General features: G+C 55.8%; 56 protein-coding genes (1 of these 56 only partly in view). 38 read left to right on the forward strand and 18 right to left on the reverse strand.

Features of this window, described 5'->3' with window-relative positions; translation table 11 throughout:
• Positions 1-165: 165 nt before the first annotated feature.
• Positions 166-1050: a MurR/RpiR family transcriptional regulator gene (locus KP814_RS22755; RefSeq protein ID WP_216738925.1), complete on the reverse strand. Its 885-nt coding sequence runs from the start codon at positions 1048-1050 to the stop codon at positions 166-168.
• A 246-nt stretch (positions 1051-1296) separates the two neighbouring features.
• On the opposite strand from KP814_RS22755, the gene zwf reads away from it, so the two are divergent.
• Genes zwf through KP814_RS22770 form a run of 3 tightly spaced genes read left to right on the forward strand, consistent with a single transcriptional unit; the run spans position 1297 to position 4172 of the window.
• Complete coding sequence (zwf, locus tag KP814_RS22760) at positions 1297-2781, forward strand: glucose-6-phosphate dehydrogenase (protein ID WP_371824080.1); 1485 nt, start codon at positions 1297-1299, stop codon at positions 2779-2781.
• Positions 2774-3481 carry a 6-phosphogluconolactonase gene (gene pgl / locus KP814_RS22765; protein ID WP_216738927.1) on the forward strand — a complete coding sequence of 236 codons (708 nt, stop codon included), beginning with the start codon at positions 2774-2776 and terminating at the stop codon, positions 3479-3481. Before zwf ends, pgl begins: the two co-directional genes overlap by 8 nt.
• Before the next feature lie 37 nt (positions 3482-3518).
• A complete protein-coding gene (locus tag KP814_RS22770) occupies positions 3519-4172 on the forward strand; it encodes a bifunctional 4-hydroxy-2-oxoglutarate aldolase/2-dehydro-3-deoxy-phosphogluconate aldolase (protein WP_127968059.1) in 654 nt (217 codons plus the stop codon).
• A 130-nt stretch (positions 4173-4302) separates the two neighbouring features.
• Here the strand turns inward: KP814_RS22770 and KP814_RS22775 are convergent, their stop codons facing one another.
• The 5 genes from KP814_RS22775 to KP814_RS22795 form a co-directional block, all read right to left on the reverse strand.
• A complete protein-coding gene (locus KP814_RS22775) occupies positions 4303-5322 on the reverse strand; it encodes a succinylglutamate desuccinylase/aspartoacylase family protein (protein ID WP_216738928.1) in 1020 nt (339 codons plus the stop codon).
• Positions 5323-5370: 48 nt separating this feature from the next.
• Positions 5371-6843: a glutamate-cysteine ligase family protein gene (locus KP814_RS22780; protein WP_216738929.1), complete on the reverse strand. Its 1473-nt coding sequence runs from the start codon at positions 6841-6843 to the stop codon at positions 5371-5373.
• 117 nt (positions 6844-6960) lie between these two features.
• A complete protein-coding gene (locus KP814_RS22785) occupies positions 6961-8112 on the reverse strand; it encodes a GNAT family N-acetyltransferase (RefSeq protein ID WP_216738930.1) in 1152 nt (383 codons plus the stop codon).
• 109 nt (positions 8113-8221) lie between these two features.
• Entirely contained in the window at positions 8222-8965 is a 744-nt protein-coding gene (locus KP814_RS22790; protein WP_216738931.1) for an ABC transporter substrate-binding protein, read from the reverse strand.
• Positions 8966-9046: 81 nt separating this feature from the next.
• Positions 9047-11536, reverse strand: a complete 2490-nt coding sequence (locus KP814_RS22795; protein WP_216738932.1) for an ExeM/NucH family extracellular endonuclease — start codon at positions 11534-11536, stop codon at positions 9047-9049.
• Positions 11537-12022: 486 nt separating this feature from the next.
• On the opposite strand from KP814_RS22795, the gene KP814_RS22800 reads away from it, so the two are divergent.
• Both KP814_RS22800 and KP814_RS22805 read left to right on the forward strand, forming a co-directional pair.
• Positions 12023-12340, forward strand: coding sequence for a GIY-YIG nuclease family protein (locus KP814_RS22800; protein ID WP_216738933.1), 318 nt, complete (start codon positions 12023-12025; stop codon positions 12338-12340).
• A 57-nt stretch (positions 12341-12397) separates the two neighbouring features.
• The gene (locus tag KP814_RS22805; RefSeq protein WP_216738934.1) at positions 12398-13042 is read left to right on the forward strand and encodes an isoprenylcysteine carboxylmethyltransferase family protein; all 645 of its coding nucleotides are present in this window, start codon (positions 12398-12400) and stop codon (positions 13040-13042) included.
• A gap of 4 nt (positions 13043-13046) precedes the next feature.
• Here the strand turns inward: KP814_RS22805 and KP814_RS22810 are convergent, their stop codons facing one another.
• Complete coding sequence (locus tag KP814_RS22810; RefSeq protein WP_253938576.1) at positions 13047-14003, reverse strand: alpha/beta fold hydrolase; 957 nt, start codon at positions 14001-14003, stop codon at positions 13047-13049.
• Positions 14004-14261: 258 nt separating this feature from the next.
• Between KP814_RS22810 and KP814_RS22815 the strand changes: the two genes are divergently transcribed.
• Both KP814_RS22815 and KP814_RS22820 read left to right on the forward strand, forming a co-directional pair.
• Positions 14262-15182, forward strand: a complete 921-nt coding sequence (locus tag KP814_RS22815) for an ion channel (protein WP_253938577.1) — start codon at positions 14262-14264, stop codon at positions 15180-15182.
• A 97-nt stretch (positions 15183-15279) separates the two neighbouring features.
• Positions 15280-16194, forward strand: coding sequence for a hypothetical protein (locus tag KP814_RS22820; RefSeq protein WP_216738937.1), 915 nt, complete (start codon positions 15280-15282; stop codon positions 16192-16194).
• Between the two features lie 25 nt (positions 16195-16219).
• On the opposite strand, the gene KP814_RS22825 is transcribed toward KP814_RS22820, so the two are convergent.
• A complete protein-coding gene (locus tag KP814_RS22825) occupies positions 16220-16768 on the reverse strand; it encodes an HNH endonuclease (protein ID WP_253938578.1) in 549 nt (182 codons plus the stop codon).
• A gap of 312 nt (positions 16769-17080) precedes the next feature.
• Here KP814_RS22825 and KP814_RS22830 point away from each other — a divergent pair, with 312 nt between their 5' ends.
• The 3 genes from KP814_RS22830 (at position 17081) to arfB (ending at position 20250) form a co-directional block, all read left to right on the forward strand.
• The gene (locus tag KP814_RS22830; RefSeq protein WP_216738938.1) at positions 17081-18904 is read left to right on the forward strand and encodes a P-loop NTPase fold protein; all 1824 of its coding nucleotides are present in this window, start codon (positions 17081-17083) and stop codon (positions 18902-18904) included.
• 90 nt (positions 18905-18994) lie between these two features.
• Complete coding sequence (locus KP814_RS22835) at positions 18995-19828, forward strand: hypothetical protein (RefSeq protein ID WP_216738939.1); 834 nt, start codon at positions 18995-18997, stop codon at positions 19826-19828.
• Positions 19829-19830: 2 nt separating this feature from the next.
• Positions 19831-20250 (forward strand): alternative ribosome rescue aminoacyl-tRNA hydrolase ArfB, encoded by a 420-nt coding sequence (gene arfB, locus KP814_RS22840; protein WP_216738940.1) that lies wholly within the window; start codon positions 19831-19833, stop codon positions 20248-20250.
• 39 nt (positions 20251-20289) lie between these two features.
• On the opposite strand, the gene KP814_RS22845 is transcribed toward arfB, so the two are convergent.
• Together KP814_RS22845 and KP814_RS22850 are read right to left on the reverse strand one after the other, a co-directional pair.
• Complete coding sequence (locus KP814_RS22845; RefSeq protein WP_216738941.1) at positions 20290-22206, reverse strand: 5'-nucleotidase C-terminal domain-containing protein; 1917 nt, start codon at positions 22204-22206, stop codon at positions 20290-20292.
• Positions 22207-22366: 160 nt separating this feature from the next.
• Positions 22367-23134, reverse strand: coding sequence for an ABC transporter substrate-binding protein (locus KP814_RS22850; protein ID WP_216738942.1), 768 nt, complete (start codon positions 23132-23134; stop codon positions 22367-22369).
• A gap of 423 nt (positions 23135-23557) precedes the next feature.
• On the opposite strand from KP814_RS22850, the gene KP814_RS22855 reads away from it, so the two are divergent.
• From KP814_RS22855 to KP814_RS22940, 18 genes are all read left to right on the forward strand, one after another.
• Complete coding sequence (locus KP814_RS22855) at positions 23558-23929, forward strand: hypothetical protein (RefSeq protein ID WP_216738943.1); 372 nt, start codon at positions 23558-23560, stop codon at positions 23927-23929.
• Positions 23930-24013: 84 nt separating this feature from the next.
• Positions 24014-24484 carry a hypothetical protein gene (locus tag KP814_RS22860; RefSeq protein WP_216738944.1) on the forward strand — a complete coding sequence of 157 codons (471 nt, stop codon included), beginning with the start codon at positions 24014-24016 and terminating at the stop codon, positions 24482-24484.
• 42 nt (positions 24485-24526) lie between these two features.
• Positions 24527-25027 (forward strand): protein-tyrosine phosphatase family protein, encoded by a 501-nt coding sequence (locus tag KP814_RS22865; protein WP_216738945.1) that lies wholly within the window; start codon positions 24527-24529, stop codon positions 25025-25027.
• 216 nt (positions 25028-25243) lie between these two features.
• The gene (locus KP814_RS22870; protein WP_216738946.1) at positions 25244-26368 is read left to right on the forward strand and encodes a TRAP transporter substrate-binding protein; all 1125 of its coding nucleotides are present in this window, start codon (positions 25244-25246) and stop codon (positions 26366-26368) included.
• A 158-nt stretch (positions 26369-26526) separates the two neighbouring features.
• A complete protein-coding gene (locus KP814_RS22875) occupies positions 26527-27072 on the forward strand; it encodes a TRAP transporter small permease subunit (protein WP_216738947.1) in 546 nt (181 codons plus the stop codon).
• On the forward strand, positions 27069-28355 hold the full coding sequence (locus tag KP814_RS22880) for a TRAP transporter large permease subunit (protein ID WP_216738948.1): 1287 nt from the start codon (positions 27069-27071) through the stop codon (positions 28353-28355). The genes KP814_RS22875 and KP814_RS22880 overlap by 4 nt, the downstream gene beginning before the upstream one ends.
• A 61-nt stretch (positions 28356-28416) precedes the next feature.
• Positions 28417-29757: a cache domain-containing protein gene (locus KP814_RS22885; RefSeq protein ID WP_216738949.1), complete on the forward strand. Its 1341-nt coding sequence runs from the start codon at positions 28417-28419 to the stop codon at positions 29755-29757.
• Between the two features lie 10 nt (positions 29758-29767).
• A complete protein-coding gene (locus tag KP814_RS22890) occupies positions 29768-30391 on the forward strand; it encodes a response regulator transcription factor (protein WP_216738950.1) in 624 nt (207 codons plus the stop codon).
• 47 nt (positions 30392-30438) lie between these two features.
• Complete coding sequence (locus KP814_RS22895) at positions 30439-30924, forward strand: C40 family peptidase (RefSeq protein WP_216738951.1); 486 nt, start codon at positions 30439-30441, stop codon at positions 30922-30924.
• Positions 30925-30946: 22 nt separating this feature from the next.
• Positions 30947-31474: a tyrosine-protein phosphatase gene (locus KP814_RS22900; protein ID WP_216738952.1), complete on the forward strand. Its 528-nt coding sequence runs from the start codon at positions 30947-30949 to the stop codon at positions 31472-31474.
• A 133-nt stretch (positions 31475-31607) separates the two neighbouring features.
• Positions 31608-31934, forward strand: coding sequence for a hypothetical protein (locus KP814_RS22905; RefSeq protein WP_216738953.1), 327 nt, complete (start codon positions 31608-31610; stop codon positions 31932-31934).
• A 263-nt stretch (positions 31935-32197) separates the two neighbouring features.
• Positions 32198-32896: a hypothetical protein gene (locus tag KP814_RS22910; RefSeq protein ID WP_253938580.1), complete on the forward strand. Its 699-nt coding sequence runs from the start codon at positions 32198-32200 to the stop codon at positions 32894-32896.
• A 323-nt stretch (positions 32897-33219) separates the two neighbouring features.
• Positions 33220-33333 carry an SEC-C metal-binding domain-containing protein gene (locus KP814_RS33485; RefSeq protein ID WP_216738955.1) on the forward strand — a complete coding sequence of 38 codons (114 nt, stop codon included), beginning with the start codon at positions 33220-33222 and terminating at the stop codon, positions 33331-33333.
• 245 nt (positions 33334-33578) lie between these two features.
• On the forward strand, positions 33579-34202 hold the full coding sequence (locus KP814_RS22920; protein WP_216738956.1) for a LysE family translocator: 624 nt from the start codon (positions 33579-33581) through the stop codon (positions 34200-34202).
• Positions 34203-34214: 12 nt separating this feature from the next.
• Positions 34215-34661: an alpha-ketoglutarate-dependent dioxygenase AlkB gene (locus tag KP814_RS32925; protein ID WP_371824081.1), complete on the forward strand. Its 447-nt coding sequence runs from the start codon at positions 34215-34217 to the stop codon at positions 34659-34661.
• Between the two features lie 82 nt (positions 34662-34743).
• The gene (locus KP814_RS22930) at positions 34744-35448 is read left to right on the forward strand and encodes an MOSC domain-containing protein (RefSeq protein WP_216738957.1); all 705 of its coding nucleotides are present in this window, start codon (positions 34744-34746) and stop codon (positions 35446-35448) included.
• A 154-nt stretch (positions 35449-35602) separates the two neighbouring features.
• Positions 35603-36226, forward strand: a complete 624-nt coding sequence (locus tag KP814_RS22935; RefSeq protein WP_216738958.1) for a hypothetical protein — start codon at positions 35603-35605, stop codon at positions 36224-36226.
• A 4-nt stretch (positions 36227-36230) separates the two neighbouring features.
• On the forward strand, positions 36231-36701 hold the full coding sequence (locus tag KP814_RS22940) for a hypothetical protein (RefSeq protein ID WP_216738959.1): 471 nt from the start codon (positions 36231-36233) through the stop codon (positions 36699-36701).
• A gap of 197 nt (positions 36702-36898) precedes the next feature.
• Here KP814_RS22940 and pyk read toward each other — a convergent pair whose 3' ends face one another.
• A complete protein-coding gene (gene pyk / locus KP814_RS22945; RefSeq protein ID WP_216738960.1) occupies positions 36899-38347 on the reverse strand; it encodes a pyruvate kinase in 1449 nt (482 codons plus the stop codon).
• 25 nt (positions 38348-38372) lie between these two features.
• On the reverse strand, positions 38373-39377 hold the full coding sequence (gene gap, locus KP814_RS22950; protein ID WP_127968092.1) for a type I glyceraldehyde-3-phosphate dehydrogenase: 1005 nt from the start codon (positions 39375-39377) through the stop codon (positions 38373-38375).
• Between the two features lie 222 nt (positions 39378-39599).
• Here gap and edd point away from each other — a divergent pair, with 222 nt between their 5' ends.
• From edd to KP814_RS22965, 3 genes are read left to right on the forward strand one after another with little or no spacing between them, the layout of a single operon-like run.
• A complete protein-coding gene (gene edd, locus KP814_RS22955) occupies positions 39600-41423 on the forward strand; it encodes a phosphogluconate dehydratase (RefSeq protein WP_216738961.1) in 1824 nt (607 codons plus the stop codon).
• Complete coding sequence (locus tag KP814_RS22960; RefSeq protein WP_216738962.1) at positions 41416-42384, forward strand: glucokinase; 969 nt, start codon at positions 41416-41418, stop codon at positions 42382-42384. The genes edd and KP814_RS22960 overlap by 8 nt, the downstream gene beginning before the upstream one ends.
• 2 nt (positions 42385-42386) lie before the next feature.
• Positions 42387-43274, forward strand: coding sequence for an aldo/keto reductase family oxidoreductase (locus KP814_RS22965; protein WP_371824082.1), 888 nt, complete (start codon positions 42387-42389; stop codon positions 43272-43274).
• 31 nt (positions 43275-43305) lie between these two features.
• On the opposite strand, the gene KP814_RS22970 is transcribed toward KP814_RS22965, so the two are convergent.
• The 4 genes from KP814_RS22970 to KP814_RS22985 all read right to left on the reverse strand — a co-directional run bounded on the left by KP814_RS22970 (position 43306) and on the right by KP814_RS22985 (position 47171).
• On the reverse strand, positions 43306-43647 hold the full coding sequence (locus KP814_RS22970; protein ID WP_216738963.1) for a YfiM family lipoprotein: 342 nt from the start codon (positions 43645-43647) through the stop codon (positions 43306-43308).
• Positions 43632-44324 carry an aspartate/glutamate racemase family protein gene (locus KP814_RS22975; RefSeq protein WP_216738964.1) on the reverse strand — a complete coding sequence of 231 codons (693 nt, stop codon included), beginning with the start codon at positions 44322-44324 and terminating at the stop codon, positions 43632-43634. The genes KP814_RS22970 and KP814_RS22975 overlap by 16 nt, the downstream gene beginning before the upstream one ends.
• 131 nt (positions 44325-44455) lie before the next feature.
• Positions 44456-44845, reverse strand: a complete 390-nt coding sequence (locus KP814_RS22980; protein WP_216738965.1) for a hypothetical protein — start codon at positions 44843-44845, stop codon at positions 44456-44458.
• A gap of 205 nt (positions 44846-45050) precedes the next feature.
• Entirely contained in the window at positions 45051-47171 is a 2121-nt protein-coding gene (locus KP814_RS22985; protein ID WP_216738966.1) for an alpha-amylase, read from the reverse strand.
• Between the two features lie 257 nt (positions 47172-47428).
• Here KP814_RS22985 and malE point away from each other — a divergent pair, with 257 nt between their 5' ends.
• The 5 genes from malE to KP814_RS23010 all read left to right on the forward strand — a co-directional run bounded on the left by malE (position 47429) and on the right by KP814_RS23010 (position 52384).
• Positions 47429-48622 carry a maltose/maltodextrin ABC transporter substrate-binding protein MalE gene (gene malE / locus KP814_RS22990; protein ID WP_216738967.1) on the forward strand — a complete coding sequence of 398 codons (1194 nt, stop codon included), beginning with the start codon at positions 47429-47431 and terminating at the stop codon, positions 48620-48622.
• Positions 48623-48750: 128 nt separating this feature from the next.
• Complete coding sequence (malF, locus tag KP814_RS22995) at positions 48751-50301, forward strand: maltose ABC transporter permease MalF (protein ID WP_216738968.1); 1551 nt, start codon at positions 48751-48753, stop codon at positions 50299-50301.
• Positions 50302-50311: 10 nt separating this feature from the next.
• Positions 50312-51202 (forward strand): maltose ABC transporter permease MalG, encoded by an 891-nt coding sequence (gene malG, locus KP814_RS23000; protein ID WP_216738969.1) that lies wholly within the window; start codon positions 50312-50314, stop codon positions 51200-51202.
• A 156-nt stretch (positions 51203-51358) separates the two neighbouring features.
• Complete coding sequence (locus tag KP814_RS23005; protein ID WP_216738970.1) at positions 51359-51847, forward strand: hypothetical protein; 489 nt, start codon at positions 51359-51361, stop codon at positions 51845-51847.
• Positions 51848-52105: 258 nt separating this feature from the next.
• The gene (locus KP814_RS23010; RefSeq protein ID WP_011394431.1) at positions 52106-52384 is read left to right on the forward strand and encodes an RNA-binding protein; all 279 of its coding nucleotides are present in this window, start codon (positions 52106-52108) and stop codon (positions 52382-52384) included.
• Positions 52385-52639: 255 nt separating this feature from the next.
• Here the strand turns inward: KP814_RS23010 and yjjX are convergent, their stop codons facing one another.
• Positions 52640-53167: an inosine/xanthosine triphosphatase gene (gene yjjX / locus KP814_RS23015; protein ID WP_216738971.1), complete on the reverse strand. Its 528-nt coding sequence runs from the start codon at positions 53165-53167 to the stop codon at positions 52640-52642.
• 144 nt (positions 53168-53311) lie between these two features.
• Here yjjX and KP814_RS23020 point away from each other — a divergent pair, with 144 nt between their 5' ends.
• On the forward strand, positions 53312-53635 hold the full coding sequence (locus KP814_RS23020; protein WP_216738972.1) for a TraR/DksA C4-type zinc finger protein: 324 nt from the start codon (positions 53312-53314) through the stop codon (positions 53633-53635).
• A gap of 21 nt (positions 53636-53656) precedes the next feature.
• On the opposite strand, the gene KP814_RS23025 is transcribed toward KP814_RS23020, so the two are convergent.
• The gene (locus KP814_RS23025; protein WP_216738973.1) at positions 53657-54820 is read right to left on the reverse strand and encodes a two-component system response regulator; all 1164 of its coding nucleotides are present in this window, start codon (positions 54818-54820) and stop codon (positions 53657-53659) included.
• Between the two features lie 204 nt (positions 54821-55024).
• Between KP814_RS23025 and KP814_RS32930 the strand changes: the two genes are divergently transcribed.
• Positions 55025-56151, forward strand: the 5' portion of a protein-coding gene (locus KP814_RS32930; protein WP_216738974.1) for a methyl-accepting chemotaxis protein. Its footprint extends 103 nt past the window's final position; the window shows 1127 of its 1230 coding nt (coding positions 1-1127); its start codon is at positions 55025-55027; its stop codon lies beyond the right edge, outside the window.

The following is a 56151-nucleotide window of genomic DNA, read 5'->3' on the forward strand; positions in this document are numbered from 1 at the left end:
GTCAGGGGGAGGGGGGAGGAGAAAAGTAGTAATGCGTGCGTCAGGCTGATAGCGAGCGCTATTTCAGTGATGAAGGATGCAAAACGAGGGTGCCCGGAGAGTAGCTGTTACGCTCCGGGTGTGGGCTTATATAGAAAGCAGAAATAGAAGAATCAGCGCGCAGATTTAGGCGCCTTCAGCGCCGTCATCGTGAGGATAACGGGTGTCGCGCAGGCTGTCCTTGATGCGCTTCAGATGTGAGTGGAAGTCTGCGCCGCGCTTGAGGGTGACCCCGGTGGCGAGAATGTCGATCACCGCTAAATGCACGATGCGCGACGTCATGGGCATGTATACGTCCGTATCTTCCGGCGCGATAACGTCCAGCGCCACGGTGCACTCCTTCGCCAACGGAGAGTCCGGCGCGGTGATGCCGATCACGATGGCGCCCCGCTCCCGCGCAATTTTGGCGACTTCCACCATTTCCCGCGTACGACCGGTGTAAGAAATGGTGACGATGGCGTCGCCGGTATGCGCGGCGGCGGCGACCATGCGTTGCATGAGAAAGTCGTCGTAGGCGGTGACCGGAATATTGAAGCGGAAGAACTTATGCTGGGCGTCGATAGCTACGGCGGCGGAGGCGCCCATGCCGAAAAACGAAATTTGCTTAGCTTGGATCAGGTAGTCCACCGCCTTGGAAATGCCGGAGGTGTTCAGGGACTGTCTGGCTTTATCCAGATCGGCGATAGTACTGAGGAATATTTTGTCGCTGTACTCCTCAACGGTATCGCTCGACTCCACGCTCTGGCTCACATAAGGCGTGCCGCTGGCGAGGCTTTGCGCTAGCTGGATTTTGAAATCGGGAAACCCGCTGGCCGCGAAATTACGACAAAAGCGGTTAACGGTCGGTTCACTGACGTCGGAGGCGCGCGCCAGTGCGGCTATACTGTAGCGAGTAGCGGCTTTGGGGTCGCGCAGGATGACTTCGGCGACTTTGCGCTCGGATTTATTCAAATCGTCGAGCCTCTGCCGGATCACCTCCAGCAGATTCTGGTGGGATATGGTTTCATTCATTATCTGTATGGATTCCGGGAGCGATTTATTTATTGTTGTAGTGAAATTACTACACATTTTGTTATCGCCTCTAATATAACCCTGCGCATCCTGGGTCGCCAGCCGAACGGTCGGTCGGCCACTAGTCAATAAGTGGAAGGGAAATCAGTGAAAACGGGAAATGTAGTAAAATTATCACAATATTTGCCGTTTCAGGTTGAAAATACCAATTTTTTGTCTCAAAATTACGAATAATTACTACCAAATATGAAAATTATGAATCGAGCAGCATCTACACAATGTGACTTGGCGCTCTTCGGCGCGCTGGGCGATCTGGCGCAACGCAAGTTGTTTCCGGCGCTATTTCAACTGGAGCGGGCGAAACTGCTACATCCGCAGACTCGCATTCTCGCGCTGGCCAGACAGGAAGTTGACGAAGAGTCCTTCAAAGCGCAGACCCTGGAGCGTTTCAAGGCGTTACTGCCCAAGAATGACTTGGAAGAGGCGGCGCTGAAACGCTTTTTCGACAAAGTCCGCTTCCAGCAGCTCGATTTCGGCGATGCCGAAGGCTATCGCAGTATCAATCAATGGCGCGGGGATTCTGAAGTTCCTCTGATCGTCTACATGGCGACCCCTCCCGCGATCTACGGCATGATCGGGGAAAACCTGAAAAGCGCCGACTGCGTTCAGCCGTCCACCCGCGTAGTGGTGGAGAAACCCATCGGTCATAATCTGGAGTCTTCTTTCGAGATCAATGACCGTTTGGCGGAGTTCTTTGATGAATCCCAGCTGTATCGCATTGACCACTATCTGGGTAAAGAAACCGTACAGAACCTGATTGCGCTGCGCTTCGCCAACAACCTGTTCGCGACTCAGTGGAATCAGCGTTACATCTCCCACGTGGAAATTACGGTCGCGGAGAAAGTCGGCATCGAAGGGCGCTGGGGATATTTTGACAAGGCGGGACAGCTGCGTGATATGGTGCAGAACCATCTGCTGCAATTGTTGTGTCTGATCGCCATGGACCCGCCTTCTGATCTGTCCGCTGGCAGTATCCGCGATGAAAAAGTGAAAGTGCTGAAAGCGCTGAAGCCGATTACGCCGGATCTGATGGAAACTCACATGGTGCGCGGACAGTACACCGCTGGCAACATCGACGGCAAACCCGTTCCAGGATATCTGGACGAAGAGGGCTCCAACGAGGGCAGCTCCACGGAAAGTTTCGTCGCCATCAAAGCGGAAATCTGTAACTGGCGTTGGGCGGGCGTGCCTTTCTATATGCGCACCGGTAAGCGTATGCCGCAGAAGCTGTCGGAAATCATCATTCACTTCAAGCCGGCGCCGCACTATATATTTGATCCTGACCAGAAACATCTGGCCAACAACAAACTGATTATCCGTCTGCAACCGGATGAAGGCATTTCCCTGCAGGTGCTGACCAAAGACCAGGGCCTGGATAAAGGCATGCGTCTGCGTCAGGGCCCATTGCAACTGAGTTTCTCCGAAGCTTTCAACACGGGCCGGGTGCCTGACGCCTACGAGCGATTGCTGTGGGAAGTCATCAAAGGCAACCAGTACCTGTTCGTGCGTCGCGATGAAGTGGAGTACGCGTGGCGCTGGATTGACCAGGTCATTGAAGGCTGGGCTGAGTTGGGACTGCCGCCCAAGAAATATCCTGCAGGAAGCTGGGGGCCCGTGGCTTCCATCGCCATGATCACCCGGGACGGAAGGAGCTGGTACGAAGATGCTTGAACTATCCTGGCCGCAGGGCGTCACCCTGCAATTGGAAGAAGAACGTGAAGCGCTGGCGCATAAGCTGGCGTTGCAAACGGCGGAGTGGCTGCGCGCCGCACTGCAGGAAAAAGAACGCGCCTTGCTGGTGATTTCCGGCGGTCGTACGCCGGTGGCTTTCTTCAAGTCGCTGGCGCAGCAGGAGCTGCCTTGGAGCAAGGTGGACGTCACTCTGGCGGATGAGCGCTGGGTGGATGAAACCCACGACGACAGCAACGCCGCGCTGGTAAAAGAATTTTTATTGCAAGGCCCTGCGGCGGAAGCGAATTTCATGCCGCTGAAAAATGCAGCTGCGACCCCTGAAGAAGGGTGCGAACAACTGGAAGCCAGTCTGGCTGAATTGTCCTGGCCGATTGATGTTCTGATTTTGGGAATGGGCGCGGACGGGCACACCGCCTCTCTGTTCCCGGGCGCGAAAGAGCTGGCCCACGGCCTGGACACCACAGACAAGTGCGCCCCGATGCATCCGGTCACGGCTCTGCATCCGCGCATGACGCTTTCCTACAAGGTTTTGGCGGCGGCCAAGCATCAGGCGCTGCATATCACTGGCGAAGACAAGCTGACCACCCTGAACAAGGTGCTGGCCAAGCTGGACGCCGTGGCGGAGATGCCCGTGCGCGGATTTATCCGCCCAGGCCTCAATGTTTTTTGGAGTCCTTGAGAAGGAACCTCGAGAGTAATAGAGAGAATAGAAACCTATGACATCCCAGACCTATCCTGAAGCGTTGCAAAAACAACTGGACGCTATCGTAAGCAGTTGCCCGTTGGTGCCGGTCATCACTATCGATCGTCCGGAAGACGCGTTGCCGCTCGGGAAAGCCCTGGTGGAAGGCGGCGTCCGTATTCTGGAAATTACCTTGCGCACGCCGCACGCCCTGCAGGCGATCACGGACCTGCGGGCCGCGCTCCCCGAAGTTTGGGTTGGCGTAGGCACGGTGGCGACGGTTGAGCAATTCAAAGCAGCGGAAGACGCTGGCGCTCAATTCGTCATCACGCCGGGCTCCACCAAAGAACTGTTGGAATATGGCCTGACGGCGAAAATTCCGATGTTGCCGGGTGTATCTTCACTGTCTGAAGTCATGGAAGGTTATCGCCTGGGATATCGCGCATTTAAGTTCTTCCCGGCGGAAGTCGCTGGCGGCGTGTCTGCGCTGAAGGCTTTCTCCGGTCCTTTCCCCAATGTGAAGTTCTGCCCGACAGGCGGCATCACCCGGGAAAAAGCGAAAGATTATCTTGCCCTGCCAAACGTATTGGCGGTTGGCGGCTCTTGGTTAACCCCCAAAGACGCTATTTCCGCTGGCGATTGGCGGCAGATCCGAACTATTGCTGAAGAGAGTCTGGCCGCTATCTGACGGCGACTGGAATCTCTCTTTATCGATAGCAACGACCCTCCCTCATTGCATTAGCAATATATTTTTTACCCGTCGCCTGGCGGGTTTTTTTATTTCTGAGCAGACCTATTCAATCAGGGTCTGCATGAGATCAGGTATTGGCGCAGTCTATAAAGTAAAACAGGCAGTCGGTGGTGGCGATGATGGGATTGGTGGTCACCATGAACAGTTTCAATGGATGTTTGGGGGAGAGTCTTCCGTTGATATCGGCGAAGTGATCATGCAGGCGCTCCCGCCCCAGATGGTCTTTGGCGGTCAAAGCTTCCAGGCCCGCCGCGCCTAGAATAGCCAGACGTTCGCCGGCGGGCACTGAACCGTAATTGAAACGGGCGGCGTCCAACGGCAGTGTTAGCGCCGCATCGGGGTCAGCAGCATCGCCGTAGTGCACTCGTCGGCCTGGCTTCAATTCCATGCGAATAGGATTGCGAAACCGGTTCACGCCATAATCGCGCCCGGCGGCGGCAAGCACCTGCTCGCTGCCGAAGTAACGCTGCATGCCTTCCCGCGCAATTAGCAGAGAGGTTTCATCCTGGGCGCCGCCGCACTCTATCGTCACTGTGGGCACGTCCAGCTCGCTGATTTCCATCAGAGCTCCCAGGCGCAGGTCGGTGACAATCAGGTCGTTAGTCCAGAGTGAGGTCAGGGCGCGGTGATCGGCGTCGCAGCGTATGGCGACGCCGAAGGCGGGACCGCTGCCTGACGTATTGTGCAGATCAATCAGGCACTCGGGTTTGCTGTCGTGCAAGAATTGCAGAATCGCTTCGGCTAATTTGCCCTGACCATCATCAAAGGGGGGGCGGAAGCAGCGGTTGAGATCACGCTGGCCAGGCAGCATGCGCTGGCTGAACATCGGAGGGGCCAAAGCCGCGGGAATGGAAGCGATAATGACATCCAGGTCCACTGCTGGGGTTTCGCCGGAGCACAGGTACGCGTACAAGGCGCGGGCGCCGGAGGGCTCGTTGCCGTGCAGCAAGGTGCAGAAAGCGCGGCGGCGTGAATGGTCGCGGCCCTGCAGACGAATCAGCGTGGGACCGCCCAGGCGTTGCAAGAAACGGGTGAAGTCCTCTTCCAGCGCTAAGCTGCGAATTCCTTCAATGACCTTGAGCGGCATAATAGACAGCCCCCTTGGAGATTCTCTGAGTCGATGGACGCATAAGACTTAATAGGTCCATCGATGCACGGGGTCTCCACTACGATAATTATCCTGATAGCGAATCACCAGCTCTCTTAACGCATCTTCATCATTGCGCTGGAGACGCAGTTTCTCAAGCATGCGTAATTGCCAGAGCGCGCCGTTGACCGGTTGCGCCAGATTCTGAGAGCACACTCCCAGATAGTGACGAATCTCCTCCGGGTCGATGGGCAGTGCGTTCAGGCCTTGTTCCGCCACCGGCAGCATGTCGTCCAGAATGTCCATGACTGGCCGCTCCTGCAAGCCTTCGCCGCCTTGTCCCGGCCAGAACAGCCTGGCGCGCAGTCCGTATTTGGCGGCGCGGTAAAAGTTGTATTCGCAGTAGCGGAAAGGAATGGCGGGAAGCATCTCCTGCATGGACGGGCGCAACCCTTCGATCAGCCCCACCATTAGGGCGGCGTTGGCGAGCATGTCCGTGGTGCTGGGGCCGGCGGGCAGCGCGCGTATTTCTATGCGGATATGGCCGCCGTCCACCGGATCATAGATGGGGCGATTCCAGGCCCAGATACTGCCCTGATGCAAGCGCAGCTCATCCAAGAGCGGCGCCTGCCCGGGACGGGGCGCGTCGTCATCGCCGCAAATGGGGAGCAGCGGCTCAAACAGCGAGACGCCTTCGCAGAAAATCTCATGGGCGTCTTTGCGCACCCAGCCATTGCCGAATAACACCCTTGCGGGCAGCCTGAAGCGCAATGGCGTTTCCATGCGACAGTCTGTCGCCTGTTTGAACAGGGCGATACGGGTTTCATGCCAGAGTCGACGCCCCAGAAACAACGGCGAATTGGCCGCCAGCGCCACGGCAAGCGGCGTGGCCAGTTGCGCGGCGTTAAAGGCGTCGGCGAAGTCCCCAGGGTTCACCCGATAATGAAACTGGAAAGAGGTGTTGGCGCCTTCCAGGGATACATCCTGCCAATACAGATCAAGCGTATCGCGGCCTTTGATGCTGATGTGAAAATCTTCACCTCGTTTATCCCGCAACTGTCGCGCCAGGGCCTGATAACGGGGACTCTCTGTAATCGCCTCCGGCCCCATATCTTCAGACGTCAGCGTCGGCAGAATGCCAATGGGCAGGAGTGAGGCCCCTTGCGCGGCGGCGTGAGTTTCCAGCGATTGCAAGACGCCGTCGATCTGTTGCTGCAGGGCGCGGAAAGGCGTTCCGGCGGCGGGTGTCGGCTCCAGATTATATTCTAGATTGAAGCGATTCAGCTCCAGCGTCAGATTGGGATCGTCAACGGCGGCCTGGATTTCCTGGTTTTTGGCCGTGGGCCGACCGTGCTTGTCGATGATGTATAGCTCCAGCTCCGCTCCGAAGGACGGCGGTCCGACGCCAAAGGCGGGGTCATCGAGCAAGTTTCGCAACGTCGCCAGATTTTCCTGTAATCGTCGTTGGAAGTCCGCGTATTCCTGAGCGCTGAACCGCGCCTTATCAATATGTCGCCCCATCTTCGCGAGTTCTCCAGCAACCGCTCACGCAGCTCACTTTTTTAATTAAAGTAGGCTAACTTTTCGGGGTGCGAAACTGCAGTGTGAAAAAAGCGGTTGCAGGGCGTCTTGTTCTGCTTACTCAGCCTGCTTGAAGGGAAGGTGGGCATTGGCGTCGCGCACATACTCACTGACGCCTTCGCGTTCTTCATCCAGAAAGTTGGCGATGGCCTGACGGAAAGCGGGATGCTCGATTCTATGCAGGGAGTAGGTGGGCGTGGGCCGAAATCCTCGTAGCAATTTATGCTCCCCTTGAGCGCCTGCGTCAAAGCGCAACAATTTATGCGCAATGCAGTAATCGATGCCCTGGTAATAGCAGGTCTCGAAATGCAGATGATTGAACTCTTCAGTACAGCCCCAGTAGCGGCCGAACAGTGTTGACTGATTCTTCAGGAACAAGGAGCCGGCGACGTAGCGCTGCTCCCGTTGCGCCAGGATGAGAAATACCTGCTCCGGCATGGCAGCAATCAGACGCTGGAAAAAGGTGTAGCTGAGGTAGGGCCGCTGTCCTCGTTTCAGGTAAGTTAACTGGTAGAAGTCGTAAAAAGCCTCCAGTTCAGACTCGCCCACATCCGGGCCTTCGATGACCTTGAATGCAATGCCTTGGCTGAGCACTGCCTGGCGTTCTTTACGGATGTTCTTGCGTTTGCGTGAGACTAGCGCCTGCAAAAAGTCATCAAAGGACGCGTATCCTTCGTTGAGCCAGTGGAACTGGGTTCCGTGGCGCAACAGCAGAGATTTGTCTTCACTCAGACTTTTCCGCGTGGCTTCGTCTGGAAACAGCAAGTGCCAGGACGAGGCGCCGGTTTGATGCATGCGTTCGCCCATGGCGTGACTGATCGCCAGTGAGACACGCTCCCGCTCAGCGTTGGCGGAGACCAACAGACGCGGTCCGACGGAAGGCGTGAAAGGGATGGCAGTGAGCAGCTTCGGGTAATACTCCAGATCATGACGATGGTAGGCGTCCGCCCAGGCCCAGTCGAACACGTATTCCCCGTAGGAGTGGGTTTTCAGATAACAGGGCGCAGCGCCAACTAAGGCGTCTTGGGCGTCGCGGATCAGAATATGTTGCGGCCGCCATCCGGTTGCTTCGGCGACGCAGCCGGTCGTCTCCAGGGCGTGCAGAAACTCGTAACGGATAAAAGGGTTGTCCACGCCGCTCAACTGATTCCATTGAACGGGGGAGACGGCTTCAATGCTGTCGATAAACTCCGCGCGCAGCGCTGTCATACTCGGGCCCAATGCATGTTTCGATGAAACCAGGAATTTGGCCCATTATTGGTCAGTTCGCCGTAAAGGAAAAGCCGGAGCGACGCCTGCGCCGTCCGGCGGAAGGAGATTACATGACGGATTCCAGGCCGCGCTGGGCGAGAATCTCCCGCGCCTCGCCGGATTCATAGGTTTTACGCAGCGCCTTATTGAACTGGTTCACCAGTTTGCGTCCGGTTTTTTTGCTGAACCCAATGTGATAGTTGCGTTCCGTGTGGGTCCAGGCGAAACGGACTTTGTCCGCCAGCCCGCTTTGCCGCATCAGGTCGAGGCCCACGTCGCGATTAATATAAACAGAGTCGAGTTGTCCCTGAATCAGTTTTTTCAGGTTGCCCAGATCGTCCTTGGACAGTTGTATGTCCATGTTCACCACAGGATTGATGCGATCCAGCGTTTTGGAGCTGCTGGACGGACCAAACACGCCCACCCTTTGGCCGCTGAAGCTGGACAGGGTCAGGTAGTCCTTTTTGTCCGTCGCCGGCACGAAGAATCCCCAGCTGGTGCGCAGAACGGGCAGGGTGTAGTACATCCATTCCGCGCGGCTTTCGCTCCAGCTCACCAGATAAACGCCATTGACGACGCCGGCTTTTACCTGTTCTTCCGACTTACTGAAAGATTCCTGTTTGATGCTGCATTCCACATTGATCTTTTTGCAGGTGAGCAGAATGACGTCGGTGACGGGTCCCCCCATCTTGCCATTTTCCTCGTAAACGAAAGGGCTGAATTCCGCAGAGTTGAAGATGAGCTGTTCGGATCTGGCGTAGCCCGCCAGAGAAAGGGAGATGAAAGTGATGACCGAGATGATTAAGCGCATTTTGACTCCTGTATAGTTGGTCGTTTTATCGGAGCGAACTGCAAAAAGGGGGCAGAACCGAAGTTCTGCCCCCTGAATTACTTACATCGGGCGGCGGCGTGCGAACCGCATGGTCAGCAGAGCCAGAATGCTCAGCAGACCCAGGCTGCCGCCTCCGTCATCCTTGCCTTTGTCCGTAGACTTCAAGTCCATCGTCACCACTACCGGATCGTGGTCGGAGCTGCGATAGGGCCCGACGCCGAAATATCCGGTGGAGTCTTTGTAGTATTTGAACAGGCCGTCCGCCTGCAGGGCGTAGGCTTCGATGGAGTTAACGTTCCAGTGATCGAGATCCACGATATCCTCCATGGCGGCGCGGCTGGCCAGGATATGGTCAAGGCTGCCTTGCGCGCCGTCGTAGGTATAAGAGAACCCTTCCGCATCATGGGTTTCAGCAACCAAAGCATAGCCATAGTTTTTGCTTACTTCCACTGCGGCCCCTGCGTCCATGCCAGTGTTGGCGGCGGTTTTGATGGTGTAGCCGTGGGTGGCCGGGTTGTAGTCGGTCAGCACGGAGATAGGGTCTTCCTTGGAGTAGGCGTTCAGGTCGCCCAGAATCAGAATGCGCTCAGGCAGACCTAACGTCGTCAGGGCTTCGCCGAGGGTGACCGCTGCGGAAACGCGTAATGGGTTGCAGTTGCCCTGCATCTGATCGATATCCGTGGGAGCGCTGTTATCGCAGGCGCTGCTGGAACGCTTGGATTTGAAGTGGTTGATGGAGACGGCGAAGCTCTGCCCGGTTTTCTTGTGAGTGAACGCCTGCACAAGAGAAGGACGCATGGCGGCGGTTTCTGCGCCTAGAGTCTGCTCGGGCATATCGACCACAATGGCGTCGCCTTTGGGGGTGACGTTGGCGGCGCGATAAATCAGGCCGACGGTGATTTGATCCGTCCCAGGCTTGCTGCCGTCCTTCGTCGACACGTAGGTATAGGCGTCTTCGCCGATTTCATTATTTAGCGCCGTCACCAGCGTGTTGATGGCGGAGTCGTCGCTGAAACCGTCGTTCTCCAGCTCCATCAGGCCCACGACATCCGCGTCCAGGGTTTTCAAGGCTTTGACGATGCGCGCCTGTTGCAACAGGAACTCGTCTTCTGTTTTAGCGCCCCGTGGATTGGCGGAGTAGTCGATGGAACCGTCGTCTTTTTTCACGCCGTTGAAATAGTTCAGGACGTTGAAGCTGGCCACCGCCAGATTGCCCAGCGCGGCTTCCGGCGCTGCGGTGCGGCCGGGGGAGGTGACGCTGATCGGAGCCATCGGGTTGATGCGGTACACATCGTAAGAGAAGTTCAGCGGACCGGTGGCGGACACCAGATCGCCCAGCAGAATAGGATTGTCGTAGCCAAACTCAGGATAGAAGCTGACGCTGGCGGTATTCTGGCTGGAAGTATTGTCTTCGATGTAAAGCAGGTTGGCTTTGTTTTCCGCAATGACGGCGTCGTATTCCGCGCTGCCGGGTATGGCCGCGTCAGTGGGGGTCCATTTCAGCTTGTCGCTGATGGTAATTTCCCCATAGCGGCCCAGGCCGTAAGTATTGGCGACCACTGCATTAGACACGCTGACGACCATGCCTTCCAGCGCTTCCAGATTAAGATCTGCAGCAAACGGCAGGGTGATTGGCGTGACCGTGGCGACGGCGTCAGTGGCGCCGCAATCCGCCAGTTCGGAGACGCTGATCTGGCTGTTGCCGTGGTAATCGGAAACGGCGCCTTTTATACGCACCAGATTGCCCAGGGTCAGAGAGCCGCCGCCATTGCTGAATGCAAAGATGCCTTCAGAGGTCTGGGGATTGCCGTCTTCGTCAGAAGGCTCTTCCTGGACGAAGAAGCCGTTGTTACGGAAACCGGTGATTATGCCTTCAACGGTCACGGTCTGGTCTTTCATCGCCACTTCGTCAGTACTGCCTTGTACGGCGCTGATCAGAGTGGCCGCTTCGCCGCAGGCGCCCAGGGTCGGCGCAGGATCGCCGCCGTCGCCGCCATCTCCTCCGTCCGCGCCAGGGGCTTTGCCCAGCCCACTGAAGGTGTCTTTCGCCAGTGTTTGCCACTGATCCTGATTAAAATCCGGGTTGGCGGTCGTATCTGTACGGGACAGAGTGACATCTTTCAGGTAAGCGCTTGCGCCTTCTTTAAGCGTTCCCACACGGTCGACAATCGCGCCGCCAACCAGGCGCAACACGACGGAATCGCCGCCATTAAAGCCGATGGCGTCGTCAGTTGAGGTGCTGTTGGCCAGCGCTTTCAAGCCATCATTAGCGCCGCTGTTAGCGTGCACATATACCGCGCCGGCCGCCAGGGAAAACGAAGGCAGGGTCATGTAAGCGTTAGGGGTTTCTGCGCCGTCTTTAAAACGGGCGATCTCATAGGCGCTGAGTTCTACGGCGTCGCTGCCGGTGTTGTAGAATTCCAGGGCTTTATTGTTGGAAGAACCTTCCACATATTCCGAAATGATGAGGTCCGCCTGAGCGGAGAGTGGGAACGCGGTGATCATCGCCGCCATGAGGGCGCGGCGTCTGCTGTTTTCAGGATATTTCATTTTAATTATTTCCGAGTTACAACCAGGATTGTATAAAGTGCGTCCGGCCAATACTGCTCTGACTCCAGCCAGATATAACCGGACGAGAGCTTAGAGCAAGCGTTATGCCACGATCAAGGCGGGGGAAGAGCGTAATGTGACCTGGTTACAATAAATATAAATACCTATTACTCGGACAATAGAGGCAGCTGCAAACAAAACGGATTTAATAAGCGGCAAATCAATTGCTTATGAGGCGTCAGCCGGAGTCTGGCGAAGTTGGACGGACTAATCCGGGATAGAATCAGGTTCTGTTTATTATTTGACCATATGATCAACAAGAGTGCATTTTCTGACGTGGCGGTCAAAAAATGCGCATCCTGAATATCGCCTTTTATGGCGAGATGTTCAGTCAACAAATCCCAGTGGACTGGGGTAAAATCCTCCCTTCGTCATCTTCAAAGCCAAGTTGGCGGCATACCAATAAAACTACAGGTGGTCCGAACGGTGTCGGAAAATGAAGTCGCCGCGATGAGTTGGTGCGTGTATATGTTGCTGGCCAGCGATAACTCGCTGTATACCGGCATCACCAATAACCCTGCGAAACGTTTTCGGGATCATTTGCAGGGCAATGGGGCGAAGTATTTCCGCGGGCGTAAGCCAGTGCGTCTGCTGTATGTGGAGGCGGGACACGATCGCGCCAGCGCAAGCCGCCGGGAAATTGAGATTAAAAAACTAAAACGCAGTGGCAAACTGCGCCTGATAGAAGAAAATGTATTGGATAACGCTTTTCGGGAGTTGAATCGTAGTTGCTTCGGCCTGTGACGACAGGTCCCGCGTTCCTGATGCGACCTTCACCAAGTGAGATGGGAGAACAACACGATGTCCACGGACGTAATCGTCAGCCACTTTCTGGCTATTTTTTTCACCATGATTGGCGTGCATTACACCTGCCGTAGCCTGGGGCTGCGCAAGCGCACCGGCGTCAGTCATATTCATTACGGTTCCGCCGCCAGCAAGAGCTGGTTCGTGCGCTGGGTGTTCAATCTGTTTCGTTTACTGATTCTGGCGGTGACAGTGGCGCGGGTGTTCTATCCCGATGTGGACGCCTATCTTGGCGTATTTCCTGCGCTATACACGCCGGCGGTGTTGTGGTCGGGAGTCGGCTTGCTGCTGTGTTCTTTTGGGTTGATTGATTACGTGCATTCCTACATGCACACGGACTGGCGCTCGGGCATTGATACTGACGGCAAGGCGCAGTTGCTGACTCAAGGGCCTTTCCGTTATTGCCGTAATCCGTTGTTCGCTGGCGTATATATAGGCCAGATTGGGCTGTTTCTGGCGCTGCCGTCATTGTTTACTTTGGCGTGCCTGCTCATCGGCGCAGGGATGATCGCCATTCAAACGCGATTGGAGGAGGCCGCTCTGCGACGCGCATACGGACAAGCCTATGAGCGTTACTGCGAGCGGGCGCCCCGCTGGCTGCCCCGTTTCGGTAAGGCCATAGGGCCGGGCTGGCAGGATTAAGCGTTCAGCCCTTTTCCGCTTCCAGCAGGCGCATGAAAACCAGGGTGATTTCCGCGGTTTCCTCCGGCGCTTCGATCATCGGCGCGTGGCCGACGCCATCGATGATCATCTTGCGTGAATTGGCGATCTGCCGGGTGAATACCTCCGCATTGCGGTAGTTGATCACCCGGTCTTCTTTCCCCCACAGCACCAGGGTTGGGCTTCTGATGTCCAGCAACACTTGCTTGAAGTCATACCGGTGTCGCTCCCTCACCAATTCCGCGAATATATGGTCGTAAATGCCTGTGTTGGCGATGGCTTTTTCCGTGAGCACGGAGGTAATCGGCCAGGGAATGAAAGGCTTGTCCTCCATGGCGAATTCCATGAGGGCGTCAAAATCCTCCGGCTTTCTCACTATCAGCGGGTTTTCTCCCTTTTGCAGGCGCGTTTCCAGCTCGCTGGAAAAGTCATACACGCCAGCGGGGTCCATCAGCACTAACGAAGCGACGCTGTCTGGATATTCGGCGGCGTACATCGAAGAAATCGCTCCGCCCATGGAATTTCCCATCAAGTGAAAATGGCTCAGGCCGGCGGCTTCGGTAAAGGCGCGCACGTAGCCGACCTGATCGTCGATATCATAGGGAATGCTGGTGTCCTTGCTGCTGTCGCCATGGCCCAACAGGTCGAGGGCGACGATGTGATAGCGCGGGGGAAGATGGCGTATGAAACGCAGCCAGTTTTCTTTGCTGGCGCCGAAGCCATGCAACAGCAGGATCGTTTCGGCGTCCGGCGGCGCCTGATTTTCCAGATAAGCGAAATGACGCCCCTGGGTCTCCAGGCTTTTGGGAGTCACGCCCGCCTGGGAGCGTTCGAAGTCCATGGCGAGATCGTACAGGCCGTATTTGATCTCGGAACACGCCGACAGCAGGGTCAGCGCAGCGATGAGAAACCCGGCCCGGAAAATCTGAGCGGAATGAGACATGCGCATGCTGTTTCCTGTAAATCCATACTGACAGACAGGAGCCCTGTGAGCGTCGCTGGACACGGGATCTAAGGGCTGCCGTAAGCGGACATTTAATCAAATCCGGAGCCGCCGAGGCAACGGTCTAGCCTTGAATCTGAGTGGCGGCGCGGCCGAATTCTCCACACTGATCTACACTGAGATTGATCTGTAAATCAACGCGTCTTTTGCTTCTACATGAATATGACGCCCAGGCTGATTGCGGTGGAGAACCAGGCTATGAACGCTGACACCCAACCCCCTGACGACAGTTATTGGCGCGACGCCGATCGCGAAGAAAGCGATGAGTTGAAGTTTCAGCTGGAGCAACGCGCCCGTACGGGCGAGCCCATGCGCGGATTCAAGCTGAGCCGTGCGGAACTGTCCGGGGTTGATCTGGTGCGGCGCAACGCCAAGGGCGGCTATCAGCTGGTGGAGTCCGATCTTTACCGCGCCAACCTGGAAGGAGCCCATTGCTTTCACCTGGATTTACGGGGCTCTTCCCTGATGAAAGCCAACCTCAGCAAGGCGAATTTACACTGCGCCAACCTGCAGGACTGCAACCTGTTGGGGGCGGTGTTTGAGCAGACCAAAATTGAACACATCCAGTGGGGCGAAAAACTGCTGCAGGAGAAACTGGCGGAAAAAGCCTCCAATCGTGAGCAGAAGCTGGATTTGTATCAGCAGGCGGAGGAAATCTATCGGCATTTGCGCAAGGTCGCAGAGCAGCAGGGGCTTTTCGAAACCGCGGGCCATTTTTTCCAGAAAGAAATGCTGATGCGACGTTTCCAGCTGCCGCCTTTCTCCGGCGCGCGCTTCGTCTCAAAAATGGTGGATTTGTTCTGCGGATACGGGGAGCGTCCTGACCGCGTCATTATTTTTTCCTGTCTTATGGTGCTGGCTTTCTCACTGATCTATTTCACCCTGGGCATCCGCGAAGGAGAGCAGGCCCTATATGCGGGCGGCGGCGCCAATTTGTGGTCGGAATTGCAGTATTTTCTGAGCTGTCTGTATTTCAGCGTCGTCACCTTCACCACCCTGGGCTATGGAGACCTTGCCCCGGTGGGCCTCACCCGCGCATTCGCCGCGACCGAAGCCTTTGTCGGCAGTTTCACCCTGGCGCTCTTTGTTGTCGTTTTCGTGAAGAAAATGACGCGATAGACGGCCCGGTTGGAATCTGATCCCGCCGTTGTCCCTTCAGCACATGGGCTATAGTTAAATTAATTGTGACAGGATTGAAATATTCGGGAGCCGGCTTATGGGATTCTCATATTTCATGGTTGCGGCGGTGTTGAGCGCTTCATGCAGTCTGGAGCCGCCCGCGCCTACGCAGCCCTTATACAGGGTGGCGGTGATTGACCGTTTTTATCCTGGCGACGAGTCCTTCGCTTCCGATGAAGACAAGGACATGGACGGTTGGCTCAACGGCATGGTCGATCTGGATCGCGACCGCAAGCGAGAGCCGCTATACCATGGCGACATCGTCAGCCTGCTGGCCTCCGCGCCGCAAGTGGAGGTGACGCCTTATCCTCTCACTCCCGGTCAGCCTGCGCAGGAAGAAATCCTGCGGCAGTTGGCGGAAGTACGCAAACATGTCTTCTGGGGCGAGCCCATCGACGCGGTGGTGTTGTCATGGGAGTCCTCCACTTTGATCAGCGCTTTTGAAAAGCCCCTGCGTTCGGAAAATGTGGAAAACTACAAAGCGGTTGTGCGCAGCTGGGCGGAACATGATCCGGTATGGAATCTCAGCTATCGCATCATTCGTCTGATGGAGGATCTGGCGGAAAGCGGCGTGCAGGTCTACACCATCGCCGGCAATGGCGGGCGCGGCATGGTCAACACCTATTCCTTTGCGGATGGCGTAGTGACGGTGGGCGCGGTGGAGGAGGAACTGGGCGACTTCATCGCCGATAACGAATTAGTGGATACCCACGAGCAAGCCGCGTACTTCTTCCGACTGGTGCTGGACGCCACCGGCGCGCCGGTAGGCTACGATGTGGACGGAGATGATTGCGCGGACGTACCGGTAACCTGCCTCACGGGCTATTCTCCTGAACGTACGGATTATCCTGCGAAACCCTGGCCGCCATTGAAAGGCTCTTCCTTCGCCGCGCCCATGGCGCTGCGCAGGCATCTTTTGGGCGATCAAAGCCACAGGTGCTCTGGGACCTGAAGCAAATTGAGGGGCGCTTCCGCTGTTACGCCACCAGGAGGTTACGGAAGCCTTTTTTCAAATACTCCATCTGATCCGCCAGGATGCGTCGATTGGCCAGATACAGATACTCGTAGCGGTTCGGCGTATAAGGCACCGCCAGCAACTCCATGTTGCACTCGCTCAACAGTCGCGCGCCCTTATGCCCGTTGCAGCGTTTGCAGGCCGTCACCACATTGGTCCACACGTTACGACCGCCACGGCTCAAGGGCACGATGTGATCGCGGCTCAGCAGACTGTGGTGGAATTTTTCGCCGCAGTACATGCAGCGGAAGCTGTCTCGGGAAAAAAGGTAGCGGTTGAGGAGGGGAGGAATGCTGCGCAGTTCTTTGGGGTCCTTGCGGCCGACGATGATCTGCGGCACGTCAATGCTGGACTGAACTCCTTGCGAGTTATACCCGCCATGCAGTGTGGAGCATATTTCTCCAAATGTGTATAACGCCCTATCGCACACGATCTCAGTCACGGCGGCGTAAACATCCAGCCAACACTGAGGAAGTCCTGACGGCGTTATCTTGAGTACCATGGGATACATGGACACCTCTGATCTTTCGTCAATTAGGCACGTTCCAGTGCTATATGAAATACATTTACTCTGACAGTTGTATTACAAGTGAGCAGTTTTTTCCATGTATTTCGGTAAATTAAGTGAGCAAGTCGATGATTTTTTGTACGCCCGGAACGGATTTTGTATTCCTGAAAGTGGTCAGCGCAAGCGCTGTAAAAATGGCGGGAAACGGTCCCCCGAAGCCGCTTTCTTATGCTGCCTGTCCAGTCATCAATAACCGGGTGGTTCTTTCCCTCTGCTACACTTTCAACATCAGCCTTTCAGAGCAGGGACACGGATATGAGCGGGAGTATTTCAGAGGCGCAGTTGCAGACAATCGGAGGCGCGCCGACAGTGAATAAAGCGCCGCTGTCCGCCTACCGTCCTTCCACCAAAATCGCCTCAGAAACCAGCAATGACGAGGACATGCTCAACCGGTCGCCTCTGGCGGATACCCTGGCCGGCTTTCTGGCCGCCCCGGCTAACAATGATCATCAAACCATTGGGCTCATGGGGGATTGGGGCGTCGGCAAAACCTCGTTTATTCAGCAGTTGAAGAAGACGCTGCGGGAAAAGTACGGTGAGGAGCAGCCCTTTCTCTTCGGCGAGTATAACGCCTGGAAATACGAGCATACGGAGAGTCCTCAGGCCGGGCTGGCGCAGGAGACGATCAAGGCATTGTCAGCGTTTGCAACACCGGCAGGGAACGGGAAATCCTCTTCCTTGAAGCTTAATATGGTCGGAAAGGCGCTTTTTTCACTGGCTGCGGTGATTATTCTCGCTCTCGCAGTGCTGCATTTTCTAAAGGCCTACGCCGGATTCAATACCTGGGTGACCAATTTAATCGGCGACGGCATGGTGTCCTGGCTGATGTCCGCCAGCGTCGTATTGGCGGCGTCCTCCATCCTGTATTTGCTGTACCTGGGATATCACAACCGGCAAAAACTGCTGCTGACATTCAAGTTCGGCTGGAAACTGAAGTCAGAGCGCATTTGTATCTTTGCCGCCGTATTGGGATTGCAGATCGTATTCTGGTGCGTGCAATACTCGGACGACACTTCCGTGTTCTCTTCAGGCATCGGCAAAATCGCCGCGCATATTCCCGCATTGTTGCTGGCGGGTTCCTATAAATACTTTCAGACGGTCTGGGCGAGTCCCATGGCGCCGGAGTTGAACACGTATCTGCGTCTGCCCACCTATGGGCACTATCTGGGAACCGCTCCGGTCATGCACAACCATCTGCAATCGCTCTGCGAGCTGCGGCTGAATCCCAAAAAAGGACCGGAAAGCCGCTTTCTGCTGGTGGTGGAGGATTTGGATCGTTGTAGTTATGAGAACATCGTCAAAACCTTTGAGACCCTGCGTCTGGTGATGAATATTCCCCGCGTCACCGTGATCATCGCCATCAACCAGCAAATCGCCCTCACTGCGCTGGCGATGCATTACGAAAAGCTGGCCCCGCAGCACAAGTGGCAGAATCCCCAGGCGATTGCGCGGGATTATCTGGCGAAAGTTATGCATGTGCCTATTACGCTCAGCGAGCCCGATGCGGCCGCCGTAACGCGCTATCTGGGAAGTGTTTGCGGCGCTCAGGCTGACCTGCAGCAGGAAACGTCCCACATGGCGATTCATAAACTGCTGCCCGATGCCCCAGCTCGCGCCAACGCGGAAGGCATGGCGCCCCAGCAAAAACAAGCGTTTTATTACTGGCTGGAGCATTTCGAGTTAAGTAATCCCAGGCAAATCAAGCGCCTGTATAATGGTTATAACCTGCTGCGCGCCTACCTGCGGGAGGACTGGCTGCAGACCGAGGATGAAGCGCCGGGCCTGAGCGAACAGCGGCAACCTCTCGCTTATCCCATGATGGTTGCGCTGTTTGCGATGGAATACGTCAACGATCATCCGGATCAGCTTGGCGAGAAAGGGCTGCATTACTGGAAAAAATTCCTGCGCGGCGAGCGGGTGAAACCGCTGGAAGACGGCGACAGCCTGGGCCGCATCGATCATGACGTTCTGACGATCATCAAAGAGCCGGCATGGGAAGACAAACTCATTCCGGCGATCAAGGCGTTTGTGCTGCCCGCCATTGAAACCGAGGAGATTGAGCCCGTGCTGAAGGGCTGAAGCAGGACGCCCCCAACCTTTACCCGATACCAATTCCCGCCGCATACCAGTAAAGTGAGTATTTAAGGCAGGTTATTGATCGTACGTTTTATGCTGAGTAGAGTTTTGGGCGGGTGTTTGCGGCCGCTGATTATCGCCGTGACAGTGTTCCTTTCCGCTTGCGCAGAGACTACATCCAGTCCGCAACTGCATCTTGGCGATGCGGATCTGGACTGGGTAGGGCGCAAAGTTTTTCAAAATGAATGCGCGGGCAAGCGCGAATGTCTGGTGACCTGGAATCAGGGAGAGGCGTTTCCATCCCTGGGAATCGGTCATTTCATCTGGTATCCCGCAGGTGTCGAGGAGAAGTTTAAGGAAAGCTTTCCTCTGCTGTTTCAATACATGCTGACGCAAGGCGTGGTCGCTCCTTCCTGGATACTGGAGCTGGACCCGCTCGACGCCCCCTGGCCAACCCGACAGGCGTTTCTGGCGGTTCAGAACAGTCCGCAGGTTGAGGAACTGCGGGGCTTTCTGGAGCGCACCAAAGCGCAGCAGGTCGCCTTTATGTTTCAGCGGGCGTCCACGTCGTTGGAAGCGATCATTGAGTCTGCGCCGGTCGGCAGCCATGAAACCATCCGTCTGCGGGTCATGCGCTTGAGCGAAACCCGCGGCGGGGCCTATGCGCTGATTGATTACGTCAACTTCAAAGGCGATGGCCTGTCGGAGTCGGAGCGTTACAAAGGCGAGGGCTGGGGCCTGAAGCAGGTGCTGGAGGAAATGGATCGCTTTGAGCAGGGAAGGACGCCTTTGCTGGCGTTCCGCATGGCGGCGATTTTTGTGCTGGAAAGACGGGCGCATAACGCCGCAAATCCTATCGAAAAGGAAAAATGGCTGCCGGGATGGAAAAACCGGCTGACCACATACACGGACCCGGAGGCTTCGTAATCGTGCTGGAGATTTCCAACAAAGTCAGCATTCCCGACCATGAAATTGACATGCAGGCCATCCGCGCCCAAGGCGCCGGGGGGCAGAACGTCAACAAAGTCTCTTCCGCCGTGCATCTGCGTTTTGATATCAAAGCGTCGTCGTTGCCGGACATTTACAAGGAAAGGCTGCTGGAGCTGAGCGATCAGCGCATCACCAAAGACGGCGTGATCGTCATTAAAGCCCAGCAATATCGCACTCAGGAGCAAAATCGCGAGGACGCGCTGGTGCGGCTGAAGGAAGTGATTGTGGGAGCGATGGCGACGCGCAAGAAACGCATCGCCACCAAGCCTACCAAAGGCTCACAAACCCGGCGCCTGGAAGGCAAAACCAAGCGCGCTCAGGTCAAATCCTCCCGCGGGCGAGTGAACCGTTACGACTGATTTATATTATTAACATGGCGATGATATCGGCCTGCCTGATTAATAGTTCTCGCAGTCTGCCGACAGACTGTGATTGCAACCGTCGCGGCCAATGTACTGCTGAGTGCTGTACTCGGCGATCGGCAGTTTAGCCACGGTCATGCCGTCTTCGGTGAGCGCGTCCACATAATCCACGAATCCCTGCGCATACTCGGTGAACGTATCCACATACAGACCGGCGTTATAAGGCGTGGCGAACGTGTTGTAGCCATCCTGGCCGGAGGCGATGAAGTCGTTGGTGACCACGGTGTAGGTCGCGTTCAGGTCGATGGCGCTCCAATCCCCCGCCACACGTGAGTTCACCTCCACATTGGACAGGCGCGCGCCTTTGGCCTGTGAGGCGTCCACATTGAAACGCAGGCCGGCGGCGTAGGGGTAGGAGCCGGAAGAGCCATTGTTATCCAAGGTATTCGACAGCGCATCCTCCAGCACGTCGACGATTTGTTGTCCTGTCATCTCCAGCGTCACCAGGGTGTTGGAGAAGGGAAGCAACGTAAAGGCGTCCGCTACGGTGAGGTCGCCCATAGGAATGTCCGTTCTCACGCCGCCGCCGTTCTGGATAGCGATATCGGCGGTGGGCGTCACGGTCAGAAAGGCTTTGGCGACGATATTGGAGATATCGCTACCGTTGACATAGTTCTCCGACACGTCACACAGGCTGGAGCGCGATTCACCGGGCCAGCGCACCAGACACAGGTTGTCTGATACCGTACCGATCACGGTCTGCTTCAGTGTATCCACTTCATCGTCATAAATCGCCAGCAGGCGCTCTGAAATGGCGTCCGCCGTGGTGGAGACGATTTCCTTGCGGCTGGTCAACGCTTGCGTCACCCGGTCGGCGTCAGCGGCAGGCAGGGTTTTGGTGACTTTATCCGCGGCTGTATAGGTGAACGACTTGGCGACTGGCATGTAAGGATTTCCGCTACAGGCGGTGACTTTGCCGCTGGCGTCGAAGCTGACGTCCAGGGCGCCCAGCAGGTGCGCATATTCCCAGGCATGTACGATACAGACCGCGTCCCCGGCTTTATCCGTGGCCTTTTTCGGGTAGTCGCTGACGACGTTGAAGCCCAGTTGGGTGAACGTTTCTCCGCCCATCAAGGTGTGGGAGTCGCCGCCGACAATGACATCCACCCCAGTCAGGCTCGCCGCCAGGGTTTGGTCGTTGGCGTAGGTGTAGTGCGTCATCAGGATGATTTTGTTGACGCCCTGGGCGCTGATTTCATCAATGTATTTCTGCGCGGTGGCGGTTTCGTCGAGTAGGGTGGTGCCGGCGTCAGGACGGCTGGATTCCTGGGTCTTTTGCGCGATATCGATACCGATAAGGCCAATTTTCTGGCCGCCCACTTCCTTGATGACATACGGCTTGATGTAGCCTTGGGCGATAGGCGAGGCGTCGCCGGGAGCGACGTTGGCCGCCAGGACGTCGGTTCCGCAATCGTCCGCAGCCAGATAGTTCAGGAATGACGCCAGGCCGCTATCACCGTTGTCGAACTCATGGTTGCCGAGGGCGAAGGCGTCAAAGCAGATCCGGTTCATCATCTCCGCATCCGCTTCGCCGCCGAACAGCGTGAAATACAGAGTGCCGGTAACCGCGTCTCCAGAGTGCAGTTTCAGGACATTGCGCTTTTCATCCGCCAGAGTATCGGCAAGGCTGGTCAACATGGGAAAACCGCCGTAAGAAACGGTCACCGAACCGATGTCAGAGCCGTTATCCGCCTTGGTTTGCAGACCCAGCGCGCTCACGTCGTAACTGAAGGTGGACGCGGCGAGATGGGAGTGATGGTCGTTGATGTGCAGGATGCTCAGGCTGAACCCGGAGTCGTCATTGCTTTGGGTGTTGTTGCTGTCGCTGCAGGCGGCGAGTGCGATCGACGCGCACAATACTGCGCCTGCGCGCGTTAAAGGAAAAGGCGCCATAAGACATGCTCCACAGTGAATTTGAGTGTTGAAGTTCGTTGTTATCGGAGCAGGGAGTGTCCCACTGAATTATTGCGGCAATGTTGCAACTAACGGAGAAGGGAAGAGGGGCGCTCCCTGTGGCGCGGCGTCAAGGGAGCGATAGCGATATGGCGTCGCGTCAGGATGACTTGGGGACGCCCAGATATTTCTGGCGAATGCGGTCGTACTCGCCGGACTCGCGAATCATGCGTAGACCTTTGTTGAACTTCAGCATGGTGTCCAGACTCATGGGGTGTCTTTTGCTGAAACAGGTGTAATAGGGCGCGCTGGTTATGCCGATGAAGTTCAATTCGGGGGGATTCCCCATCTGCTGCGCCTCATACTGAATCGTGTCGGCGAAGGAATAGATGGCGTCCACGCGCTGGAAGGTGAGCATATTGAGCAGCAGTTTGTCTGTTCCCACGGTTTCGATGTTTTCCAGTCCCGCTTTTTCCAGCTCCGTCTCCAGGTTGTAACCGCGCACCACCGCCAGCTTGTAGGGTTTCATATCGCTCAGTGCGCCGACTTTATGAATTTTGCGTCCGCTCAAGGTGAAAAAGCCTTTCTCCAGTGCGCCCAGTTCGTCGGAGAAGTATAGAAAGCTTTCTCTTTCCGGCAGATACGAGCAACTGCAGAGGCCGTCGTAGGTTCCGGTTCTGGCCAGTTCCAGCGCGCGATTCCATGGGAAATAGCGGAAGGTGACCGCCACGCCCACCTGTTGGAAGGCGGCCTGTAACAGCTCGATGTCGTAACCCGGCCGGTCCGTGTTCTCGGGAGAGTCGATTTTTTGAGGAGGGAAGTAGTTGCACGCCAGATTGATGGAACTGTCAGCGGAGGCGGCGGTTGTCCAGAGTCCTGCGCTGACCAGTAACCAGGACGCCAATCTACGTAATAAAACGATGCTCAATAGGACCTACCCGTATGCTCGAAACCAAATCAAGAATTATCATGAGGCCCGGCGCTGCGTGACGAGTGCATGTATAGAAGAGCGTCGTCGCACGAACTCGCGCTGGGTAAAATTTCACCAATCTAAAGTATGTCCGGCCCTGGTCTATTTCAATTCAGGCGCGTTCCCAGCGTCCGTATTTTTACACTCTTTTTAAAAGTGACGCTATTTGACTTTTTTACAGTATATCTCTGGAAAACGAGTCAAATTGTCATGATTTTGTTGCGAACAAGCCGGTTCAGGGCGTGGGGAGCGTGATCCTGTCGTTTCGATGTTTACAATTTGCGTCTGCGTGAGAGAAGGGAGCCGAGACGCTCCGGGTTAAGCTTTCGCTCTCTTTTCTCACGCCATGTTCACCCACTCTGTCGACAGGAGGACATTGATTTGTCATATGAACAGCGATTGCGGCGCACCGAGAAAGAGTATCCTTTCGATCTTTGGGCGGAGCGTTTCCAGGATGGGTTGGAGCAATATACGGACGAGAATAACACCGCCGCCAGACGGATTATGGATAATTTGTTGCAAGCTCTGCTGGAGCTGGGTGAAGGCGCGACGGAGAAGGTGAAGGTCAAACAGTTTGAGGTCGCCGTGGAGTCGCTTAACTACCTTAACGACACAGTAGGCGGGGACTTGATCGAAACGGCGGAAAGGGAAGAGCTGTGCGATCTGTTTGACGCCATCGCCGTAGCGGCGGGCATCGATCCGGAAAATTATGGCGACGGGGAGGGTATCGCCAGCGAGTGGCGAGACTGGTAAGCTGCTGATGTGACAAGTCGTCCGCTCTGATGCAGGCGCGTTGGAGTGGGCGCGAAAGGAATAATAATCAGCGAGAAAGCAGGAATGACCGACTTCCACGATATTCAGAAGACTTTTCCCCATGAGCAGGACTGGACGGCGCTTCAGGAAAATACCCTGATAGAATTAGTCCAGGATTATCAATCCGAACCCTTCTGCGCCAACTCCGCCCTTGTTGAACTCGCCATCCGCAATCATCCGAAAACCACCGAACTGAGCGAGCACATACTGGACGACGAACGAGCGGACAAATGGCTGAAGGCCTCCGCGCTGGGCTCTCTCCTTACCAAAGACTTCAAGCGCGCCCTGGACAAGTCCCTGGGCTTTATCGACCACTGCGATCACCGGCTGCTCTGCGAGCTGGTGGAAGCGATGAACTATGAGTTTCAGGGCGAACTCAAAGACTACGCCGCCAACCACGCCACTACTCAGAAATTGAAACAGCGCCTGCGCGCCGGCGCGGACAAAGACGTGGATTACTGCGAATTGTTTTACGAGTACGTGGGGGCTGAGTAAAAATAGCCGCTTTCGATTATTCGTAAGCTAAGGAGTCAAAACGTGCTCGTCAGCACCATTTACCCCGTTCAACCTATTGGAAGCGGCCGCTTTTCCGTCATGGCCAAACCGGTCGCCGGGGAGTGGATGGAAGAGGAGTTCGCGGGCATCGCCCGCAGCGGCGTCACCAGGATGCTGTCTCTACTGGAGACCCAGGAGATTCGTGAGCTGGGGTTGACGCAGGCGCCGGAGCTGTGTCGCCGCTTGGGCGTGGCGTTTACCCATTTCCCCATTCCCGATTTCGGATTGCCCAGGTCCGTGCGGGACGTCGCCGCACTGCTGGACGCTATTTATCCCGCCGTGTTGGCGGGCGATCATCTGGTTATTCACTGCCGCGCCGGCATCGGACGCACTGGCACGATCGCCGCCTCTTTGCTGGTGCGTCATGGCTGGACCCCAGAGCAGGCTTTCGCTGAAATCAGCTTGAAGCGCGGCGTGGAAGTGCCGGATACGGACGCGCAGCGGCGCTGGGTGATAGAGCATGCCCGCGCCTTATCCCAATAATGTCAACTTCTCGTCTACGTAGTACTACTTAGATTGAGTCCGTAGTTATGCGGGCGTATTCGCCCACCGCCTAACGGCGCTAATACGGATAGAATTTGATCAGTCAAAAAGAGAGCATTTTGTGAAGCGCCCGGGTACGAGTGCGACGCGAGCCCATTGCCGTTTAACGGCGACGGCGGTTATTACGCGAAAATAAATATAAGAAAGGTACACAATATGACTCTTAAGCGATTCCTGAGAATCCTTCCCGTATCTGTTTTGTTGGCTTTCGGAATCTCCGGATGCAACGAATCCAGTCCGGCCGCCAGTGCGCAGGCCGCCTCCCCAGAAGCCAAAGCCCCGGAACAAGTGTATACCTTGAGGCTGGCGGAAACCTGGCAGCCTAACTTCCCGATATTCGGCGATGCGCCCCGCAATATGGCGGCGATGGCGGAGAAGATGTCCAATGGCCGGCTGAAAATCACCATTGATTCCGCCAACAAGCACAAAGCGCCCTTCGGCGTGTTCGATATGGTCAAGACTGGCCAGTATGACATGGGCCACTCTGCTTCCTATTACTGGAAAGGCAAAGTGCCTGAGACGCTTTACTTCACCACCATGCCTTTCGGCATGATCGCGCCGGAGCAATACGCCTGGTTTTACTACGGCGGCGGCATGGATCTGATGGAGAAAGTCTACGCCAAGCACAACATACTTTCGTTCCCTGGGGGTAATACCGGCAACCAGATGGGTGGTTGGTTCCAGAAAGAAATCAACTCGCTGCAGGACCTGCAGGGTCTGAAAATGCGCATTCCCGGATTCGCCGGCGAAGTATTGGCCAAAATCGGCGTGAGCCCCACCAATATCCCATCCGGCGAGCTGTATACCGCGTTGGAGCGCGGCACCATCGACGCTCTGGAGTGGGTCGGTCCCTCTCTGGATTTGCGGATGGGCTTCCACAAAATCGCGCCTTATTACTACACCGGTTGGCATGAGCCTGCGACCGAGTTGCAGTTCATGATCAATAAGAAATCCTGGGAGAAACTGCCTGCGGACCTGCAGGAGATTCTGCGGGTGTCCATGCGCACCGCCGCCTACGACATGTATATTCAGTCCACTCACGAAAGCGCGGAGAATTGGGCGACCATTCAAACGGAATTCCCCAACGTCAAACTGCGCACGTTCCCCAAAGAAGTTATCGCCGCCATGCGTAAGGCGAACGACGAGCTGCTGGCGGAAAAAGCCGCTACCGATCCCATGGCGGCGGAAATCCTTAAGTCGCAGCACGATTACATGCTGAAAGCGCGTCGCTGGACCGAGATTTCCGATCTCGCCTACCTCAACAGCCAACCCCAAGGCTAATCGCAGTTAAACCCGGGGCCGCTCAGACAGAGCGCGCCTCCGGCGGAACTTTCACTGGCGTATACAAAGCGCCTGCCTGTTATAGGCGGGCCTGAGGAGGCGCTGCGTGTGGGAGCAATTCGTCGGAGGGCTGTCCTGCGCCCGGGCCGGAGTGGAATATGCAGTGGATTAAGATCTTCGATCGCCTGTTCGAGCGGGCGTCTCACCTCTGCGGCCTTATTGCCGCAGGCTGTTTCCTGCTGATGCTGGTCAACGTGTTTTACGACGTGGTGATGCGATATCTGTTCAATCAGGTGTCTATCGGCATGCAGGAATTGGAGTGGCATCTGTTCGCCGCCGTCTTTTTATTAGGCGTTCCTTATGCGCTGCGTACGGATGGCCATGTGCGCGTGGATGTGCTGTATGAAGGCTGGTCGGATCGAGTGAAAGCCATCGTCAACATGGTTGGGGCGATCGTATTCGTCACGCCATTCTCACTGCTGGTGATGTATTTCGGTTTTGGCTTCACCGTGGATGCTTTCGATCTGATGGAAGGCAGCGGCGATCCAGGCGGTTTACCTTATCGCTGGATCATTAAGTCATTGATTCCTCTGTCCTCTCTGCTGATTCTGCTGTCCGGCCTGGGCATGATCACTCAGGCGCTGAGAGTGCTGCTGTTGGGAGAGAAGTACGCAGAGTCTCATGCGAAGGAGGGCTTGGCGTGATCGGCATTATTATGTTCGCGGTGGCGTTGCTGATGTTGATGTTCGGCTTCCCCGTCGCATTCACTTTTGGCGGCGTGGCGTTGGTGTTCGGCTTGATCGCCCAGGGGCCGGAGCTGTTTGCTTTCATGCCGTACCGGATTCAAAGCATCATGGAAAATACCGTGATGATGGCCATTCCCATGTTCATTTTCATGGGGTTGGTATTGCAGAAGACCCGATTGGCGGAGCAGTTGCTGGAGGCCATGGGACGTCTTTTCGGCGGAGTTCGCGGCGGCTTAGCCATTTCCACTGTACTGGTCGGCGCCTTGCTGGCGGCTTCTACGGGCGTGGTCGGAGCCAGCGTGGTGGCCATGGGGCTGATTTCATTGCCGGTCATGCTGAAGTACGGCTATCACAAGGGTTTGAGCACCGGGACCATCTGCGCCTCCGGCACCTTGGGGCAGATTATTCCTCCCTCTATTATTCTGATTATTCTGGGCGATGTGATGGGCATTCCCGTAGGCGACCTGTTCCAGGCGGCGGTGGTTCCCGGCGTGGTGCTGATCGTCGCCTACATTGCCTATATTCTGATCGTCGCCTGGCTGAATCCCGATATGGCGCCGGCATTGCCGGACAACGGCGAGAACCGGGCGCAGCAGGTGAAAATCGCGCTGTTCTCTATCCTGCCGCCATTGGCGTTGATTCTGGTGGTGCTGGGATCCATCTTCACCGGCGTCGCGACGCCGACGGAGTCCTCCGCTCTGGGTGGCGTGGGCGCCTTGCTGCTGGCGGTGTGCTACCGCCAGTTTTCCTGGAAAATGGTGTGGGAGTGCAGCCGCGAAACCGTGACGGTCACCGCCATGGTGTTTGCGATTCTGCTGGGCGCGACGGCGTTTTCCATGACCTTCACTTATGCGGGAGGCGATACGCTGGTGGAGCACTGGATGACGCAATTGCCCGGTGAGAAGTGGGGCTTCCTGATCCTCACCATGCTGGTTATTCTGGTGCTGGGATTTTTCATCGATTTCGTGGAAATCTCTTTTATTATTGTGCCGATCCTGGCGCCGGTGGCGGAATCGCTGGGCATCAGTATGGTCTGGTTTGCGGTGCTGATCGCCATGAACCTGCAGACCAGCTTCCTGACGCCGCCGTTTGGGTTTAGTTTGTTCTATCTTAAAGGAGTCGCTCCGAAAGAGGTGACTACGATGGACATCTACCGGGGCGTGACGCCATTCATCATCCTGCAGGCGCTGGTGCTGATTTTGCTGCTGGTCGCGCCAGGATTGTTTGGCTTTGAAGTCTGATTGAGGCGAGGCGCAGGGAGGCGCTCCGCCAGATCCTGTTTATCTGCTGGAGGCTTGCGTCATGACGCTGCGCACTAAAGTTGTTCTGTTGGCGTTAGCGCCGTTGCTGCTGATCTCCATCGCATTTGCGCTGGCGATGGTGAATCTGGCGGATGAGCTGGCGCAGCGTGAACTGGAGACCTTTGAGAACAATCTGCTGCGCTCCAAGGAAACAGCGCTGAAAAGCTATGTCAGCATCATGCGCATCACCTCCGGTTATCTGATTGAGAAAGCGGAGTCCGACGAAGAGGCGAAGCGCAGCATTCAGGAACTGATGCAGCGCATGCATTTCAGTGAGGACGGCTACTTCTTCGCCTACACCCCCAGCGGCGTGAATCTGGTGCACGCCACCCAGCCCGGACTGGTGGGCATGGACCTGCTGAATATTAAGGACAACAACAGTAACTACGTTATCCGCAATCTGCTGGCGCGCGCTACGGAAGGCGGCGGCTTTCACAACTATCTCTGGCAGAAACCGACCTCCCGGGTGACCGTGGACAAGATCAGCTATGTGGAGTCCCTGCCGCCCTGGAACTGGATGTTCGGCACTGGTCTCTACCTTGATGATATTCAACAGGAAATGGAGCTGATCAAAGACGGCGTGGACGAGAACGTGGCGGATGCGCTGCTGACCTTCGTCATTATCGCCTTGCTGGCGGTGATGGGTGTGCTGATTGCATCAATCTGGTTCAACGTGCATGAACACCGGCTGGCGGATCAAAGCCTCAAGGAACTCAGTCATAAAACGGTACAGCTGCAGGAGGAAGAGCGGCGAAGGGTGTCCCGGGAACTGCACGATGGCATCAATCAATTGCTGGTGTCGGTGAAATATCGTATCGAGACGGTGCTGGGCCTGCTGCAGGAAAGCCAGCAAACCTTGCGCGAACCTCTGCTGAAAGGACGGGAAACCCTGAAACAGGCGATTCAGGAAGCGCGGCGTATCAGTCACGACTTACGCCCCAGTATTTTAGACGACCTAGGTCTGGTGGCGGCGTTGGAGCATCTGGGAGAAGATTTTGAAGAGCGCTCCGGCATCGACGTATCCGTGTATCTGCAGGTATCGGAAACCAAGTTGGATGAAGATATCGCCACGACCCTCTACCGTATCGCCCAGGAAGCGTTATATAACGTGGAAAAACATGCCGGCGCCAGGCAGGTGACGTTACGCCTGGAGCAGGATGCGGAAGGACTGTTTCTGGAAGTGAAGGACGACGGCGCAGGGTTTTCGTTGCGGCGTCTCGGCCACGGCAGAGGCATCGGGATTCGCAATATGCGCGAGCGAGTGGAGTTTCTTGGCGGAAACTTCAGTGTACATTCGGAAGAAGGCAAAGGGACCTGCATTCAGGTGACCTTCATGGGATAAAGAGACAAGAATGATAAGACTGGTATTGGTTGACGATCATATTCTGGTGCTGGAAGGCATCCGCGCCCGGCTGGAGCAGGAGCCGGACATCGATGTAGTGGCTCAGGCCACGGACGGTCAGCAGGCGATTGAAGCGGTGGCGACCCATCAACCGGATGTCGTGATGATGGACGTGAGCATGCCGCGCATGAACGGCATCGACGCCACGGAGTATATGGCGCAGCACTTTCCCGATACCCGCGTGCTGATTCTCAGCATGCACAACAATAAAGAGTATGTGTCGCAGATTCTGCACAAAGGCGCCAAGGGCTATATTCTTAAAGATGTGTCTGTGGATGAAATGATTCGCGCCATTCGCACTGTCTATGAAGGCGGCACTTATATCAGCAGCGGCGCCTCCGCAGCCCTGTTTTCCCAGCCGCAGTTGCGCGGCGAGACGTCCGCCAGTCTGACTCACCGGGAGGCGTCAGTATTGAAGAAAGTGGCGGAAGGCAAGAGTAACAAGGCGATTGCGGAAGAGCTTGCCATCAGCGTGCGTACAGTGGAAACTCACAGGCAGAATATCAAGGCGAAACTGGGACTTAGCTCCACGGCGGAATTAACCAAGTACGCCATTAAGCATGGGTTAATGTAAGTCGGTTTATCGTTTCGCCTGTCAGCGCAAGTTTAGAGGATCGGCCGATGCGTATATCCGGGTTCATATTAATCACCATTCTGATGGCGTTCGCCTCCGGGTGTAGCTCTGTGCGGGTGAATCATCCGCCGACGGCGATACCCTCTCCAGAACAAATATCCAGCCCTGTCGCCGCCGCTTTGTATGACCAGTATGACGAGTGGCGCGGCGTAGACTACCGCTATGGAGGCCTTGATAAGTCCGGCGTGGACTGTTCAGGCCTGGTGTATCTCACTTTTCAGGAGCGTTTCGACGCCAGGCTGCCCAGAACCACGAAAGGGTTGGCGCAAAAAGGGCGTCAGGTGAGCCGCAAAGAACTGCAACCCGGCGACTTAGTGTTCTTCAAACCCGGCGGCTGGAAAGGGCTTCATGTCGGCATTTACGTGGAAAATAACCGTTTCCTGCATGCATCCACCAGTAACGGCGTGGAATTGGCCTATCTGCATAACGGCTACTGGGCCGACCATTTTTGGCAGGCGCGGCGGGTAAAGTAAGTAAAGACAAGCGTCGTCTAGAGTGATTCCCAATCTGCGTGACGTCGGAGAGGCGGTGAACTGCCTTTCCGGACGCGAGTTAATGCGTGAGGGCGTGTTATTCCGCGGCGGCACGGTTAATGAGCTATTCAGCGTGTCAGAACTTCCGCCCGTGGATTGCATCCTTAATCTGAGAAGCGGTCCAGATCACGTCTTTGTAGGCAAAAAACAGCTCCATATTCCCGCCGTGGACAGTGTTGAAAATTACGTCACAGCAAGCGGCGCGGTGCGTAACTGGCTCAATCGAGTACTCGCGGCAATATGTGCAGACGTCGCCTTCCCGCTTTTGATTCATTGCACGGCGGGTAAAGACAGGACCGGCGTTGTTGTCGCGCTGATCCTTGCTCTCATTGATGTGCCTCAAGATGTCATTGTTGAAGAATATCTTCTGTCAGACGGCGTAGCGGATAGCGCTAATATAGAAACCGCCTTACAAGGCATCGGCCGCGCATCTGATTATGTGTACAGTCCTGACGTGTCCGCTTTTCTCAAGCAAGCCTTGCTAATCTGATTTTAGGTGACAACCCGTAGCGGTTTTCTTGCGGAGGAATTAACCAATTTTTAATCAACTAACGCCAGTCTAAACAGGTTTCTTTCCTTTATGATGGTTCAATTCAATATTGAACCCTTGTGTGGGACTGACCATGAAAATGACGAATCTTCTTGAAAGGAAGTTGATCGGCGTTGATCCATTTTGGGTCGTCAGAATCGACTATTCTCCTTTGACCGCAAAATTGTGTCTGGATCTCACACCGGAGCCGGAATCCGGCATCGTTACCAGAAGAGCAATTTTTTCCGGGGTCACTACCTGCAAAGCGGATTATTTTGACGCCGTCGGCGACGCTGACTATATGCCCACCGTTATTGGCGTGCTGAGTGCGCAGAAAGGCGCGCAACAAAAGATTATCGTTACGACGGATGCGTTCGAACTGACCTTTGACTGCGCCGGAGAGCCCGAAATCGACCTCTAATTTCACAAAATTTTTCCCGCCATGCACATTTGAGACTGTTTGTCAGCCCTTATAATTTTCGGTTATCTCTTTATAATGTTCGGCCCTCTCGAAGTTAGGTCTTCGAGCAGGAAAAAGAAGAGTGTGCGGCAACGAATTTGAGGTTTTTGGTGATAGTTTTTACTGCTACCGATCAAGTTACGGGGAAAGTTTTTGCGGGCAGCACCCGCAGGTCATTGGAGGATCATTGGGGGCATTTGTTGGTCCAGGAATCCGAAGGCGCAATGGGTGAGTTCTTTGAAACTCTGCGGTCCAGCGGCGCGGACTCTTTCAAAATGGAAGAGTGGGGTTATTCTGATAACCCTAAAGAACTTCGGGAAATGTTGGCTGAAGCGATGGAAGCGCTGGGCGCCAAAGCAATCAAAGTCACACTGACTCGACCAGAGAACAAATCCAAACCATCAATGGATCTGATGAAAGAGTTGGAAGCATTGAAACAGGAAATGTCGGACGGCTCTGACGATCCCGACTATACGCCGAAGAAAAAAGAGGCTGTGGTTAAGCCGGAAGCTCCAAAGCCCGCCCCTAAAGCGGAACCGAGACCACTGCGTCACACTGCTTCCACCCGTGAGGCGGAAGAGATGCGCGCATTGATTGCCGGTATCGAGGCCCGCCGTCGCGGTGGGACCAAAGCGGGGCAGAAGGCGGCGAAGAAAGCCGGCGCTGCAGGTCTGGCGAAAGCAGCCAAATCTGCGACTGGCGCAACCGCTCCCGCTCCAGTGAACCGTCCCAAGCTGTCTGAAGGCCGTACTGGCTCAGCAGCGAAGGAAAAACGCATTCGCGAAGCGATTGCGGCTGAGAAAGCGGAAATGGAAGCGCAGAAGCGTAACCAGGCTTCAGAAGAAGCGAAAGAAATGCGCGAGATCATGGCGCGTTTGGATCAGCGCACCAAAGAAGGCGCGCGTATCCATCGTCGTCTGTAGTACAGCGTGTTCTAAGCAGGGCTCTGTGATCAACAGGCCCTGCGACCTCTCCAGAATATCCTCTCTTTCCTCATCTGTAGTAAGTATAGTAAGCAACACTATTATCTATTCCAGACTTGTCCCTGTTCGTCCTCCTGATGATGTCGGCGCGATTTTGTCGAACGCGTTTCTAGTGCTATGATGCCGCCTCCCCGCCGTTAGGCGAGAGGAGCAACAATGACGGAAACATCAATGGAGGTGTGTCATGCGTACCAAATACGAAGAAATGCTGTGCTTTCGAGGTCACCAGTAAGCGCAGGAAAGGTTATCCATCTGAAACTCAGGTGAAGCGCGGCTACAGAGTCGTTCATGGAGACAAAGATCTGCATGAGAAGCTGGGGAGAAATGATCCCTGTCCCTGTGGCTCACGGAGGTTGTTTCAAACAATGTTGTCTTAAGTCAGGTTGCTTTCGACGGCATTAACCGAGACGACTATTTCCGCTAAGCAGGCGCTTGCGACCCCCATGTCGGCAAGCGCGCAAAGTCAGACTTACCTCAGCCATCGCCGCCGCTCATGCAAGCGGGGCGATGGCCTCCAGATATTTCCCTATCTATACCCCTTTCTACTTCATTGACCCCCTGTGCGTGAGCGGGTTACATTGCTGGGAGCAATATTTGATCTACAGCGTTATGGCGGTGGCGTATGAGTCTGGATACTTATTTGATGTTTGTGGTGGCCTCTCTGGTCGTGGTGATGATCCCAGGGCCTTCCGTCATGCTGGTGGTCAGCCAGGCGCTGTCGTCAGGCAAAAGCTCTGTCGCGCCATTGGCGGCGGGCGTGGGATTGGGAGATCTGGTCGCCATGACTTTGTCCTTTCTCGGCCTTGGCGCTATTCTGGCGGCTTCCGCCTTTACGTTCACGATATTGAAGTGGGTCGGCGCGTTATATCTGGCCTATCTGGGCGTGAAAATGTTTCGCTCTTCCACGTCGCTGAGCGCTGACGATGGGCAGACGACTGGCGTCAGCGGGCGCAGTCAGTTCCTCAGCGCGTTTATCACCACGGCGCTTAATCCCAAGAGCATCATCTTCTTTATCGCCTTCGTGCCGCAATTTGTCTCCACTGAGGCGGCGCTGGCTCCACAATTTGTCATACTCGGCGCTACTTTTCTGGTGTTAGGCGTTCTCAACGCCGCCATGTATGCGGTGTTCGCCGGCAAACTGCGCTCCATATTACGTGATCCCAAAGCGCTAAAGCGTTTCAACCGCGTTGGCGGCTCCCTGCTTGTTGGCGCAGGCGTGCTAACCGCTGCGGCGAGGCATGGCTAGGCGGTTTGCGAGGTGACTCCAGATATCATTCTGCAAACGGCCTTTGTGGAACGCCCGGATGCGTTGTTTTGTGAGCTGAAAGATAACGTGGCGTGGGATGAACGTCTCAAAGCCAGGAAAACGGCGAGCTTTGGCGTCTCATATGATTATTCAGGCATGAGCTATCCGCAAACGGAGCTACCGGAAAATCTGGCGCGAGTAGGACGCGACATTGAAAAGACGCTGGGCTTTTACCCGAATAATTGTCTTTTGAACTACTACCCCGATGGCGAATCGTCCATGGGATATCACTCCGATGCCTCGGAAGAGTTAGCGCCGGGAACGGGCGTGGCGATCATTTCTTTGGGCGCCGAGCGGCGTATTTCCTATCGTAGCAAAGCGGATAAGGCGCATGTTGTAACTTATATGCTCGAACATGGCGCGCTGCTGTATATGGATAAAGGCATACAGGACCGCTGATGCATGCGATTCCCAAAATGCCGGGCGTAGGGGAGCGCATCAGCCTTACATTCCGGCTCATTCTCAAATAAGGAACCTTGGCATGCAGTCAATTGGAGCCGCCTCCTCTCTGTGGCGCTATCCGGTTAAATCACTACTGGGGGAAAAGCTCGACTCACTGGCGTTTGATGGACGCGGCGTGGTGGGCGACCGGATATTCGCTGTCCGCAACAGAGCGGGTAAATTTGGCAGCGGTAAGAACACAAGACGCTTCGCCAGGATAGAAGGGCTTTTGAGGATGAGCGCGAGCTCTGACGCCGACTTGGTATCGTTGCAATTGCCTGATGGGCGGATCATGTCGAACGACCATCCCGACCTGAATCAAGCTCTTTCCTCCGTGTTGGAGCAGGAGGTAACGCTGGCGCGAGAAGAGGCTATATCGCACCTTGATGCGGGGCCTGTACACCTGATTTCAACTTCAGCGCTGCACTGGTTGCGAGGGCTGCTGCCTGAGTCGCGTATTGATGAACGCCGCTTTCGGCCTAATATCCTGCTGTCGACCACTGGCGTTGGCGTGGTTGAGCATGACTGGCTGGGTAAGACCCTTTCCTTTTCCGGCGGGCTGCGTCTGCAAATTAGCGGACTGACTGAACGGTGCGTGATGACGGGGATGCGGCAGTCTGAATTACCCGATGATCTTATGATCCCCCGGACGATTGGCGAACATATGCAATTTAATTTCGGCGTCTATGCGCAGGTGATAGAGCCCGGTGTATTGCGGCAAGGCGAACACGCATTTTTAGAATGATTGCTCTGTGGCGCCATGGCTGAAAGTCATCGCACAAGATAAATAAGCTACGTCTAAACTTTACTTGTAATCCATACTTTTCACGTAATCCGTTAATACTGGAAGGCGCGACGCAGGAGGCTTCGTCCTATCCTCAACGCAAGAGGTGAGCGTCATGGCGTGGTTGGTGGCGGGAGCGATCATTGCATTTATACTCTATCGTGTGCTGCTTAATCGGGCGCGACGACAAGCACTGAAGGCATTTCAATTTCCCGGTAGCATAAAGAGCAAGGTCCAGAACAAATACCAGCATCTGAATGACTCGCAGTTAGAGATGGTCATGACAGGGCTAAAGGAGTATTTTGGGCTCTGCCAGCTTGGCGGTCGGCGCATGGTGGCCATGCCCTCGCAGGCAGTGGACGTGGCTTGGCACGAGTTCATATTGTTCACCCGCGCATACGAGCAGTTTTGTCAGAAGTGTTTCGGCCGCTTCTTACATCATACGCCGGCGGAAGCCATGCAAAGCCCCACCCAGGCCCAGAATGGCATTAAGACCGCATGGCGGCTGGCCTGTCATAAGGAAGGCATAGATCGTCGCAACCCAAGTCGCTTGCCGATGATTTTCTCGATGGATCACGATTTACAGATTCCTGATGGTTTTGTTTATAGCCTTAACTGCAAAGGTCCAGGCGGCGTGGGCTATTGCGCCAGTCATATTGGATGCGGCTCCGGCTGCGCCGGTGGCGGAGATAGCGATGGCGGCGACGGAGGATGCGGAGGCGGCTGTGGAGGAGATTGAGTTAATGAAAAGTAGTACGTCTGCGCCCGCATTTTTTCTTGAAGGCGTGGCGCAGGAGAGACATGGGGAAGTGGAGGACTGGTGGGCTGGCCTGGGTCACTCCATACAAGGCGAAATTATCGCTTTTTGGCAAGGGGATGCAGACTCGCCTTTGCAGACAACTATCGCCAATGTTAAGGAATACCTGGTCGCCAGCAAATCACATGAGGAAAGTGAGCAAGTAGAGGAGCTGGAGCCCCACTACCCAAACCGGGAGTTCTATGAGTACTTGGTGAATCATGAGATTTATCTGGATGTGTTCGATAAGCGCATGCATATCTGTACGGCGCATAAAGCGATACGGGAGAAGTTGCTGTTAGGTCGTTTACCTACAGATTTCGTTTGCCCGTTTATGCGTTCGACATGTGTCGTCCGGCAGGCGCTCAAGCGGTTTGGCGACGAGGATATGCAGTTACGCTTGGGGACAGGCAGGTAGGAGGGGCTGAAATTTGGCGCATGTTGCGGAGCGTAAGTCCAAATCGCAGGCAAAAAAAGAGCAGGGTGGAATGGGGACTCCGGAACCCTGCTAAATCACTCAGATTGCGAGTGCGAGAGTGTGATCGAAAATGAGGAGGCCGGGTTAGACACGGTCTCCTGCTAAAGCGGATAAAAAGCGTTTGGGACCCTTCATCCTTACTGAATAGAACCTCCTACGCGTACGATCTTCATCGTATTGGTGCCGCCCTGTGCGTTGACGTAGTCGCCCTTGGTAAGGATTACCAGATCGCCATCGGTCACTACATTGCGTTTCACCAGCTCATTCACCACCAATTGGTTGATCTCTTCGTTAGGATGCTGATCCGAATCGAAGGGGATCGTTTGCACGCCGCGGTACAGAACGACTTTGTGCTGAGTTTCATGGTGGCGCGAGAACGCGTAAATCGGCAGAGGCGATTTGATGCGCGACATCAACAACGGCGTAGCGCCGGTTTCAGTCATACAAATGATCGCCTTCACGCCTTGGAGATGGTTGGCCGCATACATCGCCGACAGAGCGATGGATTCGTCGATGCGGGCCATCCCCTCGTGAATACGGTGTTTGGATTGATGCGTGGACGGATGTTTCTCTGCGCCAACGCAAATCCGCGCCATGGCTTCTACCGCCTGCGCGGGATACTGGCCCACGGCTGATTCGGCGGACAGCATGACTGCGTCGGTGTAATCCAGCACCGCGTTGGCGATGTCGGACACTTCCGCGCGAGTCGGCATGGGGCTGCTGATCATGGACTCCATCATTTGAGTCGCAGTGATCACCACCCGGTTCAGGGTTCTGGCCCGGGCGATAATGTGTTTCTGTACGCCGACCAGTTCTGCGTCGCCGATTTCCACCGCCAGGTCGCCACGAGCTACCATGACTGCGTCGGATGCCAGGATAACGGCGTCCAGTTGTTCGGGATTATGAACCAGGTCTGCGCGTTCGATTTTCGCCATCAGGCTGGCGTTAGAGCCTTCCGCCTTCAGCAGCGCGCGCGCTTCATGCATATCTTCCGGAGTGCGTGCGAATGAGACGGCGACATAGTCCGCGCCCAGTTTGGCGGCGGTCTTGATGTCTGCTTTGTCTTTATCCGTCAGCGCTTTGGCGGAAAGTCCGCCGCCTTTCTTGTTCAGGCCTTTGTTGTTGGAAAGTTTGCCGCCAATAACCACGCGGCAGATAATTTCCAAACCAACAACCTCTTCGACCAGCAGCTCCAGACGACCATCGTCAAGCAGGAGCGTGTCTCCGGCGGCGACGTCGTTCACCAACTGCTCATAGTCGATGCCGACGCGATCAATATCGCCGGCTTCTTTATCCAGGCGCGCGTCCAATACGAAGCGCTGGCCTGGCGTCAGAGTGACTTTGCCGTCGACAAACCGCGCGATGCGCAGCTTGGGGCCTTGCAGGTCGGCAAGAATGGCGACAAAACGATTTTGCTTGCGCGCGAGTTCGCGCACCAGTTCCGCACGGGCGATGTGCTCAGCGGCCTCGCCGTGGGAAAAGTTGAGCCGGACAACATCGACTCCCGCCTTGATAATGGATTCCAGCGCCTCAGACGAACTGGTGGCTGGACCCAGTGTGGCGATTATTTTGGTGCGACGTAACATATCTCTACCTCTCGTATGAACCGGATTATCTGGCGACCTTCATCAGAGCCAGCGTGTTGTCCAGCATACGGTTGGAGAAGCCCCACTCGTTGTCGTACCAAGCCATGACTTTTACATGGCGGCCTTTAACTTTGGTTTGGCCCGCGTCAAAGATGCTGGAGAACGCCGAATGGTTGAAGTCGGCCGATACCAGTTTCTCTTCGTTATAGTCGAGAATTGCTGATTTCGCAGCAGCTTCCCGCATGATTTGGTTGATTTCTTCTTTGCTGGTGTCTTTGCCCGCGATGAAAGAAAAGTCCACCAGAGAAACATTGATGGTTGGAACCCTCACCGCCATGCCGTCCAGTTTGCCTTCCAGTTCCGGCAGCACCAGGCCGATCGCCGCAGCGGCGCCAGTCTTGGTGGGGATCATGGATTGGGTCGCGGAACGTGCGCGATACAGGTCCGAGTGGTATACGTCAGTGAGTTTTTGATCGTTAGTATAAGAATGAATCGTGGTCATCAAACCGCTTTCAATGCCTACCGCAGCCTGCAGAGCCTGAGCGACCGGCGCCAGACAGTTAGTGGTGCATGAGGCGTTGGAAATAACCTGATGGTCCGCGCTGAGGATGTTTTCGTTAACGCCGAAGACCACTGTGGCGTCTACTTCAGTCGCGGGAGCGGAAATAATCACTTTCTTGGCGCCGGCTTCAATATGAGCCATGGCCTTGGGCTTGCTGGTGAAGAAGCCGGTGCACTCGTAAACCACGTCTACGTTCAGGGCTTTCCAGGGCAGCAGCTTGGGGTCTCTTTGCGCGCTGATAGAGATACGGTCGCCATTGACGGTCATGGACTCTTCGTCATGGCTGACTTCACCGGAGAACCGCCCATGAACTGTGTCATACTTGAACAGGTGAGCGTTGATGGCGGAGTCGCCCAAATCATTGATAGCGACTACCTGAATGTCTTTGCGATAGTTGTTTTCATAAAGGGCGCGGAGAACGTTGCGTCCAATGCGACCAAAACCATTAATAGCAACTCGAATCGTCATGCCAATCCTCCAGGTGGGGAATTTTTTGTTTTCACATGTAGTAAATATAACAAAATAATTTCTGGAATGGTACGGTCGTGTCGTGATTTTGATCAATTAATCTTGTAATATTACCAAATAATTGAGTTTTTCCTCGTCGGGCTTGGAGTTACCCGCGTATCAGCGCAGCCGCCCGGCGTTCAATTGGGACAAACAGACGAACATATAAAAGAGCGATCAGCTATGCACCCGACTGTAGACAGAGTTACCCGACGCATTATCGAGCGCAGCAAAGCCACCCGAGCAGCCTATTTGCAGCGCATGGAGAACCTGAAAAACAACAAGCCGCAGCGTAAAACGCTGGCTTGTGGCAATCTGGCGCATGGTTTCGCGGCCTGTACGCAGTCGGATAAAGATGTGCTGCGTTTGATGAATCAGGCTAACGTCGCAATTGTCTCCGCCTACAACGACATGCTCTCCGCCCATCAGCCCTACGAAACCTATCCAGAAGTGATTCGCAATGCAGTGCGGGATATGGGCTCCGTGGCGCAGTTCGCTGGCGGCGTGCCCGCCATGTGCGACGGCGTGACGCAGGGGCAGCCGGGCATGGAGTTGAGTCTGTTCTCCCGCGACACGATCGCCATGAGTACGGCGATTGCTCTCAGTCACAATATGTTCGACTCCGTCCTTTTATTGGGTATTTGCGACAAAATCGTGCCCGGTCTGCTGATCGGCGCGCTGAGCTTCGGTTACCTTCCTTCTATATTGATTCCCGCCGGTCCGATGCCATCAGGTCTGCCTAATAAAGAGAAGCAGCGCATTCGTCAGCTTTACGCAGAAGGCAAAGTGGGCAAAGACGAACTGCTGGAATCGGAAAGCCAGTCTTACCATAGTCCGGGCACCTGTACTTTCTACGGCACCGCCAACAGCAACCAGTTGCTGGTTGAAGTGATGGGCTTGCACCTGCCCGGCGCGGCGTTCACTCATCCCAATACCCCGCTGCGGGAAGCGTTGACCAAAGAAGCGGCGCAGCAGGCGGTGCGTTTGTCCGCCCCCAATGGCGGCACGCTGGGCATGGCGGATATGGTGGACGAGAAAACCATCGTTAATGCGTTGGTGGCCTTGCTGGCTACTGGCGGCTCCACCAACCACACCATGCACTGGGTGGCGATCGCTCGGGCGGCAGGTGTGATTATCAACTGGGATGATTTCTCGGAACTTTCCGACGTGGTTCCTTCGCTGACCCGGATCTACCCGAACGGTCAGGCGGACGTGAATGCATTTCATGAGGCCGGCGGCACGCCTTTCCTTATTAAAGAACTGCTGGGCGCGGGTCTGTTGCATGACGATGTGGAAACGGTGGTGGGTAGAGGCTTGAGCCGCTATGCGCAGGGCCCTGTGTTGCAGAACAATGAACTGGTCTGGAAAGACGCGCCGGCGGAAMCCCTCAACCCCGCCGTACTGAGCTCGGCGGCGGAGCCGTTCTCTCCCAATGGCGGATTGAAAGTGCTGTCCGGCAACCTGGGACGCGGCGTTATCAAAGTGTCCGCCGTTGCGGAAGAGCACTGGGTGGTGGAAGCGCCCGCGGTGGTGTTTGATGACCAAAACGACCTGGGTGACGCTTTCAGCAGCGGCAAACTGAATAAAGACTGCATTGTGGTCGTGCGTTTCCAGGGGCCGAAAGCCAATGGTATGCCGGAATTGCACAAGCTGACGCCCTATCTGGGCGTCTTGCAGGACCGTGGCTTCAAAGTGGCGCTGGTGACGGACGGACGCATGTCTGGGGCATCCGGCAAGGTGCCGGCGGCCATTCACGTATACCCGGAAGCCGCCAACGGCGGTCCGCTGGCGAAAGTGCGCGATGGCGATATGATCCGCCTGGACGCGCGCAGTGGCGTACTGGAAATATTGACGTCTGCGGAAGAGTTTGACGCCCGCCCATTGGCGACAGCGAATCTGAGCGCGAATGAACTTGACTATGGCCGCGAGTTGTTCGGTATGATGCGCCGTCAAGCCAGCCATGCGGAAGCTGGCGCGTCTAGTTTCTGGAGTAGCGTCGATGAGTAAAGCGCAATACGCCCTGGTGGGCGATATTGGCGGCACCAATGCGCGTTTCGCGCTGGTGGCCCGGGATAGTTTCGAACTGGAGCACATCCAGGTGCTTCCTTGTAATGATTACGCCAATCTGGATGAAGCGGTGCGGGATTACCTGGCCGGCCATCCCGAAGCGGAGGTTCATGAAGCCTGTATGGCGTTCGCCTGTCCGGTACATGGCGACACCATCAAAATGACCAACAATCACTGGACTTTCAACAAGGCCGACATGCAGGCCCGTCTGGGCTTTGACACGTTCAAATACGTCAATGATTTCACCGCCATGGCCCTGGGCACTCTGCACGTGACGGATGCGCACTTGCAGCAGGTGGGCGGCGGCGAAGGCAAACCTGGCGCGGCCAGATTAGTGATTGGCCCTGGTACGGGATTGGGCGTATCCGGTCTGGTGCGCACCATGACCGATTGGGCGCCGTTGTCCACCGAAGGCGGCCATGTCGATTTCGCGCCGACGGATGAAGTGGAAATCAGCGTGTTGCGAATCCTGAAAGAGCGTTTCGGACGGGTTTCCGTCGAGCGGATTCTGTGCGGTGAAGGCTTGTTGAACCTGTACCGCAGCCTGTGCGAGATCGACGGCGTGGAGCCTGCGCACACGCAGCCTTCGCAAGTAACGGAAGCCGCTCTGGCGAACAGCGACTTGATCGCTCATAAGACCTTAAAACTGTTCTGCGCCATTTTCGGACGCGTGGCGGGCAATGCGGCGCTGACTTTGGGCGCGCTTGGCGGCGTTTACGTGTGCGGCGGCATTATTCCCCGCTTTATTGAGTTTTTCCGCGACAGCGATTTTCGCCAGTGTTTTGAAGACAAAGGGCGGATGGGCGACTATCTGGGCGGCATTCCGGTCTACGTCGTGACGGAGACCTACACGGGCTTGCTCGGCGCTGCGGAAGCATTGAAAAACCAAGAGGTGCATTAGTAGTGACGGATCAAATTCGGGCTGAGCTGCAAGAAGCCCCTTTGGCGCTGGGAATGATGCGCCTGCTGGATTACCCGGAGCTTTGTCCTGCGCCAGCGTTAGCGGAGTGGATCGAGGCTCGCCTGGATCAGGGACTGAAGGTATTTGATCACGCTAATATTTATGGCGGCGGCGAGTGCGAGCGCCTGTTCGGCCTGGCGTTGCAAGCCGCTCCAGAGTTGAAAGAGCATGTGCGCCTGATTTCCAAGTGCGATATCGTCCCTCCCACTGAGGACGGCTCCTCTGATTTCGTGAAGCATTACAACACGGAAGCCGCCTATGTGATGGCTTGCGTGGATGACTCCTTGCGCCGCCTGCAAGTGGACAGCATCGATTGCTTTCTATTGCACCGGCCAGATCCGTTGATGCCGGTGGAAAATACGGCGCGGGTGCTGGAGGACCTGCTGATGGCCGGCAAGATCAAGTCCATCGGGGTGTCTAACTTTCTGCCCGAACACTGGCGTCTGCTGGCGGACCACCTGAATGCGCCTTTGCTGTGCAATCAGATAGAGCTTTCCCTGCTGGCGAACCAATCTTTGTTTGATGGAACCATGGACGCTCTGCGGCGGGACCAGGTGCAGACGATGGCGTGGTCTCCATTAGGCGGCGGCGGATTCTCGCGGGTTCCCGCGTTGGGTGACGCCTTGGCCGCCATGTCGGCGCAAACTGGCGTGTCTGAGACCGGATTAGCCTTATCCTGGCTGAAACGCATCCCCGGACGGCCATTGCCGGTATTGGGCTCTTTGCGTGAACCCCGCATTAATGACGCCTTGGCCGGGGTTGGCCATGAGATGTCTCGAACTGATTGGTATGCGTTGCTGGAAGCAGCTCGCGGCCACTGTGTCGCCTGATCCAGCGCCTTGCGTCAGTCTGACGTGAGGCTTATAGGCACCTTGATGCGGCCAGCGAACCCGTCAAGGCGCCTAACAAGTTGACCGCCATGTCCTTGTAACTCCAGTACTTCCCTGCATAGTTTTCATCGTAATACTCTTTTCCCGCGCCAAATGTCATGGCCACTCCTACGCTTAACGCCGCGCTTCCACAGTCGCTGCGAGAGCCGCTGTCCAATTGATCGGCGGCCGCCGCGGCGAGAGCGGCGGAGGCGGTAAAGTGGGCGATTTTGTCTTTGCCCAGCCAGTCGCTGGGATCTTCGCGCAATGCGGCGCAGCCGCCCAAGGTTAAGGTCAGCGTTAGCGCGAACAGAGGTCTTATGCAGTGGCCCATTTCACCGCCATGGCGCAATGCAAGTCTGTGGTGTCGTAGAGGGGAATGGCGCAGTTTTCCGGGCTGACTAATAGGCCGATTTCCGTGCAGCCCAGTATCACGCCTTCCGCGCCCTGGCCGGCCACTTCGTCAATGACGCGATAATAGAAGTCTCTGGACGAAGGCAGCAGCTCGCCCCGGCACAGTTCTTCATAAATGATCCGGTTGATTTCTTCCTGCTGCGCCGGTTCCGGTGTGATCACTTCAATACCGGTGGCGTCATAAATGCGTGTTTTGTAGAAGTCTAACTGCATCGTGTAGCGGGTGCCCAGCAGCGCGACTTTCTTATGGCCGTTGCGCTGAAGCTCGTCAGCGGCGGCATCGGCTATGTGCAGCAGAGGAATAGTGAGGCGACTCTCCACTTCCGGCGCGACTTTATGCATGGTGTTGGTGGCGATCAACATGGCTTGGGCGCCGGCGCGCTCCAGGCCAGCAGCGGCTTCCGCCAGCATGTCGGCGAGACTGTCCCAGTCCTGTTGCGCCTGCAGACGCTCAATGTCGGCGAAGTCAAAACTGTGCAGGAGAAGCCTGGCGGAGTGCAGGCCGCCCAGGGTGTCTTTAACTCCCTGATTGATGAGGCGGTAGTAGCTTTGGGTCGACTCCCAGCTCATTCCGCCCAGAATGCCCAGGGGTTTCATGGTCTGTTCCTTCTGGCGCAGGTTGATGATTTATAAACGGTTGAGTCACCACGCTAACGCCTGTGGCATTCTCTGGCAAGAGGATGCGCCCGCCAGCTTAAGCGTTTTGGCTTTGGGCGGGCTTATCAGGATCAGACTTCGCGATATTCCACTTTGTTGTCGTAAACCACCATGCGCGATTTGCCCGCCAACCAGGCGCGATCATAGGGCGAGATGAAGTAGACGCCGGTGATGAACAGGTAAAACACGCCAAACATGTAGGAGTAGGCGAAGGTGGCGATGCCGACGAACAATACGGCTGCGCCCATCAGATACAGCTTGAGTTCGCTGAGATCGGTGACGGTCGCCATCTGCAGCTGCTGCAGGATGATGAACAACTTGGTGGAGATGTAGACGGTTCCGGTGAAGACCAGGAACAAAAGGATGTTCGACCAAGTCACGCCGCCAAAAAGGAAATGAGCAGCGGAGAAAAATAATGAAACCTGGACCAATCGGGTAGGGGTTTTATCGCTTAATTGCATAACTGCGCTCCTTAGGCTCTGTTGATACTGCAAATACGCCCGATAAGTAAATTGGGATCGGTGGGGGGTAATGGTCATTCTAGACCATAAATTCCCCTTGGGGGGATTACGACTTGGTTATTAATCAGCGGCAATTTGTAAGGATTTTTAGCCGCTCCGACGGATGCGATGGGGCTCCATCGGAGGCGAATGGACAAGGAGGCGCTTAACGCCGGTTTTCTGCGGAGACGATGATGACGCGGTCGGCGCCCTGAGTGCGGGCGAATGCATAAGGCGCTTCGCTGAGCTTCTGATGCTGTCCCGCGCCAATGGCGGCATGCCGTTGGCGGAACTGGCCGATCTTACGCCAATGCGCGAGGATTGCGTCCACAGCGCCGGAGTCAATCTCCGCCCAGTTCATGTCGGAGCGGGTTCCCTGGCTGGGGTCAGAGCCGGTGGGGCCGAAGCGGCGCAGACTTTCGTCGCCGTAGTAAATCTGCACCGCTCCCGGCGCCAGCAACAGCGCAGCGGCGACACGCTTTTGCAGCTCCGGCGATTGCTTGGTCAGGGTGCTGAACAGCTGGGTGTCATGGGAGGAAATGTAGGTCATGACGTTGAATTCAGGGTCGCTGTTCAGCTTATCTGCGTAGCCGCGGTATACCGGCTCCAGATTGGACAGGCAGTCCGCTCCCTGGCGGGCGAACTTACGTTGAAAGTCGAAGTTGATCACCGCGTCGAAGCCGGCGTCGAAATAGGCGCTCTTGCTGACGTCATGAGGAAACACCTCGCCCACCATCCAGAAGGGGGCGTTAAATCCATCGGGAGCGCCGTGCTGATAGCGATATTCCGCCAAAGCGGCCGTCGCCTCCTGCTTTAACGTCAGCCAGGACGCTGGCTCCACATGTTTGACGGTGTCTACCCGAAATCCATCAAGGCCGTATTCGCGCACCCAGTGGGTGAGCCAGCTGACCAGATAGTCCCGCACTCTTGCGTTGGGAAGATCGCGGGCGCCCGTATCGGGTTTATTGCGTAAAAAGGCGGGTAGGGCGACAGTCTGGTCGGACTCGGTTTTAAAATCCGGCAGAAACGCCAGCGAGCCTTTGACGGGATCGACGCCAGCGTTGGGCGGACTGTCGTAATTATAAATGCCCGCCCGCACCCAGTCGCGGCCCCACCAGTCCGCCCATTTGTCGTGGTCGTAATTGATGTTGGCGTGATAGCCGTGGAAGTTTTCATTGCCGCTGGGTTTCCAGTCGCCCCAGCGTGGCGGCAGGTATTGTTCAAAACCGTCGAACAGGCCGCCGAAGCTGAAATCCTGCATATCCTGCAGGGTGGCGTAGCCGGGGTGGTTCATCACGACGTCGAACAACACCCGAATGCCTCGCTTGTGGGCCTGTTCAATCAATGACTTCAGCTCCGCCTCCGTGCCCATGTTGGCGTCCAGGCGTGTGAAATCAAGGATGTAGTAGCCGTGATAGCCATAGTGGCGGAAATCGCCGCGATCGCCGCCGCCGACCCAGCCGTGGATCTGTTCGAAGGGCGGCGACACCCACAGCGCGCTGACGCCCAGGGATTGCAGGTAGTCGAGTTTGCCGATAAGGCCGGCGAAGTCGCCGCCATGGAAGGTTCCGATCTCCTCTGCGCCGTCCGCCTGGCGTCCGTAACTATGATCGTTATCCGTACGTCCGTTGGCGAAGCGGTCAGTGAGAGCGAAATAGACGGTGGCGTTGTCCCAGGTAAAGGGTTGTGGAGTGGCTGTGTCCGCCTCAAGCAGCATCAAGCCCTCGCTGTCGGCGGCGGGCGTCAAACTGATTTTGCCGTCTATGACTTGGGCGCGCCGACCGGAGTAGAAGTCGCGCACCCATTCGCCATCTTTGAATACCGGCGCGACCTGAATGGTTTGCGCTTCGGTTGCGGGCGCGCAAACCCCGACGACTGTGGCGTTGGCGTTCGTCTTTGGTATGGCGGTCTGCTTGGGCGTGACGCGTTTGCTGACGCGGAAATGCGGCTCATCCCCCTGATTCAGCAAAATCTGGTAGACGCCGGCGGTTTCTATTTGCAGGATGTAGTCCCCATGCAGATCCGGCTCCAGACTCACCTTGCGATACAGCTTGATGGCGTCCTCCGGCGCGTCGGCGTCGCCAAAACGTAAATGGTACTGGCCAGGCTCGAACTCGCCGTAGGCCAGCTTCTGGTCAGCGCTGGGGGTTTCAAAACGCAGCGCCACCGGAGACGCTCCGTCTATATTGACCCAGCTTGCCTGAGGCCCGGCTGTCGGCTGATTGGCGCAAGCGGTGAGGAGCGTCGATAGATACAGGGCGGGTAGCAGAACACGGGGTCTGGCCATGTTGGAAACCTCTTGTTTTATTCTTGGATGGGCGGACCAGGCGACGTTCAGACGTCTTTAACAGACCCTAATGGAAGCAGAATAGACGGCGGGAGAGTAGGTGGAATTAGGGGGAGGAGTCTACTCCCCCCCTATACGCCTATGGGATTAAAAATAGGGATGATGCGGATCTTACTCATATGGCGGAGTATCCCTAAACACATAATGCCCCCACATGGCTTGTGGACAACAACAATAACCCACAGAGAGGTAATACAATGAAAGCTTGGCAAAAGCTTGTCGGCTCAGTCGCAGCCTCATTGCTAGTGTCGGCCGGAGCGGTTTCGAGCGCGCATGCCGATATAGAAGAAGGGAAACTGGTTGTCTGGATAAATGGCGACAAAGGTTACAACGGACTACAGCAAGTCGGCGATTGGTTTGCGAAAGACACCGGCATCGAGGTGAGCGTCGCCCACCCTGATAATGTCACCGATAAATTTCAACAGGCCGCCGCTACCGGCAACGGGCCTGATATTTTCATTTGGGCTCACGACCGTTTTGGCGAGTGGGCGAAGTCCGGTTTGATCTCTCCGCTGAATCCTTCCAAGAAAATCAAAGACGAAACCGTCGATTTCACTTGGGACGCGGTGAGCTGGAACGGCAAAGTCTATGGTTATCCTATCGCGCTGGAAGCAGTTGGTCTGATCTACAACAAAGATCTGGTCCCCACGCCCCCCGCTACATTTGAAGACGTCATGGCGCTGGACAAGAAACTGGCGGCGGACGGCAAGCGCGCCATTCTGTGGGATTACAACAACACCTACTTCTCCTGGCCTCTGTTCGCCTCCAATGGCGGCTACCCCTTTAAAAAGAACGGCGCAGGCTATGACGTCAAGGACACCGGCGTAAACAACGCAGGCTCCAAGTCCGCGGCGAATCTGATCAAGCAGTTGATCGATCAGGGCATGATGCCGAAAGGCGCTGACTACGGCGTCATGGAGTCCAAGTTCAACAAGGGCGAAGTGGCCATGATGATCAATGGTCCCTGGGCCTGGGGCAACCTGAAGAAGAGCGGCATCAACTTTGGCGTGGCCATGATTCCTTCCGTCAACGGCGAGCCCGGCAAACCCTTCACTGGCGTCCTGGCGGCGGCGGTCAACTCCGCCAGCCCGAACAAAGAGCTGGCGATCGAGTTTATCGAGAACTACATGCTGAACCTGAAAGGTCTGAAGATGGTGAACGACGACGTGCCTCTGGGCGCGGTGGCCAACAAGGCCTTCATGAAGGAGTTGTCCGCAGATCCTAATATCGCCGCCACCTTCAAGAACGCGGAAATGGGCGAGCCCATGCCGAACGTGCCTGAAATGGGCGCTTTCTGGTCCTCCATGGGGCCTGCGCTGCAAAACATCACGTCTGGCAGACAGAGCGTGGATGAGGCGTTGGACATGGCGGCGAAGCGCATCATTCGCTGATGCGGCCGCTCGGGCTCATGGACGGGCCCACGCCTGATCGGCCTCGCCGACAGGGTAGCGACCTTTTTCCGGCGACGCCGGAACAGCACGACCATTATTGATCAGACGTAGCAATAGGGGCTATATACATGCTAACTCACGCCCTTTCGTCACCTGTTGTAGATAACAAGCGACCCATGACAAAAGCAGTTTTCAAGTGGGCGGCGGTCGGAGCCGTACTGTTATTGGCTCTATATTTGACTGTCGCACTGTACGCCCAGAACCAGATCGCCTTCGCGCTGCTGTTTCTGGTGGTAATCGGTTCGGCCGCTTATATCTTCAGCAGTCCGAAAGCTTATGCACACCGCTATATTTATCCCTCCATCGCCGGCATGGTGGTGTTTATTATTTTCCCCCTGTTGTACACCGTCGGCATAGGTTTCACTAACTACAGCGCCAGTAACCTGCTGTCTCAGGAACGGGTGCTCGAGCAACTGCTCAGCCAGCGTTTTCAGACTGGCGAAGAAAGATACGATTTCAAGCTCTATCCTACGGACGACAAATTTGTCATGCGCTTGGAGAGCCCTGCGGGACAAAGCTGGGCGTCCGCGCCATTCAGCTTCAGTGAACTGCAGAATAGCGCGTTGGCGGTGGCCCCGGTTGAACAGACGGCCCCGGATAGCCAACCGCTGGGGATCAAAGACGTCATCAAGCTGAAAGAAGACCTGAAAAGTCTGTCCGTCAATCTGGAAGGCGGGGCTTCGTTAAGCCTCGCCGGACTGCGCAACTTCGCGCCCATGCAGTCGTTGTACGGCCTGCGTGACGACGGCAGCCTGGTGAATCAGCAGACTGGCGTGGTGTATGCGCCGAATCAGGATATCGGTTTCTACGAAGGCCCGCAGGGCGAAACCCTGTCTCCGGGCTGGACCGTCACTATCGGCTGGGACAACTATGTGCAGGTAGTTACCGACTCCAGCATCCGTGGGCCTTTCATTGAGATCTTCGTGTGGACGCTGGCGTTCGCCACCATGACGGTGCTGTTTACTCTGGCGGTAGGTCTGGTGCTGGCGAATATCCTGCAATGGGATCAGCTCAAGGGCAAAGGCTTCTATCGCATGATGCTGATCCTGCCTTATGCCGTGCCCGCCTTTATTTCCATTCTGGTGTTCAAAGGGTTGTTCAACCAGAATTTCGGTGAGATCAACCTGGTGCTGGAGAACCTGTTCGGCGTGCGTCCGGACTGGTTCAGCGATCCCGCGCTGGCGCGCACCATGATTCTGATCGTCAACACCTGGCTGGGTTATCCCTACATGATGCTGTTGTGCATGGGATTGCTGCAGGCGATTCCCCGTGATCTGTATGAGGCCTCCGCCATGGACGGAGCCACGCCGCTGGATAACCTGTTCCGCATCACCTTGCCGCAGATCATCAAGCCGTTGATGCCTTTGTTGATCGCCAGCTTTGCATTCAACTTCAACAACTTCGTGTTGATCGCTCTGTTGACCGGCGGCGCGCCGGATATTATCGGCGCCACGACGCCGGCGGGCACCACGGATCTATTGGTCAGTTACACCTACCGCATCGCTTTCCAGGATTCCGGGCAGAATTTCGGTCTGGCGGCGGCTATCGCTACGGCGATCTTCATCCTGGTGGGTTCGCTGTCGCTGATCAACCTCAAGTTGTCCAAGATAAAGGTATAGGAGCGTTATTATGGCGATGGTGCAGCCGCGTTCAGTGCGCTATCGGGTCTGGGCGACCCACTTTGGACTGCTGTGTTTTATCGGGATCATCCTGTTCCCGTTGCTGATGGTGGTGTCGATCTCCTTCCGCACCGGCAACTTCGCAACCGGCAGTCTGCTGCCGGAGCATCCCTCTCTGGAGCATTGGTCGCTAGCCCTGGGCATTCCCTATACCCAGGCGGACGGCACGGTGCTGCAGCCGCCGTTCCCGGTGTTGTTGTGGCTGTGGAACTCCATCAAGATCGCGGTGATCTCCTCCGCGCTGATCCTGTTGCTGTCCACTACCAGCGCTTATGCGTTCGCCCGTCTGCGCTTCAAGTTCAAGGGCGTGATTCTGAAGTCCATGCTGATCTTCCAGATGTTCCCGCCGGTGTTGTCGCTGGTCGCGCTGTACGCCTTGTTCGATCAGATCGGCAACCACGTGAGCTGGCTCGGCATCGACACCCACGGTGCGGTGATTCTTGCTTCGCTGGGGGGCATGGCGTTGCATATCTGGACCATCAAAGGGTATTTCGAATCCATTGACCGCTCGCTGGAGGAGGCCGCCATTGTGGACGGCGCCACCACCTGGCAGGCGTTCCGCTACATTCTGCTGCCGCTGTCGGTGCCCATTCTTGCGGTGGTGTTTATTCTCGCTTTCGTGATGAACATCATGGAGTACCCGATCGCCTCCATCCTGCTGTTGGATGTGAACAACCTGACCCTGGCGGTGGGCGCTCAGCAGTATCTCTATGAGCAGAACTATTTGTGGGGAGATTTCGCGGCGGCGGCGGTGCTGTCCGGGCTTCCCATCACGCTGATTTTTCTTTATTGCCAGAAATGGATTGTGGGTGGACTCACTGCAGGTGGGGTGAAAGGGTAATCGCGCAATCATCCTCTCGTCTTCCAAATTATTCCTTGCGCGTACCCGGCCAGACGGCCGGGTCTTTTTTTGTGCGCCAGTCGAGTTTTTCGAACTGGGTCTGAGTATTCCTCTCCCGCTGTGATAAATTGAATCTCCTGATAAGGAGATTCCCTAATGTTCCCGCGAATTTCGTTAATTATCGCAGCTTTATCCCTGACCGCCGGACTGGGCGGCTGTTCCGCGTTTTCCAAACTGCCAGACTATATGGCGAAAGAAGACGGTCGGCCCCATGGTTATTCCGAGATCGCGTTGCCGGAAGGGGGTTATCAGGTCAGTTACGAAACCTACAAGAAATATGAATTGGTCGAAGTGGAAGAGCTGGCCATTCGGCGCGCCGCAGAGTTATCGGTAGAGCAGGGCGCCAAGGGGTTTGATGTCGAGAATACCCTGTGCTTCAAGGAATACCAGTTCGATAACGTGCCGGAGCAAAGCGCGTCCGGGCGTACTGTCACGCTGGCTTCGGCGGCGGGTCCTGTCTCGGTGCCGGTGGATGAACCCAACTTCCCCGGTTATACCCGCACCTTCGAGGTCAGGAAGTGCTTACTTAAAATCAAGTTGTTGCAGGATCTGGAAGTTCCGGACGAAGGGGGCGGCGCAAGTTGACGCTGTCGCATTCGTCACGGGTGAATAAGGGACTGGCGTCGGCGAAATGTCATCAATTGGAAATGGGAATGTTCCATAGTTAAATCATTTGACGTTTTGCCACTTTTGTTCCAGATTTGTATGCATTGTGCGCAGGCGCGAGAGCGGGCCTGCAACCGAATTAGCCAGCGGTTGGCTAGTCACTGACGATAATTGGAGCGTTTGGTTTTCGTCAGTGTGATTGCTACAGGCGCTCGTGACAAATAATGAGATGGTGAGATGAATATTTATGTTGGAAACCTGTCCTATCAGGTAACAGAAGACGATTTGCGGGAAGCGTTTGCGGCCTATGGCGATATCAGCAACGTCAATATCATCCGCGACAGAGATACCGGCCAATCCAAAGGATTCGGCTTCGTAGAAATGTCCGATAACGGGCAGGCGGAAGAGGCCATTCAGAAGCTTAATGAAAGCAATCTGAAAGGCCGTAACATGAAAGTTAACGAGGCTCGTCCCCGGGAAGAAAAGCCAAAGCGTAATTTCAGACCTCGCCACTAATTTGTCATTGTAAGGAAAATAACCGTTCACCGGCTTAGCCGGGCGGCGATTTTTATTCCTTGCTGAGCGATGCTTTGTAGCAGCCGCTTCCGTTCGCCCTGAACGGAAATTGTGCCGCTAAGCGCGCCTTTGCTTTTCCAAACCCGGCTTTACGCCGGGTTTTGGCGGTTTTCTTTGTGTCGGTGAAAACGTCGGATCGTGGCTAATGTTTATTCTGCGTCAGCGGAGAAAAACAGCGTCGACGGATAAGGCGGCTTAAATCCGAACCTCAGGAAGCGTAAAGCGGGTGAGCGCCAGGATCAGCGTGTCTGCGTACAGGCTTTCGCGGCTGAGCAATTCTCGGGTCAGCAGTCCGATTGCGCCTGTCTGTTGCTTGCTGTTCTGCGTTCCAAATAACCGGTCGTTGGCTTCTCCCAGCTCCATTCCCTGATCCATCATTTCGACGACGGCTTGCGGTAGCGGCAGCGCTGCTGAACGCGCGTAACTGATATCGTCCCCGTGTCCCACCGCCACCCAGGCGACCGCGAACAGTTGGGAGCGAATCCGGTCGACGCCGCCTTCAAAGCTCACCCAGTAGTCGGCTGAAGGATGCGCTTCCCGCGCCGCCTGCACCCGGTTCAGGGCGCCTTGCAGGGTTTCGTCGTCGGTGAGGGGCTGAGAAGCGACGCCGGATTCGGTTCCGGCGCCGACGCAGTGAATCTGCGAATCGGGAAAACAACGACTGAAGCCGTTGCGCGCCGCATTGACTTTAACTGGATTGACGGAGGCTACGATGACTTCCATAGACATCTCTCTGTTGCAACAAAATCGCAATTAAAACTTGTTGGTTTGCGGCGAATCAAGCCATATATTCTGTTTAGTGACATTCTTGCCAGGGAGAGCAATACCAGCCTGGGATACCACAGTAAGCATCGCGAAGGAGAGATTATGCAGCAGTCCCATATCAAGAACAGGTTGTCCGAGCAACTGACCGAACTCATCACCCGTCTGGAAGAGATCACCCGCGATCTCACCTCGGAGCACTCTGCGGACTCAGCGGAGCAGGCGCAGGAGCGGGAGAACGACGACGTGCTGAACGCGCTCAAAGTTGAGACGGAAATTGAGATCAATCAGGTGAAAAAGGCCCTGCAACGGTTACAGCAGGGTGAGTATGGCGTCTGTGCCGCATGTGGGGAAGATATTCCCGAGTCCCGCCTGCAGGTGTTGCCTTTCGCAGAGCTGTGCGTCAGTTGCGCCAGCAAGTCTGAATAACCACCTCTCCGGCATTACTTCCTATGACTCCAGGCTGAACTGCTCCAAAGCGCGGTTCAGTTCTTCAGGAGGCAGTTTCATCATTTCGGATATTTGCTGGATCAGCTGTCGATTCCCTGGATTAACCCGCAGACCCTGATGGAAGATGTCATTGGTGGTGAAGATGGCGTTGTCGATAATCGACATGATGGAGTGTTCCTGTTCTTCCGATAACCCCAGTGTATTCAGGGCGAACACCATCTGTTCGGCGGCGTTTTCCGTGGCGCTGATAATTTGGTCCGCCACGTCGGCATAGCGCTTGTCGATTTCGTCCAGCACCGTCTCGGCTTTGGACGTCAGTTGTTTGAGAATCTCCACCTGAAGTTCCGTGGTGCGGCGGTCATCCAGCGCTTTCACCCGGCTGTCCATTCCCTGCACCAGGTAGAACAGGTTGTCGCGCAGACGTCCGCAGCGTTTATCGTCACCCAGCGGCATGTTTTTCACCAGCAGCGACACTTGGTCGAAGTTGATGAACAGGCGGCGTCCGGCGGCATGCAGGCGCCCCGCGTCCTGGAAATGTCGCAGCAGACGGCTTTCCAGATCCCGGGAGAGGCCGTTGGGCTCCATGTTTTTTTCTTCGAAGCGCCCGCGAATCTGCAGACTGCAGCGCACGTCGTAATTATTCAGCGCCTGAAACAGGCGTTGTCCCAGCTCGTCGAAGTTATTGCAGTCGGCGGAATCCAGTAGGAAGTTGATATTGACGCCCATATCGCCGCTGTCGGTCATGGCGGACATGGCGACGTCGTGGGTGAATTGCAGTTGCGACTTGAGCTGGCGGTTGGCGATCAGGTTGATGATGGCCTTGTTGATGCGGGCGATAAACTCTTCCGACGGCGTGTTAGTGGGGATGACGTCGTCCGCGCCGGAGTTGAACAGCGCAATGGTGTCTTCGACGCTATTGTCGGAGGTCAGGCATATCAGAGGGGTGTCGCCGATCTGGGTGTCCTGGCGCAACATGCCGAGAGTCATTTGCGCCTCTTTCAGCGGTTGCTCCACACAGAGAATGATCGCATGCCATTGGCCATCGTTGATCTTTTCAATGGCGTCGTGCAGTTCGCTTTGTTGCAGTTCCAGTAGGCTCAGGCTGGCTGTCTGCAGGGGCTCGGGCAGCGATCCTATGACCAGACCTGCGTATTTCAGACCCATATGAAACTCCTTGCCGATGATCCGTATTCCGCTTTTTCGCATGGTTATTCCAGAAGCATAGCGCATTTTTCCGGGTTGGCTGTGATGCTCCGACGTTGATCCCGGGAACCCCGGTTTATTTTGATCAGGGTCTATTTTTTAAACGGCGGCGGCAGGTTGTTCTATAGTTATTAAATCCATTTCTAACAGCTTTCCTGGAATCCTATGCTTTCAATGACACAGAACCTCATGGCGAAAGACCCAATTGTGTTGGCTGCCCTGGGAACAGGACTGGCGACGCTTTGCGCCGGCTGGTTGACGTCGGGATTGCTCTCCGCTGGACTGTTCACCGCCTCCAGCCTGTCATTTTTCGCTTCCTGCCTGATTTCCGACGGCAAGCAGAATGAAAGCAAAGGAGAAGAGGAGCGACAGCGACAGAGCAGCGAGCGTGATTTCCAGAGCGCGGTTAAGGAAATCGACAATTACGCCAATGGACAGTTGGCTTCCATCAGCTCAGATAATCGCGATCTGGCGGACACGATCAGTAACAACATTGAGTTATTGGGGCAGGCGTTCGTTTCTTTGAGTGAGCTGGCCAACCACCAGAACGAGTTGGCCAAAGAAATCTTCGAACGGATGAAGGGTAAAAAGAACGACCCCAAGAAAGGCGGTAAAACCGGCGGAAAGAATGAAATCGGCGATGACAATATCAGCATCGAGTTTTTCGCCAAGTCACTGGATCAGGTTATCGGGACCTACGTTGACCTCTTGGTCAGCGTCAGTGAGAAAAGCGTCAATGCCGTGCATCGTATTGAGGATATGGTGACTCACATCGACCAGATGTTCTCACTGCTGGGCAATATTCAGGAAATCGCCGACCAGACCGACCTGCTGGCGCTTAATGCGGCCATTGAAGCGGCGCGGGCGGGAGAGGCCGGACGTGGCTTCGCGGTGGTGGCGGACGAAGTACGGCGCCTGTCGCGCACCTCCAGCGACCTTAACACTCAGATAAAGGGCAAGGCCAACGAAACCAAAGACGCGATTAGTAAAGTGCGGGCGATTGTCGGGGATGTGGCTTCGCTGGATATGAAAGATGCGCTCAATGCGCGCAGCTACATCGACCAGATGCTGCATACCATGCGGGAAGTCAATGATGAAGTGAACGACGCCGTGGGCCGCATGACCCAGCTTACCAAGGAAATCAAACAGTCTGTGGACTCCAGTGTGCGCGGTCTGCAGTTTGGCGATATCGCCATGCAGACCTGCGGCCGCATGTTGAGACGGTTGGAAACGCTGAACAACGCGATGCTTTTGCAGTCGGAAGTCTGCGGCAAAAGCGCCCAACATGCGGA

Source organism: Hahella sp. HN01 (genome assembly GCF_018986435.1).
GTDB lineage: Bacteria > Pseudomonadota > Gammaproteobacteria > Pseudomonadales > Oleiphilaceae > Hahella.

What these genes read in the sequence shown, in the direction of transcription:
- KP814_RS22755 (WP_216738925.1), bottom strand. Translation starts at nt 1,050, where the DNA reads ATGAATGAAACCATATCCCACCAGAATCTGCTGGAGGTGATCCGGCAG.
- zwf (WP_371824080.1), top strand. Translation starts at nt 1,297, where the DNA reads ATGAAAATTATGAATCGAGCAGCATCTACACAATGTGACTTGGCGCTC.
- pgl (WP_216738927.1), top strand. Translation starts at nt 2,774, where the DNA reads ATGCTTGAACTATCCTGGCCGCAGGGCGTCACCCTGCAATTGGAAGAA.
- KP814_RS22770 (WP_127968059.1), top strand. Translation starts at nt 3,519, where the DNA reads ATGACATCCCAGACCTATCCTGAAGCGTTGCAAAAACAACTGGACGCT.
- KP814_RS22775 (WP_216738928.1), bottom strand. Translation starts at nt 5,322, where the DNA reads ATGCCGCTCAAGGTCATTGAAGGAATTCGCAGCTTAGCGCTGGAAGAG.
- KP814_RS22780 (WP_216738929.1), bottom strand. Translation starts at nt 6,843, where the DNA reads ATGGGGCGACATATTGATAAGGCGCGGTTCAGCGCTCAGGAATACGCG.
- KP814_RS22785 (WP_216738930.1), bottom strand. Translation starts at nt 8,112, where the DNA reads ATGACAGCGCTGCGCGCGGAGTTTATCGACAGCATTGAAGCCGTCTCC.
- KP814_RS22790 (WP_216738931.1), bottom strand. Translation starts at nt 8,965, where the DNA reads ATGCGCTTAATCATCTCGGTCATCACTTTCATCTCCCTTTCTCTGGCG.
- KP814_RS22795 (WP_216738932.1), bottom strand. Translation starts at nt 11,536, where the DNA reads ATGAAATATCCTGAAAACAGCAGACGCCGCGCCCTCATGGCGGCGATG.
- KP814_RS22805 (WP_216738934.1), top strand. Translation starts at nt 12,398, where the DNA reads ATGTCCACGGACGTAATCGTCAGCCACTTTCTGGCTATTTTTTTCACC.
- KP814_RS22810 (WP_253938576.1), bottom strand. Translation starts at nt 14,003, where the DNA reads ATGTCTCATTCCGCTCAGATTTTCCGGGCCGGGTTTCTCATCGCTGCG.
- KP814_RS22815 (WP_253938577.1), top strand. Translation starts at nt 14,262, where the DNA reads ATGAACGCTGACACCCAACCCCCTGACGACAGTTATTGGCGCGACGCC.
- KP814_RS22820 (WP_216738937.1), top strand. Translation starts at nt 15,280, where the DNA reads ATGGGATTCTCATATTTCATGGTTGCGGCGGTGTTGAGCGCTTCATGC.
- KP814_RS22825 (WP_253938578.1), bottom strand. Translation starts at nt 16,768, where the DNA reads ATGTATCCCATGGTACTCAAGATAACGCCGTCAGGACTTCCTCAGTGT.
- KP814_RS22830 (WP_216738938.1), top strand. Translation starts at nt 17,081, where the DNA reads ATGAGCGGGAGTATTTCAGAGGCGCAGTTGCAGACAATCGGAGGCGCG.
- KP814_RS22835 (WP_216738939.1), top strand. Translation starts at nt 18,995, where the DNA reads ATGCTGAGTAGAGTTTTGGGCGGGTGTTTGCGGCCGCTGATTATCGCC.
- KP814_RS22845 (WP_216738941.1), bottom strand. Translation starts at nt 22,206, where the DNA reads ATGGCGCCTTTTCCTTTAACGCGCGCAGGCGCAGTATTGTGCGCGTCG.
- KP814_RS22860 (WP_216738944.1), top strand. Translation starts at nt 24,014, where the DNA reads ATGACCGACTTCCACGATATTCAGAAGACTTTTCCCCATGAGCAGGAC.
- KP814_RS22870 (WP_216738946.1), top strand. Translation starts at nt 25,244, where the DNA reads ATGACTCTTAAGCGATTCCTGAGAATCCTTCCCGTATCTGTTTTGTTG.
- KP814_RS22875 (WP_216738947.1), top strand. Translation starts at nt 26,527, where the DNA reads ATGCAGTGGATTAAGATCTTCGATCGCCTGTTCGAGCGGGCGTCTCAC.
- KP814_RS22885 (WP_216738949.1), top strand. Translation starts at nt 28,417, where the DNA reads ATGACGCTGCGCACTAAAGTTGTTCTGTTGGCGTTAGCGCCGTTGCTG.
- KP814_RS22890 (WP_216738950.1), top strand. Translation starts at nt 29,768, where the DNA reads ATGATAAGACTGGTATTGGTTGACGATCATATTCTGGTGCTGGAAGGC.
- KP814_RS22895 (WP_216738951.1), top strand. Translation starts at nt 30,439, where the DNA reads ATGCGTATATCCGGGTTCATATTAATCACCATTCTGATGGCGTTCGCC.
- KP814_RS22905 (WP_216738953.1), top strand. Translation starts at nt 31,608, where the DNA reads ATGAAAATGACGAATCTTCTTGAAAGGAAGTTGATCGGCGTTGATCCA.
- KP814_RS22910 (WP_253938580.1), top strand. Translation starts at nt 32,198, where the DNA reads ATGGGTGAGTTCTTTGAAACTCTGCGGTCCAGCGGCGCGGACTCTTTC.
- KP814_RS22920 (WP_216738956.1), top strand. Translation starts at nt 33,579, where the DNA reads ATGAGTCTGGATACTTATTTGATGTTTGTGGTGGCCTCTCTGGTCGTG.
- KP814_RS22930 (WP_216738957.1), top strand. Translation starts at nt 34,744, where the DNA reads ATGCAGTCAATTGGAGCCGCCTCCTCTCTGTGGCGCTATCCGGTTAAA.
- KP814_RS22935 (WP_216738958.1), top strand. Translation starts at nt 35,603, where the DNA reads ATGGCGTGGTTGGTGGCGGGAGCGATCATTGCATTTATACTCTATCGT.
- KP814_RS22940 (WP_216738959.1), top strand. Translation starts at nt 36,231, where the DNA reads ATGAAAAGTAGTACGTCTGCGCCCGCATTTTTTCTTGAAGGCGTGGCG.
- pyk (WP_216738960.1), bottom strand. Translation starts at nt 38,347, where the DNA reads ATGTTACGTCGCACCAAAATAATCGCCACACTGGGTCCAGCCACCAGT.
- gap (WP_127968092.1), bottom strand. Translation starts at nt 39,377, where the DNA reads ATGACGATTCGAGTTGCTATTAATGGTTTTGGTCGCATTGGACGCAAC.
- KP814_RS22960 (WP_216738962.1), top strand. Translation starts at nt 41,416, where the DNA reads ATGAGTAAAGCGCAATACGCCCTGGTGGGCGATATTGGCGGCACCAAT.
- KP814_RS22970 (WP_216738963.1), bottom strand. Translation starts at nt 43,647, where the DNA reads ATGGGCCACTGCATAAGACCTCTGTTCGCGCTAACGCTGACCTTAACC.
- KP814_RS22975 (WP_216738964.1), bottom strand. Translation starts at nt 44,324, where the DNA reads ATGAAACCCCTGGGCATTCTGGGCGGAATGAGCTGGGAGTCGACCCAA.
- KP814_RS22980 (WP_216738965.1), bottom strand. Translation starts at nt 44,845, where the DNA reads ATGCAATTAAGCGATAAAACCCCTACCCGATTGGTCCAGGTTTCATTA.
- KP814_RS22985 (WP_216738966.1), bottom strand. Translation starts at nt 47,171, where the DNA reads ATGGCCAGACCCCGTGTTCTGCTACCCGCCCTGTATCTATCGACGCTC.
- malE (WP_216738967.1), top strand. Translation starts at nt 47,429, where the DNA reads ATGAAAGCTTGGCAAAAGCTTGTCGGCTCAGTCGCAGCCTCATTGCTA.
- malF (WP_216738968.1), top strand. Translation starts at nt 48,751, where the DNA reads ATGCTAACTCACGCCCTTTCGTCACCTGTTGTAGATAACAAGCGACCC.
- malG (WP_216738969.1), top strand. Translation starts at nt 50,312, where the DNA reads ATGGCGATGGTGCAGCCGCGTTCAGTGCGCTATCGGGTCTGGGCGACC.
- KP814_RS23005 (WP_216738970.1), top strand. Translation starts at nt 51,359, where the DNA reads ATGTTCCCGCGAATTTCGTTAATTATCGCAGCTTTATCCCTGACCGCC.
- KP814_RS23010 (WP_011394431.1), top strand. Translation starts at nt 52,106, where the DNA reads ATGAATATTTATGTTGGAAACCTGTCCTATCAGGTAACAGAAGACGAT.
- yjjX (WP_216738971.1), bottom strand. Translation starts at nt 53,167, where the DNA reads ATGGAAGTCATCGTAGCCTCCGTCAATCCAGTTAAAGTCAATGCGGCG.
- KP814_RS23020 (WP_216738972.1), top strand. Translation starts at nt 53,312, where the DNA reads ATGCAGCAGTCCCATATCAAGAACAGGTTGTCCGAGCAACTGACCGAA.
- KP814_RS23025 (WP_216738973.1), bottom strand. Translation starts at nt 54,820, where the DNA reads ATGGGTCTGAAATACGCAGGTCTGGTCATAGGATCGCTGCCCGAGCCC.